The organism is Cellulomonas fimi, from assembly GCF_012952065.1.
GTDB lineage: Bacteria > Actinomycetota > Actinomycetes > Actinomycetales > Cellulomonadaceae > Pengzhenrongella > Pengzhenrongella fimi_A.
In genome coordinates this window covers 1-40,680 of record NZ_JABCJJ010000023.1, presented here as the reverse complement: position 1 = coordinate 40,680, position 40,680 = coordinate 1, and the positions used below count along the sequence as shown (strand labels likewise).

Annotated in this window: 46 protein-coding genes and 4 tRNA genes; 18 read left to right on the top strand and 32 right to left on the bottom strand. The window is 74.0% G+C overall.

Annotated elements, in window-relative coordinates:
• Positions 1–1,004 (bottom strand): GTPase (locus HIR71_RS12925; RefSeq protein ID WP_311836269.1); only part of this gene is annotated, 1,004 nt, incomplete at its 3' end.
• 92 nt (positions 1,005–1,096) lie between these two features.
• Here HIR71_RS12925 and HIR71_RS12920 point away from each other — a divergent pair.
• Positions 1,097–1,172, top strand: a tRNA-Arg gene (locus HIR71_RS12920).
• On the opposite strand, the gene HIR71_RS17255 is transcribed toward HIR71_RS12920, so the two are convergent.
• A complete protein-coding gene (locus HIR71_RS17255; protein WP_311836270.1) occupies positions 1,131–1,628 on the bottom strand; it encodes a phosphatase PAP2 family protein in 498 nt (165 codons plus the stop codon). The genes HIR71_RS12920 and HIR71_RS17255 overlap by 42 nt on opposite strands.
• Between HIR71_RS17255 and HIR71_RS17540 the strand changes: the two genes are divergently transcribed.
• The 4 genes from HIR71_RS17540 (at position 1,609) to HIR71_RS12900 (ending at position 4,488) form a co-directional block, all read left to right on the top strand.
• Complete coding sequence (locus tag HIR71_RS17540; protein ID WP_249051852.1) at positions 1,609–1,854, top strand: hypothetical protein; 246 nt, start codon at positions 1,609–1,611, stop codon at positions 1,852–1,854. The two genes, HIR71_RS17255 and HIR71_RS17540, sit on opposite strands and share 20 nt — an antisense overlap.
• 200 nt (positions 1,855–2,054) lie before the next feature.
• The gene (locus HIR71_RS12910; RefSeq protein ID WP_169325482.1) at positions 2,055–3,527 is read left to right on the top strand and encodes an FAD-binding oxidoreductase; all 1,473 of its coding nucleotides are present in this window, start codon (positions 2,055–2,057) and stop codon (positions 3,525–3,527) included.
• Between the two features lie 162 nt (positions 3,528–3,689).
• Positions 3,690–4,343 carry an oligoribonuclease gene (gene orn / locus HIR71_RS12905; RefSeq protein WP_311836268.1) on the top strand — a complete coding sequence of 218 codons (654 nt, stop codon included), beginning with the start codon at positions 3,690–3,692 and terminating at the stop codon, positions 4,341–4,343.
• A gap of 72 nt (positions 4,344–4,415) precedes the next feature.
• A tRNA-His gene (locus HIR71_RS12900) sits at positions 4,416–4,488 on the top strand.
• 86 nt (positions 4,489–4,574) lie between these two features.
• Here HIR71_RS12900 and HIR71_RS12895 read toward each other — a convergent pair.
• Positions 4,575–5,489, bottom strand: coding sequence for an ATP-grasp domain-containing protein (locus tag HIR71_RS12895; protein ID WP_169325481.1), 915 nt, complete (start codon positions 5,487–5,489; stop codon positions 4,575–4,577).
• 9 nt (positions 5,490–5,498) lie between these two features.
• A complete protein-coding gene (locus tag HIR71_RS12890; protein ID WP_169325480.1) occupies positions 5,499–6,572 on the bottom strand; it encodes an ABC transporter ATP-binding protein in 1,074 nt (357 codons plus the stop codon).
• 52 nt (positions 6,573–6,624) lie between these two features.
• Between HIR71_RS12890 and HIR71_RS12885 the strand changes: the two genes are divergently transcribed.
• From HIR71_RS12885 to HIR71_RS12875, 3 genes are all read left to right on the top strand, one after another.
• Entirely contained in the window at positions 6,625–7,311 is a 687-nt protein-coding gene (locus HIR71_RS12885; RefSeq protein ID WP_311836267.1) for an ABC transporter permease, read from the top strand.
• Positions 7,308–8,015 carry an ABC transporter permease gene (locus HIR71_RS12880; RefSeq protein ID WP_169325478.1) on the top strand — a complete coding sequence of 236 codons (708 nt, stop codon included), beginning with the start codon at positions 7,308–7,310 and terminating at the stop codon, positions 8,013–8,015. Before HIR71_RS12885 ends, HIR71_RS12880 begins: the two co-directional genes overlap by 4 nt.
• A 109-nt stretch (positions 8,016–8,124) precedes the next feature.
• Positions 8,125–9,129 (top strand): glycine betaine ABC transporter substrate-binding protein, encoded by a 1,005-nt coding sequence (locus tag HIR71_RS12875; RefSeq protein ID WP_169325477.1) that lies wholly within the window; start codon positions 8,125–8,127, stop codon positions 9,127–9,129.
• Positions 9,130–9,148: 19 nt separating this feature from the next.
• On the opposite strand, the gene HIR71_RS12870 is transcribed toward HIR71_RS12875, so the two are convergent.
• The 4 genes from HIR71_RS12870 to HIR71_RS12855 form a co-directional block, all read right to left on the bottom strand.
• On the bottom strand, positions 9,149–10,705 hold the full coding sequence (locus HIR71_RS12870; protein ID WP_169325476.1) for a dihydrolipoyl dehydrogenase family protein: 1,557 nt from the start codon (positions 10,703–10,705) through the stop codon (positions 9,149–9,151).
• Between the two features lie 387 nt (positions 10,706–11,092).
• Positions 11,093–11,165, bottom strand: a tRNA-Lys gene (locus tag HIR71_RS12865).
• Positions 11,166–11,231: 66 nt separating this feature from the next.
• Positions 11,232–11,588 (bottom strand): hypothetical protein, encoded by a 357-nt coding sequence (locus tag HIR71_RS12860; protein ID WP_169325475.1) that lies wholly within the window; start codon positions 11,586–11,588, stop codon positions 11,232–11,234.
• Positions 11,589–11,681: 93 nt separating this feature from the next.
• Positions 11,682–12,056: a GroES family chaperonin gene (locus HIR71_RS12855; protein WP_472595100.1), complete on the bottom strand. Its 375-nt coding sequence runs from the start codon at positions 12,054–12,056 to the stop codon at positions 11,682–11,684.
• Between the two features lie 84 nt (positions 12,057–12,140).
• On the opposite strand from HIR71_RS12855, the gene bcp reads away from it, so the two are divergent.
• Both bcp and HIR71_RS12845 read left to right on the top strand, forming a co-directional pair.
• Positions 12,141–12,611, top strand: coding sequence for a thioredoxin-dependent thiol peroxidase (gene bcp / locus HIR71_RS12850; RefSeq protein ID WP_169325474.1), 471 nt, complete (start codon positions 12,141–12,143; stop codon positions 12,609–12,611).
• Between the two features lie 65 nt (positions 12,612–12,676).
• A tRNA-Leu gene (locus HIR71_RS12845) sits at positions 12,677–12,757 on the top strand.
• A gap of 108 nt (positions 12,758–12,865) precedes the next feature.
• Here HIR71_RS12845 and trxA read toward each other — a convergent pair.
• Positions 12,866–13,264 carry a thioredoxin gene (gene trxA / locus HIR71_RS12840; protein WP_169325473.1) on the bottom strand — a complete coding sequence of 133 codons (399 nt, stop codon included), beginning with the start codon at positions 13,262–13,264 and terminating at the stop codon, positions 12,866–12,868.
• A 153-nt stretch (positions 13,265–13,417) separates the two neighbouring features.
• On the opposite strand from trxA, the gene HIR71_RS12835 reads away from it, so the two are divergent.
• Entirely contained in the window at positions 13,418–13,969 is a 552-nt protein-coding gene (locus tag HIR71_RS12835) for an NUDIX hydrolase family protein (RefSeq protein WP_169325472.1), read from the top strand.
• Positions 13,970–13,990: 21 nt separating this feature from the next.
• Here the strand turns inward: HIR71_RS12835 and HIR71_RS17535 are convergent, their stop codons facing one another.
• Together HIR71_RS17535 and HIR71_RS12825 are read right to left on the bottom strand one after the other, a co-directional pair.
• A complete protein-coding gene (locus HIR71_RS17535; RefSeq protein WP_169325471.1) occupies positions 13,991–15,661 on the bottom strand; it encodes a CoA transferase in 1,671 nt (556 codons plus the stop codon).
• 16 nt (positions 15,662–15,677) lie between these two features.
• Positions 15,678–17,309, bottom strand: a complete 1,632-nt coding sequence (locus tag HIR71_RS12825) for an ABC-F family ATP-binding cassette domain-containing protein (protein ID WP_169325483.1) — start codon at positions 17,307–17,309, stop codon at positions 15,678–15,680.
• A gap of 93 nt (positions 17,310–17,402) precedes the next feature.
• Between HIR71_RS12825 and HIR71_RS12820 the strand changes: the two genes are divergently transcribed.
• Entirely contained in the window at positions 17,403–17,870 is a 468-nt protein-coding gene (locus tag HIR71_RS12820; RefSeq protein WP_169325470.1) for a DUF3054 domain-containing protein, read from the top strand.
• On the opposite strand, the gene rdgB is transcribed toward HIR71_RS12820, so the two are convergent.
• Positions 17,806–18,459: an RdgB/HAM1 family non-canonical purine NTP pyrophosphatase gene (gene rdgB / locus HIR71_RS12815; protein ID WP_311836265.1), complete on the bottom strand. Its 654-nt coding sequence runs from the start codon at positions 18,457–18,459 to the stop codon at positions 17,806–17,808. The two genes, HIR71_RS12820 and rdgB, sit on opposite strands and share 65 nt — an antisense overlap.
• Positions 18,460–18,476: 17 nt before the next feature.
• Complete coding sequence (gene rph, locus HIR71_RS12810; RefSeq protein WP_169325468.1) at positions 18,477–19,244, bottom strand: ribonuclease PH; 768 nt, start codon at positions 19,242–19,244, stop codon at positions 18,477–18,479.
• 161 nt (positions 19,245–19,405) lie between these two features.
• On the opposite strand from rph, the gene HIR71_RS12805 reads away from it, so the two are divergent.
• On the top strand, positions 19,406–20,338 hold the full coding sequence (locus tag HIR71_RS12805) for an aldo/keto reductase (protein WP_169325467.1): 933 nt from the start codon (positions 19,406–19,408) through the stop codon (positions 20,336–20,338).
• A gap of 7 nt (positions 20,339–20,345) precedes the next feature.
• Here the strand turns inward: HIR71_RS12805 and HIR71_RS12800 are convergent, their stop codons facing one another.
• Positions 20,346–20,816: a DUF6326 family protein gene (locus HIR71_RS12800; RefSeq protein WP_169325466.1), complete on the bottom strand. Its 471-nt coding sequence runs from the start codon at positions 20,814–20,816 to the stop codon at positions 20,346–20,348.
• A gap of 96 nt (positions 20,817–20,912) precedes the next feature.
• Positions 20,913–21,953, bottom strand: a complete 1,041-nt coding sequence (locus HIR71_RS12795) for an NAD(P)-dependent alcohol dehydrogenase (protein ID WP_169325465.1) — start codon at positions 21,951–21,953, stop codon at positions 20,913–20,915.
• 120 nt (positions 21,954–22,073) lie between these two features.
• Here HIR71_RS12795 and HIR71_RS12790 point away from each other — a divergent pair, with 120 nt between their 5' ends.
• Entirely contained in the window at positions 22,074–22,748 is a 675-nt protein-coding gene (locus HIR71_RS12790; protein WP_169325464.1) for a TetR/AcrR family transcriptional regulator, read from the top strand.
• Between the two features lie 206 nt (positions 22,749–22,954).
• On the opposite strand, the gene HIR71_RS12785 is transcribed toward HIR71_RS12790, so the two are convergent.
• The 4 genes from HIR71_RS12785 to clpS all read right to left on the bottom strand — a co-directional run bounded on the left by HIR71_RS12785 (position 22,955) and on the right by clpS (position 25,667).
• Positions 22,955–23,743 carry an MBL fold metallo-hydrolase gene (locus HIR71_RS12785; protein WP_169325463.1) on the bottom strand — a complete coding sequence of 263 codons (789 nt, stop codon included), beginning with the start codon at positions 23,741–23,743 and terminating at the stop codon, positions 22,955–22,957.
• Positions 23,740–24,555 carry a glutamate racemase gene (gene murI, locus HIR71_RS12780; protein ID WP_169325462.1) on the bottom strand — a complete coding sequence of 272 codons (816 nt, stop codon included), beginning with the start codon at positions 24,553–24,555 and terminating at the stop codon, positions 23,740–23,742. Before murI ends, HIR71_RS12785 begins: the two co-directional genes overlap by 4 nt.
• Positions 24,556–24,623: 68 nt before the next feature.
• Positions 24,624–25,382 (bottom strand): DUF2017 family protein, encoded by a 759-nt coding sequence (locus HIR71_RS12775; protein WP_169325461.1) that lies wholly within the window; start codon positions 25,380–25,382, stop codon positions 24,624–24,626.
• Positions 25,383–25,667 carry an ATP-dependent Clp protease adapter ClpS gene (gene clpS, locus HIR71_RS12770; protein WP_211374166.1) on the bottom strand — a complete coding sequence of 95 codons (285 nt, stop codon included), beginning with the start codon at positions 25,665–25,667 and terminating at the stop codon, positions 25,383–25,385.
• Between the two features lie 137 nt (positions 25,668–25,804).
• Between clpS and HIR71_RS12765 the strand changes: the two genes are divergently transcribed.
• Entirely contained in the window at positions 25,805–27,202 is a 1,398-nt protein-coding gene (locus HIR71_RS12765) for a nicotinate phosphoribosyltransferase (RefSeq protein WP_169325459.1), read from the top strand.
• A gap of 1 nt (position 27,203) precedes the next feature.
• Here the strand turns inward: HIR71_RS12765 and HIR71_RS12760 are convergent, their stop codons facing one another.
• The 5 genes from HIR71_RS12760 to HIR71_RS12740 form a co-directional block, all read right to left on the bottom strand.
• Positions 27,204–27,359: a hypothetical protein gene (locus HIR71_RS12760; protein ID WP_169325458.1), complete on the bottom strand. Its 156-nt coding sequence runs from the start codon at positions 27,357–27,359 to the stop codon at positions 27,204–27,206.
• Positions 27,360–27,493: 134 nt separating this feature from the next.
• Positions 27,494–29,326: a DEAD/DEAH box helicase gene (locus tag HIR71_RS12755; RefSeq protein ID WP_169325457.1), complete on the bottom strand. Its 1,833-nt coding sequence runs from the start codon at positions 29,324–29,326 to the stop codon at positions 27,494–27,496.
• Positions 29,323–29,682, bottom strand: a complete 360-nt coding sequence (locus HIR71_RS12750; RefSeq protein ID WP_169325456.1) for a DUF3039 domain-containing protein — start codon at positions 29,680–29,682, stop codon at positions 29,323–29,325. The genes HIR71_RS12755 and HIR71_RS12750 overlap by 4 nt, the downstream gene beginning before the upstream one ends.
• 44 nt (positions 29,683–29,726) lie before the next feature.
• On the bottom strand, positions 29,727–31,316 hold the full coding sequence (locus tag HIR71_RS12745; RefSeq protein WP_169325455.1) for a hypothetical protein: 1,590 nt from the start codon (positions 31,314–31,316) through the stop codon (positions 29,727–29,729).
• Positions 31,292–32,062 carry an ABC transporter ATP-binding protein gene (locus HIR71_RS12740; RefSeq protein WP_169325454.1) on the bottom strand — a complete coding sequence of 257 codons (771 nt, stop codon included), beginning with the start codon at positions 32,060–32,062 and terminating at the stop codon, positions 31,292–31,294. The genes HIR71_RS12745 and HIR71_RS12740 overlap by 25 nt, the downstream gene beginning before the upstream one ends.
• Positions 32,063–32,164: 102 nt before the next feature.
• On the opposite strand from HIR71_RS12740, the gene HIR71_RS12735 reads away from it, so the two are divergent.
• Entirely contained in the window at positions 32,165–32,482 is a 318-nt protein-coding gene (locus HIR71_RS12735; protein WP_169325453.1) for a hypothetical protein, read from the top strand.
• A complete protein-coding gene (locus tag HIR71_RS12730) occupies positions 32,479–32,844 on the top strand; it encodes a GntR family transcriptional regulator (RefSeq protein ID WP_169325452.1) in 366 nt (121 codons plus the stop codon). Before HIR71_RS12735 ends, HIR71_RS12730 begins: the two co-directional genes overlap by 4 nt.
• 51 nt (positions 32,845–32,895) lie before the next feature.
• Here the strand turns inward: HIR71_RS12730 and HIR71_RS12725 are convergent, their stop codons facing one another.
• The 7 genes from HIR71_RS12725 to HIR71_RS12695 form a co-directional block, all read right to left on the bottom strand.
• Entirely contained in the window at positions 32,896–33,720 is an 825-nt protein-coding gene (locus HIR71_RS12725) for a DUF72 domain-containing protein (protein ID WP_169325451.1), read from the bottom strand.
• Between the two features lie 93 nt (positions 33,721–33,813).
• Positions 33,814–34,566 (bottom strand): MBL fold metallo-hydrolase, encoded by a 753-nt coding sequence (locus HIR71_RS12720; RefSeq protein ID WP_169325450.1) that lies wholly within the window; start codon positions 34,564–34,566, stop codon positions 33,814–33,816.
• Between the two features lie 76 nt (positions 34,567–34,642).
• Positions 34,643–35,683, bottom strand: a complete 1,041-nt coding sequence (locus HIR71_RS12715) for an ABC transporter ATP-binding protein (protein ID WP_169325449.1) — start codon at positions 35,681–35,683, stop codon at positions 34,643–34,645.
• Complete coding sequence (locus HIR71_RS12710) at positions 35,680–37,239, bottom strand: ABC transporter permease (RefSeq protein WP_169325448.1); 1,560 nt, start codon at positions 37,237–37,239, stop codon at positions 35,680–35,682. The genes HIR71_RS12715 and HIR71_RS12710 overlap by 4 nt, the downstream gene beginning before the upstream one ends.
• 83 nt (positions 37,240–37,322) lie before the next feature.
• Entirely contained in the window at positions 37,323–38,372 is a 1,050-nt protein-coding gene (locus tag HIR71_RS12705; RefSeq protein WP_169325447.1) for an extracellular solute-binding protein, read from the bottom strand.
• A 409-nt stretch (positions 38,373–38,781) separates the two neighbouring features.
• Positions 38,782–39,042: a hypothetical protein gene (locus HIR71_RS12700; RefSeq protein ID WP_169325446.1), complete on the bottom strand. Its 261-nt coding sequence runs from the start codon at positions 39,040–39,042 to the stop codon at positions 38,782–38,784.
• A gap of 9 nt (positions 39,043–39,051) precedes the next feature.
• On the bottom strand, positions 39,052–40,011 hold the full coding sequence (locus HIR71_RS12695) for a hypothetical protein (RefSeq protein WP_169325445.1): 960 nt from the start codon (positions 40,009–40,011) through the stop codon (positions 39,052–39,054).
• 270 nt (positions 40,012–40,281) lie between these two features.
• Between HIR71_RS12695 and HIR71_RS17250 the strand changes: the two genes are divergently transcribed.
• Positions 40,282–40,407, top strand: a complete 126-nt coding sequence (locus HIR71_RS17250) for a hypothetical protein (protein ID WP_282959295.1) — start codon at positions 40,282–40,284, stop codon at positions 40,405–40,407.
• An 80-nt stretch (positions 40,408–40,487) separates the two neighbouring features.
• On the opposite strand, the gene HIR71_RS16480 is transcribed toward HIR71_RS17250, so the two are convergent.
• A partial coding sequence (locus HIR71_RS16480; RefSeq protein ID WP_211374160.1) for a hypothetical protein occupies positions 40,488–40,680 on the bottom strand: 193 nt, incomplete at its 5' end.

The following is a 40,680-nucleotide window of genomic DNA, read 5'->3' as shown; positions in this document are numbered from 1 at the left end:
CGGACCGCGCCGTCGACGACCGAGCCCGCGGCCACGGCACGGCGCGCAGCCGCGGCGGGCGCCGCGAGCACGCGCTCGACCTCGGCCCGCAGCTCGGCCGCGGCGTCGACCTGCTCCTGCACGGCGTCCGCGAGCGCGTCGACCCACGGCCGCAGCGCCGCGAGCGAACCGCGCAGCGTGCGCGCGATGACCGTCCGGGCACGGTCCGGCCCGGCGAGCATCGCGAGCCACCGGTTGATCGGCGCGACCGTCCCGACGTCGAGCAGACCCTCGTGCGGCCCGACGTCGGGCACGACGAACAGGGGGACGCCCTGCATCCCCCGGTCCCGCAGCCGCTGGAGCAGGTCGCCGCGCACCGTGGGCAGGGAGTCACGGGGCACGCGGTTGAGCACCATCGCCACCGAGGCCCCGCGCTCCATCGCGTCGCCGAGCACGCGCCACGGCAGCGCGTCCCCGTACCGCGCGGCGGTCGTGACGAAGAGCCACAGGTCGGCGGCCTCGAGGAGCCGGTGGGCCGCGGCGCGGTTGGAGTCGAGCACCGAGTCGAGGTCGGGGGCGTCGAGGAGCGCGATCCCGCGCGGCACCTTCTCGTGGACCACCACCCGGACCGCCTCGAGGACGGGGTGCTTCGCGAGCAGCTCGCCGTCGTCGGGGTGGTGCGCGAGGACCGGGCGGCGCGTCGTGGGGCGGAGCACGCCGGCTTCGGAGACCTCCTCGCCGAGCAGCGAGTTGAGCAGCGTCGACTTGCCCGCCCCGGTCGACCCCGCGAGCACGACGACCGCCGGCGTCGAGAGCTCCTCGAGGCGCGGCAGCAGGTGGTCGTTCAGCTGGTCGAGCAGGCGGGTCCGGGACGCGCGGGCAGCCGCGACCCCCGGGATGTCGAGCGGGAAGCGCGTGGCGTCGACGTCGCGGCGCAGGTCACGGACGGCGTCCAGCAGCGACAGCGTCACGGTGGGCGGCTCGACGGCCGCGTCCGCGACGTCGGGCTCCAGGTGGACGCTCACGGTCCCATCCTGGCCGACGCCCGTGAACAGGCCAAACGTCCGCGCCGTGCGGATACGGTCCGTCCACCTGTCCGTCTACTGTGGGACACCCAGCCCCCGTAGCTCAATGGATAGAGCAACGGCCTTCTAATCCGTAGGTTGCAGGTTCGAGTCCTGCCGGGGGCGCCAGCGCGGCGGGGGCTCCCCCGGCGGCAGCCCCCGCAGCACGTGGAGCCGGTCCACGACGGTGACGATCCCGAGGACGGCGACCGCGAGCGCCACGGCACCGAGCACGTCGGTGAGGAAGTGGTAGCCGAGGTACAGCCGGCTGAGCCCGACCGCGCCGATGCCGACGACCGCGGCCACGATCCACACCACGAACGCCCGTGCCGTGAGCCGCCGGCTGGCCACCAGGTAGCCCGCGACGAGCAGCAGCGTCGCGGCCCCGATCGTGTGGCCGGACGGGAACGACTGCGTCGTCTCCGAACCGGGGACGTCCATCGTGTCGAGCGGCGGGCGGGGCCGCGCCACGAGGCCCTTGATCGCGAGCGACAGCAGGGTCGAGCCGACCATCGCGGCGACCAGCAGCAGCGGACGCCACCACTCGCGCCGTACGAGACCCCAGGTGAGGCAGCCCGCCGCCACGAGGATCGGCAGCACCACCGGCCCCGACACCAGCGTGACGGCGCTCAGCACCGCGGTGGCGGTGTCGCCCCGGACGCTCACGAGCCAGGCGAGGACGGGACGGTCGAACACCGTGATGTCGTCGCGCTCCTGCACCGCGTCGAGCAGTCCCGCGAAGGCCGCCACGCCGACGACGACGAGCACCAGTCCCGGGACGACCACCCACAGCATCGGGCTGCTCCGGTAGAGCTCGCGGACACGGACCCCGAGGGGCCCCGGGGTGTGACCGGTCGTCATCCCCGCGACGCTACCGGCGGTTCGCCGCCGTCGCCCGCCGCCGACGTATCTGCGGGACGCACCCCGACTCCTCCGCCTCGATCCCGCGGTCGAGCGCCGCACCCGCGCGCCTCCACGACCACCAGCCGCACCCCACTCAGGAGCACCCCGATGAGCACGGACACCCGCACCACGCCCGCCGTCGCCACCCACCCCGTCGCCACCCACCCCGTCGCCACCCCGCCGGTCGCCCTCGACCGCGCGCGCACCCTGCGGACGCTCACCGGCGCGCCGCTCCACCTTCCGGGCGATCCCGGCTACGACGACGCGCGCACGCCCTGGAACCTCGCCGTCGACCAGCGTCCCGCCGCGGTCGCCCTCCCGCGCGACGCGGCCGAGGTCGCCGACGTGGTCCGCGCCGCCGCGGCGGCCGGGCTGCGTGTCGCGCCTCAGGGCACGGGCCACAACGCCGGCCCGCTGGGTCCGCTCGGGGACGTGGTGCTCCTTCGCACGTCCCTGATGCGGGGCGTCGAGATCGACGCGACGGCGCGTCGGGCGCGCGTCGAGGCCGGGGCGCTGTGGTCCGACGTCGTGGGGACGGCCGCGGAGCACGGGCTCGCGGCCCTGCACGGCTCGTCGCCCGACGTCGGCGTCGTGGGCTACACCCTCGGCGGCGGCATGGGGTGGTACGCGCGGACCCACGGCCTCGCCGCGCACCACGTCACGGCGGCCGACCTCGTCCTCGCGGACGGCTCGACCGTCCACGTGGACGCCGACCACGAGCCGGACCTGCTCTGGGCGCTGCGCGGCGGTGGTGGCAACGTCGGCGTCGTCGTCGGCCTCGAGTTCGAGCTCTTTGCGATCCCCGACGCCTACGCGGGCATGCTCGTGTGGGGCTGGGAGCGTGCACCCGAGGTGCTCGAGCGCTGGGTCGCCTGGACCGCAGACGCCCCCGACGCCGTCACGACGTCGTTCCGCCTCATGCAGATCCCGCCGCTGCCCGACATCCCGGAGCCGTTCCGGGGCCGTCGCCTCGTCATCGTCGACGGCGCCGTGCTCGGGGACGACGACGCGGCGTGCGCGGACGTGATCGCCGACCTCCGCGGGCTCGCCCCCGAGATCGACACGTTCGCGCGCGTCCCGGCCGCGTCGCTCGTGCGGCTGCACCTGGACCCCGAGGGCCCGACGCCGGCCGTCGCCGACACGTCGGTCCTCGCCGAGCTCCCCGCCGCGGCCCAGAGCATGCTGCTGGCGGTGGCGGGTCCGGGCTCGACGTCGGGGCTCACCATGGTCGAGCTGCGTCAGCTCGGCGGGGCGCTCGGCCGGCCCGACGCCGGCGGCAGCGCCCTGGACCACCTCGACGGCGCCTTCGTGCTCTTCGCCGGCGGCCTGGCGGCGACGCCCGAGATGGGCGCCGCGATGGGTCACCAGGCCGCCGACGTCGTCGCGGCGCTCGAGCCGTGGGCCAACGGCCGGCAGTACCTCAACTTCGCCGAGAGCCGCGTGGACGCGTCCACGGGGTACGCCCCCGCGGCGTACCGACGGCTCCAGGCCGTCCGCGCCTCGGTCGACCCGACCGGGCGCCTGCTCGCCAACCACCCGGTCGGCACCCGCGACACGCGCGGTGACACCGGCGCCCGCTGAGGCCACGGCGCCGGGGGACGAAAAATGACGTGCTCTCCAACCGGTCCACGTAGTTCCCTCTGGCGATCCGCTGAGCACCGACGAGGCGCGCCGGACCGCTGCGGTCCGGCGCGCCTCGCCGTCCGCCCGGGGGGCGCACCGGCGGCGCCGTAGGCTGGTGCGGTGAGCGACAACAGCACCATCGCCGGGGCGAGCGGCGACCGCATCGTCTGGATCGACTGCGAGATGACCGGCCTCGACCTGGGTGCGGATGCGCTCGTCGAGGTCGCCGTGGTCGTCACCGACTCCGAGCTGAACGTGCTCGGGGACGGCGTCGACGTCGTCGTCCGGCCGCCGGCCGAGGCGCTCGAGCAGATGAACGACTTCGTCCGCACCATGCACACCACCTCAGGTCTGCTCGAGCGGCTGGAGGGTGGGGTGACCCTCGAGGAGGCGCAGGCAGCGGTGCTGGAGTACCTGCGCCACTGGGTGCCCGAGGCGGGCAAGGCCCCGCTCGCGGGCAACTCGGTCGGGACGGACAAGGCCTTCCTCGAGCGCGACATGCCCGAGCTGGTCGGCCACCTGCACTACCGCGTCATCGACGTGTCGTCGGTCAAGGAGCTCGCGCGCCGGTGGTACCCGCGCGTGTACTTCGCGTCCCCCGCCAAGAACGGCGGTCACCGGGCGCTCGCCGACATCCTCGAGAGCATCGACGAGCTGCGCTACTACCGCGCCGCGCTGCTCGTCCCGCAGCCCGGCCCCGACTCCAGGACCGCGAAGGCCATCGCGGCCCAGGTCGTCGCGACGTCGGTCACGCGAGCCGTGCCGAGCGCCTGAGCAGGGCCCACGAGCACCCCCACGCACCCGGTACACTTTCGTCGGCCCCGGCGCACGCGCGCCGGGGGCACGGTGGCTATAGCTCAGGTGGTAGAGCACCTGGTTGTGGTCCAGGGGGTCGCGGGTTCAAGTCCCGTTAGCCACCCGTGGGAACGGCGCCCGGCTCATCGAGCCGGGCGCCGTTCGGCTTCTCGCTCGGGAGCGACGACCGGCGACCGGGGCGAGCCGCGCTCAGGCGAAGGCCACGCGCGCGGCGATCGCGTCCGCGGCCCGGTCGAGGGCGCCGTCGTCCAGGCCGAGGAACAGCGAGGGCTCGGTCAGCTCGAGCTCGAGCAGCATCGGGTTGCCGTCGGCGTCGGGGAGCAGGTCGACGCGCGCGTAGAGCAACGGCCGGTCGGCCGCACCCGGCACGACGGACGGGACGGCGGCCATGATGCGGTCGGCGAGCGCGCGCTCCTGCGGCGTCGCCTCGCGTGCCGTCATGTCCTCGGGCTTGAAGAGCCCCTCGACCCCGCGGTACGGGCCCTGGAGCAGGGCACCCTTGCGCACCGCGTGGCTGAACTTCCCGTCGAGGTACACCAGCGCCGTCTCGCCCACCGTGTCGACACGCTCGAGGTACGGCTGGACCATCACGTGGCGGCCCGCACGGAGCAGGTCGCGCGCGTGGACGATCGCCATCCCGCGCTGGTGCGCCTCGTTGGACTGGTAGCGGCCCGTGTCCTGGGCGCCCGCGCTCACGGTCGGCTTGACGACGAACTCCCCGCTCGCGGGGAACCGGGTGTGGACCGCACGCGACGTGAGGTTGCGCGCGGGGTCCAGCCAGATCGTGGGGACCACCGGGAGACCGGCCTGCTCGAGGTCCCGCAGGTAGGACTTGTCGGTGTTCCAGGCGAGCACCTCCGCCGGGTTCGCGAGGCGCGGGACGCCCGACGCCCAGGCCAGGAACTCCTCGTGCCGCGGGGTGTAGTCCCAGGTGCTCCGCACGACCACGAGGTCGAACGCGCTCCAGTCGACCTCCGGGTCGTCCCAGACCGCGGGGACCGCCTCGACGCCACGTTCGCCGAGCGCGGGGATCAGCGGCGCCTCGTCGGCCTCCATCTCCGGGAAGGCGGAGCAGGTGGCCAGGGCGACGCGCGGTGGGGTCATGGCCTCAGGCTATCGAGCGACCTGACCGTTCCCGCGCGGGCCGTCGACCTCGGCGCCCGCACCGCGGTCCCCGGCGTCGTCCCCGCTCTCCTCCACCATGCGTGCCAGCGCCGCGAGGAGGCCCTGGGACGTGAGGCGGCCGACGACGACGCCCCCGTCGCCCGTCACCGGGACCGCCTCGCCGCCCGACGACGCGAGGGCCGCGAGCGCGTCGTCGAGCCGCGCGCCGACGTGCAGCGCCCCGGGCCTCTGCTCGTCGCTCGGGGCGAGGTCGGCCGGCGTCACACGCCCGATGCCGAGCAGCCGGACCGCCCGTCCGGAGCCGACGAAGTCCGTGACCATCCCGGGCGCGGGCCGCGCGAGCAGCTCGACGGCGTCGGAGAGCTGCTCGAGGTGGCCGCCCCGGCTGAGCACCGCGATCCGGTCGCCGAGCCGCACCGCCTCGTCGATGTCGTGCGTGACGAGCATGACCGTGGTCCCGAGCTCGCGCTGGATGCGCCAGAACTCCTGCTGGAGCCGGCGCCTGCCCTCGGGGTCCACGGCTCCGAACGGCTCGTCCATGAGCAGCACCGGCGGGTCGACGGCGAGTGCGCGGGCCACCCCGACGCGCTGCCGTTCGCCCCCCGAGAGCTGGTGGGGGTAACGGCGCGCGTACGTGCCCGGCTCGAGGCCGACGAGCTCGAGCAGCTCGGCCGTGCGGCTGCGGGTCCGCCGGGCGTCCCAGCCCAGGAGCGCGGGGACGGTCCCGATGTTCTGCGCGACCGTGCGGTGCGGGAACAGCCCGACGTCCTGGATGACGTAGCCGATCCGGCGCCGCAGCCGCACCGGGTCGACCTGCGCGACGTCGGTCCCCTCGACGAGCACTCGGCCCGAGGTCAGCTCGACGAGGCGGTTAGCCATCCGCAGGATGGTCGACTTGCCGCACCCGGAGGGGCCCACCAGGGCGAGCAGCTCGTGCTCGCGGACGTCGAGGTCGAGTCCCTCGACGGCGACGGTGCCGTCGGGGTACTCCTTGCGCGCGGCCTCGAACCGGATGACCGGGTCACCCGTCGGTTCGCGCCTCGGGCCTGCGTCGGTCGTCATGCGCGGCACGCTACCCGCGCCGACCGGCCGCGCGCCGAGTAACCTCCGGGCGGTGGACGCGAGATCGTGGGCCGAGGCGCCGCCCGTCGCCAACCCGTGGTTCTCCTGGAGCTACGTCGAGGCCAACCGGGCGGACATCGCGGAGGCGTTGGGGCAGCACCTCACGCTGACCGTCCAGGCGGTGCTCGTCGCGTTCGCCGTCGCACTACCGCTCGCGGCGCTGGTGCACGGCCGCCCGCGGCTCGCCGCCGCCGTCCTGGGGGTCTCGGGCGTCCTCTACACCGTGCCGTCGGTCGCGCTGTTCGCGATCCTCGCGCCGTTCACCGGCATCGGCCGCACCACGGTGCTGATCGGGCTCGTCGGGTACGCGCTGCTCGTGCTGGTCCGCCACGTCCTCGTGGGGCTCGAGGGCGTGGATCCCGGGGTGGTCGACGCCGCCCGCGGGCTCGGCTACGGCCGGATGCGCATGCTGGTGACGGTCGAGCTCCCGAACGCGCTGCCGTCCGTGGTCGTCGGCCTGCGGCTCGCGACGGTGACGACCGTCGCCCTGGTCACCATCGGCGTCGTCGTCGGCTACGGCGGGCTCGGCCAGCTCATGTACCGCGGGTTCAACAGCGCCTACCGCGCCGAGATCGTGACCGCGACCGTGCTGTGCCTCGTCATCGCGTTCGCCGCGGACCTGCTGCTGGCGCTCGCCGGGAGGCTCGCGACGCCGTGGGCGGCGGGCCGGCGATCATGAGCACGTCCATCGTCGGCGACGCGTTCGTCTGGCTCAACGACCCGCTCAACTGGCGCGGGCCGCAGGGCATCACCGCCCTCACGCTCGAGCACCTCGGCATGTCGGTGCTCGCCGTGCTGCTCGCGGCGGCCGTCGCGCTCCCGGTCGGCGTCTGGCTCGGCCAACGGCGGGGCGGCGGAGCCGCGACGGTCGCGCTCGCCAACACGTCGCGGGCCCTGCCGACGTTCGCGCTCCTGCTCCTGTTCGCGTCCACCTCGATCGGTTTCGGGAACCGGCCCACGGTGCTGGCGGCCGCGATCTTCGCGGTGCCGCCGATGCTGAGCAGCACGTACGCGGGTCTGCGGGACGTCGACCGCGGTGTCCGCGACGCCGCCCGCGGGATGGGCATGTCGCGCCCGCGGTCGCTCGCACTCGTCGAGCTGCCGCTCGCCCTGCCCCTGATCGCCGCCGGCGTGCGCACCGCCACCGTCCAGGTCATCGCGACCGTGCCCCTCGCGGCGCTCGTGGGGGGCGGCGGACTGGGTCCCATCATCATCACCGGCCTCGCCACGCGGCGGTTCGGCGAGGTCCTCGCCGGCGGCATCCTGGTCGCAGGGCTGTGCCTCCTCGCGGAGGGCGTCCTCGCGCTCGCGCAGCGTCGGCTCACACCACGGGCGATGCGCACCCGCAGGCCCGGCCCGCTCCGCGCCTCGACCGGATCGTGACCGGAATGTGACCGGCCGGGTGCGAGCTCCGGTTGCCGAGGTCGGGTCGCGCGGGGTCGAATGGCTGCGGCGCTGCACTCGCGGCACCGCTACCCAGGGGGTCACATCCATGCGCTCACGTCGATCGGTGCTCGGCGGTTCCCTCGTGCTCCTGCTGCTCACCGCGGGCTGCGGCCAGGCCGGCTCGTCCGGGGCCTCCGACCCCACGTCGGCCGCGGCCGACGGGGCCCCCGCGACGTGCGAGCCGATCCCGGGCGACCGGCTGGTCGTGCTCGAGGACGACCAGGGCCTGCAGACGGTCGACAACATCGTGCCCGCGATCAACGCCGCCGTGGTCGCGGGCGACACGACGATCGTGTCCCTGCTCGACGCCGTGTCGGCGACGCTCGACACCGAGACGCTGATCGCCCTCAACAAGGCCGTGGACGTCGATCGCCAGACCTCCACGCAGGTCGCCGCGGAGTACCTCGAGTCGAACGGGCTCGACGCGCAGGACATGGTCGGGGCGGGCAAGCCTGTCGTGGTGGGCGCCGGGAACTTCTCGGAGAGCGCGACTCTCGCGGAGATCTACGCCGGGGTCCTGCGCTCCGCCGGCTATGCCGCGAGCACGCAGACGATCGGCAACCGCGAGACCTACGCGCCGGCCCTCCAGTCCGGGCAGCTCACGGTCGTGCCCGAGTACGTCGGCACCCTGACCGAGTTCCTCAACAAGAGCGCGAACGGCGCGGACGCGCCGCCGGTCGCGAGCTCCGACCTGGACGAGACGATGACGGAGCTGCGCCGGCTGGGCGAGGGCGTCGGGCTCACGTTCGGTGAGCCCGCTGCGGCCCAGGACCAGAACGCCTTCGCGGTCACGGTCGAGTTCGCCGAGGAGCACGATCTGACGACGCTCAGCGACCTCGGCGAAGCGTGCGGTGGCCTGCTGCTCGGCGGTCCGCCCGAGTGCCCCGAGCGTCCGTTCTGCCAGCCGGGCCTCGAGGAGACCTACGGGCTCGACATCGCGCAGTTCACGTCGCTCGACGCCGGCGGACCGCTCACGAAGACAGCGCTTCAGCAGGGCAAGATCACGCTCGGCCTCGTGTTCTCGTCGGACGCCGTGCTCGCGACGAGCTGACGCCCGGCGGCCCCGGCGGTCACAGCCCGTAGCCCTCGAGAAGCCGCAGCCACACCTCGCTCACCGTCGGGTACGCGGGGACCGCGTGCCACAGGCGGTGCAGCGGCACCTCCCCGACCACGGCGACGGTCGCCGCGTGCAGGAGCTCGGCGACGTCCGGTCCCACGAACGTGGCCCCGAGCAGCACCTCACGGTCCTCGTCCACCACGAGGAGAGCCGTGCCGCGGTAGTCGTCCGCCGCGACCGAGGCGCCGGCCACCTGGCTCAGGTCCACCTCGACCGTGCGCACCGCGTGGCCGGCCTCGCGCGCCGCGGCCTCCGTGAGCCCGACCGTCGCCACCTCGGGCCGCGTGAACACGACCTGTGGTACCGCCGCGTGGTCGGCCGTGGCGCGGTACCGCGACCACTGCCCCGCCCCCTCGACGTCTCTCTCGGCGTCGACGGCGGGACCCTGCGCCGAGCCCGCCGGCGCGAAGCGGGCGGCGACGACGTCACCCGCGACACGGGCGTCGTACTTGCCCTGGTGCGTCGTCGCGACGCGGCCCGTCACGTCACCGACCGCGTAGAGCCACCCGTCCGCGACCGCCTCGACGCGCAGCTGGTCGTCGACGCGGAGCGGTTCACCCGGCGTCAGCCCGATCGTCTCGAGGCCCAGGTCACCGGTCCGCGGCCGCCGACCCGTGGCGACCAGCACCTCCGCCGCGTGCAGCGGGTCGCCGCGGGTCAGGGTCAGGTGGACGCCGTGGTCGTCGCGGACGACGCGGGTCGCCTCGGTCCCGAACCGGAGCTCCACGCCGCGCCGCACGAGCGACTCCGCGACGGCCCCGCCCGCGAACGGCTCCGTGCCGGCGAGCAGGCGGTCGCCCCGCACCAGCACGGTCACGCGTGCCCCGAGGTCGGCGAACGCGGTCGCCATCTCGACGGCGACCACGCCGCCACCGATGATCGCGAGCGAGGCGGGCACGTCCTGGACCGAGGTCGCCTCGCGGCTGGTCCACGGTGCCGACTCGGCCAGCCCGGCGACGTCGGGCACCACGGGCTCGCTGCCCGTCGCGACCACGACGGCGCGGCGCGCGACGAGCACGCGGGTGCCGACGTCGTCGTCGGTCACCTCGAGCCGACGAGGTCCGGTGAACCGCGCGCTGCCGCGGACGAGGGCGATCCCCACGCTGTCGAGCCACTCGACCTGGCTCGCGTCGTCCCAGTCGTGGGTGAACGAGTCCCGGCGCGCGAGGACGCCGTCGCGGTCGACCGGTCCCGTCACGGCGGCCGCGGCACCCTGCACCGCGCGCGCTGCCTCCACGACGGCACCCGCGCGCAGCAGCGCCTTGGACGGCATGCACGCCCAGTACGAGCACTCGCCACCCACGAGCTCGGACTCGACGACGGCGACGCTCAGCCCGGTCCGTCCCGCGCGGTCCGCAGCGTTCTCGCCGACAGCGCCGGCGCCCACGACGACGACGTCGTAGGTCAGCGGCCCGGCCCCGGTCGCCGTCCCGGTCTTGGGCTCGGTGCCGGTCTCCGGCTCGGTGGTGGTGCCCGGCTCGGTGGTGGTTCCCGGCTCGGTGGTGGTCATGGACGCTCCTCGGCTCGCACGGCGGTCACCCCATCGTGACCCGCGGCGCACCCGACAGCACCTGGCGCGCGGAGCGGATGGTCGACCCCGGCCGGCTCGCTCCCGCGGGGGCACACGTTCCCGCCGAGCCCGCTGTCGAGCACGGGCTGGTCGTCCCCGAGGCTCCACGAGTCGCCATTCCGGTTCCTGCCGGCGAGCCGACCACGGAGAGCGCGGCCGGGGTCCTTCTGCACTGGGACGAGATCGCCGAGAACGGCTACGTGGTCTTCCCGATCGAGGTCCGGGGAGATGAGCGCGTGAGGGCGTTCGGCACCGCCGCACGTCGATCCGGGCATCGGACATGCGACAGGCCAGCGACCGTGACGAGTCGCTGGCCTGCGGTGAGGGTGCGCCATCAGGGACTCGAACCCCGAACCCGCTGATTAAGAGTCAGCTGCTCTGCCAATTGAGCTAATGGCGCGCGGTGCATGACGCTACCACCGCCGCCGCGCCCGATGCGAACCTGGTGTGCGGGACGTCGATCACATCACGCGCTGAGGGGACCGTCGTCGGATCCCGCTGCGTCGGCCGGGCCGTCGCCGGCCGGACCGTCGCCAGACGGGCCGTCGCCAGACGGGTCGTCGTCGACCGGGCCGACCACCGGCGCGTCCCACCAGGCGTCCTCGGGCAGGCCCTCCGTCTCGAGGATCGCGGTCGACACCGGCCCGTCGGGCGCGGCGAGGTCGACGAGCAGCGCGAGCGGCACGTGCTCGGCAAGGAGCTCCATGACGTCCGGGGCGGCGATGGGCGGCTCCGGCGCGTCCGCGACCGTGCCCGCCCCCGTCCACTCGGTCGCACGCTCGACGTCGGGGTCGTGCTGGGCGGCGTCGCGTGGTTCGGTCACGGCGCCCACCTCCCTCTCTCGGATCCTCATGGCACCACCCGGGGGTCTGAGCGCAACGAGCGCCGCCTGCCTGAGTGGCCTTCACGTCAACGCTCAGAGGTAGAGGCCGGTTCCCTCGCCCTGCGCCTCGGGCCGCGCGACACCGTGGACGTCCTTCTCGCGCAGGAGCACGTAGACGACACCGGTCAGCTCGACCTCGGCGCGGTCGTCCGGGTCGAACAGCACGCGGTCACCGACCCCGACCTGGCGCACACCCTGCCCGACGGCGGCGACGTGCGCCCAGGCGAGCTTGCGGCCGACGACGGCGGTGGCGGGGATGACGATGCCCGACGACGAGCGCCGCTCCGCCGCCTCGCCGTCGAGCCGCACGAGCAGGCGGTCGCCCAGCAGCCGGATCGACGGCGGCGGCTCGGCGGCCGGGGACGGCAACGGCTCGGGAGCCGAGGACGGGGACGGTCCGGAGGTCACGGCCAGACGGTACCCCGGCCGAGGAGGGTCCTGTGCCGCGGGACGGTTCCGTGGCGGCGGCGCCGATCACTACGCTGGGGCGCCATGACCACCCGTCTCGCCGTAGGCGACCCCGCGCCCGACTTCACGCTCCCGACCGCCGACGGCGACAGCCTCACGCTGTCCGACCTGCGCGGCCGGCACGTCGTCGTCTACTTCTACCCCGCCGCCATGACCCCGGGCTGCACCACGCAGGCGTGCGACTTCCGGAACTCGCTCGACGCGCTCAACTCGCAGGGTTACCGCGTGGTCGGCATCTCACCGGACACCGTCGAGGACCTGGCGAAGTTCGTCGCACGCGACCAGATCCCGTACCCCCTCCTCTCGGACGTCGACCACAAGGTCCTCGAGCAGTGGGGCGCCTGGGGCGAGCGGACGATCTACGGGAAGACGATCACGGGGGTGATCCGGTCGACCGTCGTCGTCGACCCGGAGGGCAAGGTCGAGCTGGCCCAGTACAACGTCAAGGCGACCGGCCACGTCGCCAAGCTGCGCCGGGACCTCCGCATCGCCTGACCGCCTGGGCTGCCCCGGTCGGCAGGGCGGCGCGAACCCTCGCCCGGTGTGGAAGGGTGGTCGGCGCGGGAGTGGTGAAATGGCAGCCACGCGGCGTTTAGGTCGCCGTGCCTCCGGGCGTGCGGGTTCGAGTCCCGTCTCCCGCACGGGAACGCCGAACGCGGGTGCCGCCCGTCGGGCGGCACCCGCGTTCGGCGTCATGCGACTGTCCGTCGCGCTCGGCCGTTCTGTCCTGCTCGGCTGCGCAGGCGTGCTCAGTGCTGAGCGGCGCCGTCCTCCGCGTGCTCGTGGCCCGCGTGCTGCGCGGTGATCTGCGCGCGCACGTCGTCCATGTCGAGCCCCTTGACCGCGGTCAGCACCTGCTCGAGGGCCGGCGCCGGCAGCGCTCCGGCCTGGTTGAAGACGAGGATGCCGTCGCGGAACGCCATGAGCGTGGGGATGGACGTGATGCCGAGCTCCCCCGCGAGCGCCTGCTCGGCCTCGGTGTCGACCTTGGCGTGCAGCACGTCGGGGTGCGTCTCGGACGACGCCTCGAACACCGGGCCGAACCGCTTGCACGGCCCGCACCACTCGGCCCAGAAGTCGACCAGGACGATCTCGTTGTCCTTGATCGCCTGCTCGATCGTGGTCTCGGTCAGTTCCTTCGTGGCCATGGTTCTCCCGTCGTCGTGTCAACCGCTGGTAGGACAAATCGCGCCGTGCGGATATTCCCCGCCCCTGGCGCCGAGGGCCCGTGATCCGGCGCCCGCGCGCGACGCCGGAGCGTCGGGTCGCCCGCCCGGACGCCGACGCGATAGAACGTCACGGTGACAGACACCGCCGACTTCCCCCGTCCCGAGCGGCCCGCAGGCTGGCTCAGTGCCCAGGAGATCGCGACCGCCCGGGCCTCGCTGCCGATCCTGTACGTCGACGCGGTGCCGGTCCGCGTGGACGACTCGGGCGACGTCGTCGCCGTCGGGCTCCTGCTGCGCGTGACGCCCGAGGGCGTGATGTCGCGGGCGCTCGTCTCCGGCCGCGTGATGTACCACGAGCGCGTGCGCGACGCCCTCGTCCGGCACATCGAGAAGGACCTCGGCCCCGTGGCGCTCCCCCAGATCCCGTCGTCGCCGCAGCCGTTCACGGTCGCCGAGTACTTCCCCACCCCGGGCGTGACGCCGTACCACGACCCGCGGCAGCACGCCGTCTCGCTCGCCTACGTGGTGCCGGTGGCGGGCGACTGCACGCCGCAGCAGGACTCGCTCGACCTGGCCTGGCTCACGCCCGAGGAGGTCACGAGCGAGCAGATCCAGATGGAGATGACCGGCGGCCAGGGCACCCTGCTGCGCCAGGCGATGGCGCACGTCGGGCGGCTGCACTGACAGGTGCCGGAGGTGCAGGCATCACCGCCACTCCGGCCGATGGATGCCGAGTGTCGTGGTGACTCGGGAGTGGTCGAGGGCTGCTGCCCCCACGCGGATCGGTGAGGAGGCGAGTGCCACCTGTCCGTGCGGGGTCGAGACGACCTGGGACGGTGGCTCCCGGGCCTCGGCGGAGAGCTCGTCGACCGCGGGGGCTCGATCGAGTCGTCGCAGCTCGTGCGCGGTCCGTGCGAGCGACAGGTGCCAGGACGATCCGGCGCCGGTGTCGACCCGCCGGACGAGACCGGTGAGGGCGCAGGCTGCCGCGAGGTACCCCGTCGCCCAGTCGAGTGCCTGGACGGGCAGCGACAGCGGCTCGCGCCTGCCGGACGAGACCATCCCGGTGTGAGCGATGCCCGTGGCGAACTGAGCGAGGGAGTCGAACCCGCGCCGCTCTGCCCACGGGCCGCTCCAGCCGTAGGCCCGTTCGCTGACCTCGATCAGCCCGGGCCGGATCCGCTGTCGCTCCGCGAACGGCAACCCGAGCCGGTCGAGCGCGCCGGCGCGGTAGCCGTGCACCAGGACGTCAGCCTCGGCGAGCAGGTCGCGGAGCCGCGCCGCCCCGGCGGGCTCCTTCGCGTCGAGACGCGCCGAGCGCTTGTTCCACATCACGAGGGGCAGCACCGCCGGTTCGTCCCACCCGGGCGGGTCGATCCGCAGCACATCCGCCCCGAGCCCGGCGAGCACCTGCGTGCACGCCGGCCCCGCGATCACGCGCGTGAGGTCCAGCACGCGAAGACCGCGGAGCGGCCGGGTGGGGGTGGGGCTCCACGCGGACGGTCCGTCGCGACGCGTGCCCGCCTGCGCCCTCACGAGCGGCTCGGCCGTGACGGCCTGCCCGGCAGGTGAGCGCTTCCAGTCCGCGGCGGTGCGCAACGCGGCCGCGGCACCGCCTCGCTCGATGATCGCCGTCTCCAGCTCCTCGGCGCGCCAGGACCGGATGGCTCTCGCGACGGCCTGCTGATCCGGGTCGCAACCCAGGACGGTCAGCAGCGCGCTTCGATGACGAGGCGCATTGGCGTGGGTGCGGATCCACGAGCCCTCGACCGTCGCGAAGACTCCCGAGAGCGGATCCCACGCCGACGGCGCGGTCCATCCGATCGGTCGGACGTGGAGGCCGAACCACGCGTCGCACAGCTCCCGGTCGACCTCGACCGCACGGTCGTGCCCGAGGCGGTCGCCGAGCTCGGAGAGCGCGAGGGCGACCGCAGACAGCGACGCCGTCGCCAGCTCGGACACCGCGAACGCGGATCGCAGGAAACCGTGCCCGACGAGTGAGAGACGGTCCTCGAACGCGTCCGGTCCGAGGTCCGGCTGAAGCCCGAGCAGGACGGCGCGCTCGCCGCGGGTCAGCACGGCGACGATCCCGGTCCCGGAGGCGGGGCAGCACCGGCCCCGCAGGTCGGCTCTGTGCGGGCGACGTCCATGGAAGGCCCCTCCGATGTCCCATCCGATGTCAGTGCGCGTCCGCCCGCACGAGCGCGAGGAACCGGTCGACGGCTCGTTCACGAGGCAGTTCAGGTGCTCAGGGCCCTCGACCGCCGCGAGGAGCGCGGCGCCCTCGATGGTGACGATCGCGAGCGTCGCGAGGGGATCGGGCTCGATCGTAACGGTGCGGGAGCGCGCGACGAGGACGATCTCGGCGTCGAGCACCCCGACCGAGACGCGGCTACGCGAGCCGCAGCTGCGGCCAGTCCGCGAGGTCGCCGCGCATCTTGCGGTCGTGGGTCGCGACGACGACGGCGGCCGACGTCGCCCGCAGCGCGTCCGTGAGCTCGTCGACGAGCCCGATGGACAGGTGGTTCGTCGGCTCGTCGAGCACGAGCACGTGCGGCGCGGCGAGAAGCGCCCGCGCGAGCTCGAACCGCCGTCGCTGGCCGACCGAGAGGTCCGCGAGCGGGCGGTCGAGGTCGCTCTCGGCCAACAGGCCCAGCGAGGCGACCGGAACCAGCTGCTCGGGGTCGAGGGCACCCTCCGCGAGCAGGTCGAGCGCCCAGCGGGCGTACGCGTCGAAGCCGGTCGCCGTGGGCGCCAGGCCCGCGAGGGCGGCATGGTCGTCCTGCGTCAGCACACCGAGGCGGACGCCCGGCGCGATCCGGCGCGCGCCCCGGTCGAGCGGCACCGTGCCGGCGAGCGCGGCGAGCAGCGTCGACTTGCCCGACCCGTTCGGCCCCGTGACCAGCAGCCGACCGCACGGCGGCAGCGAGACCCGGGTCCCCGCGAGGTCGAGACGCCCCCGGACGAGCGGGGCCCTGACCTCGACCAGAGGTTCGCCGGACGGCGTGCCACCGAGCGCGCTGGGGATCGCCGGCAGGTCCGGGAACGCCAGCGCGAGGGGCGGCACCGGCAGCTCGACGGCGTGCGCCTCGAGCCGCTCGACGAGCCGGTCCGCCGCCTTGACGTGGATGCGCGCGTGCGTGGCGCGGCGGTGCTTGCCACTGCCCTTGGGCGGACGCCACTCGTCCGAGAGCCCCTCGTACGACTCGTCGAGGCGCCGCAGCAGCGCCTGCCGCTGCTTCTGCTCGGCCGAGTACCGCTGGTGCCAGCGTCGGTGCGCCTGGTCCTTCGCAAACCGGTACGTCGCGTACCGGGTGGCGCCGTAGAGCACGGGCCGGCCGTCCATCGACGGATCGAGATCGAGGATCCCGGTCATCACGTCGTCGAGCAGTCGGCGGTCGTGCGTGACGATGACGACGACGCCGGGCCACGCGCCCAGCTGCCCGGTCAGGTACTCGATGCCTGCCTCGTCGAGGTGGTTGGTGGGCTCGTCGAGCAGGAGGACGTCCGCGCGGGCCGCGATCCGGCACGCGAGCCGCACCCGGTAGCGCTCCCCCACGCTGAGCTCCGCGAGAGCCCGCCAGGGATCGCGGGGTGCCCCGAACCGGGTGAGCGCCTCGTCCATGCGCCGGTCCGCGTCCCAGCCCGCCAGGTGGTCGACCCTGGCCAGGGCGTCCGTCAGGGCGCCCAGCTCGCCGGTCGCGTGGTCGAACTCGTCGACCGCCCGCTCGAGCGCGGCCCCGGCCTCGCGGACCGAGGCGAGCGCCTCGTCGACGAGCGTGCCCACCGTGGCGCCGGACGTGAGCTCGAGCTCCTGCGTCACCACGGCGAGCGAGCCCGCACACCGCACCTGCCCGGACTGCGGCACGAGCGCGCCCGCGAGCACCTGGAGCAACGTCGACTTGCCGGCGCCGTTCTCGCCGACGACCCCGATGCGCTGCCCCGCGCCCACGACGAGACTCACGCCGCGCAGGACGGGACGCCCCGGGTAGGCGAACGCGACGTCGTCGGCCACGAGGTGCACCGTGCCCGGCGCGACGGGTGCCGGCTCCGCCGTCACCGGACCTCCCACCCGGAGGTGACCGGCCCACGCGGCGGGGCGAGTAGGTTCGGCGTCATGGCCGCGACCACCTCGCACTCCCCGACCGCACCCGCCGAACCCCGCTCCGGACCGCCTCGGCGCGTCCGCGCGGGACTCGCCGCGGCCGCCGACGCGGTCGGCGTCCTGGTGTTCGCCGTCGCCGGCCGCGCCTCGCACTCCGGCGACGACGCCCTGGCCGACGTCGCGCGGATCGCCTGGCCCTTCCTCGCGGCCCTCGTCGTCGCCTGGGTCGTCACCCGGGCGTGGCGCGCGCCGGCGCAGCTCTGGCCGCGCGGGGTCGCGATCTGGGCGCTGACGTGGGGGCTCGGCATGGTGCTGCGCGGGCTCGCGGGCGACGGCCGCGCCCCGGCGTTCCTCGCGGTCGCGGCGGCGGCGCTCGGGCTGCTGATCATCGGCTGGCGCGGCGTCGTCGTCGGGATCAGCGCGGCTCGTCGGCGGACCGGACCGCCCGCGGGCTCGGGGCCGGGAGCGGCTCGCCGCTGAGCACGGCCGCGATCACCGGGGCCAGCGCACGGAACGCCTCGCCGCGGTGCGAGATCGCGTTCTTCTCGCCCGGCGCGAGCTCCGCGGTCGTGCGGTTCGACCCGGTCGGCACGAGGACGGGGTCGTACCCGAACCCGTGCCCACCGCGTGGCGCGGTCGCGAGCGACCCCCGCAGGAACCCGTGCTCGACGTGCTCGGACCCGTCGGGGAGCACCAGGGCGGCGGCGCACACGAACTGGGCGCCGCGGTGCTCGGGCGCGACGTCGGACAGCTGCGCCAGGAGCAGCTCGAGGTTCGCCCGGTCGTCGCCGTGCCGCCCGGCCCACCGCGCCGAGAAGATCCCCGGGGCCCCGCCGAGCACGTCCACCGCGAGGCCCGAGTCGTCGGCGATCGCGGGCAGCCCCGTGAACGCCGCGAGCGCACGCGCCTTGATCAGCGCGTTCGCGGCGAACGTGAGGCCGTCCTCGACCGGCTCCGACGCGCCGACGTCGCCCGCCCCGACGACGTGCTCGGGTGCGAGGTCGGGCAGGAGCGGCGCGAGGATCGCGCGGAGCTCGCCGATCTTGTGCGCGTTGTGCGTGGCCAGCACGACGCGAGCCGACCCGGTCACGGTCGCGGGGCGGGGTCCGTCGCGAGCGCGAGCTGCTGGAGACGGGTGAGCTCGGTGGTGCCCGCGGCCGCGAGCTCGAGCATGGCGTCGAGCTCGCGCCGGTCGAAGGGCGCCTGCTCGGCCGTGCCCTGGACCTCGACGAACAGGCCCGAGCCGGTCACGACGACGTTCATGTCGGTCTCCGCGCGCACGTCCTCGACGTAGGGCAGGTCGAGCACCGGGACGCCGTCGACGATGCCGACGCTCACCGCGGCGACCGAGTCGCGCAGCACCGGCCTGGAGCCCTTGATGGCGCCCCGACGCTGACCCCACGCGACGGCGTCGGCCAGCGCCACCCAGGCACCGGTGATCGCCGCGGTCCGGGTGCCGCCGTCGGCCTGGAGCACGTCGCAGTCGAGGACGAGCGTGTTCTCCCCCAGCGCCGAGACGTCGACGACGGCGCGCAGCGAGCGGCCGATCAGGCGCGAGATCTCGTGGGTCCGGCCACCCACGCGTCCCTTGACCGACTCGCGGTCCGACCGCGTGGACGTCGCGCGCGGGAGCATCGCGTACTCCGCGGTGACCCAGCCCTGGCCGGACCCCTTCTTCCAGCGCGGGACCCCCTCGGTGAACGAAGCGACGCAGAGCACCTTGGTGCCGCCGAACTCGACCAGGACGCTGCCCTCGCCTGCGTCGAGCCAGCGGCGGGTGATCGTGACCGGGCGGAGCTCGTCGGGACGGCGGCCGTCGGAGCGCGCGGACGTGTCGGTGGTGGGCGTGGTCATGCGTCCGAGCCTATCCGGGGGTCGCGCTGGTCCCGCTGCGCGGGGTGCTGCATGCTGACGGGGTCCTCGGTCGGGGTCCTCGGTCGGGGTCCTCGGTCTTCTCGTTCGAGCGACCTCGACGGCGGGGGTCCGCGAGAACGTCCGACCTCACAGGAGTTGACATGCGCAGCATCGACCTGGCCCACGGGATGTCGGCCTCGAACGTCGTCCTGGGCCTCATGCGCATCGACGGGAAGTCGGACGACGAGGTCCGCACCCTGGTCCGGACCGCGCGCGACGGCGGCATCGACATGGTCGACCACGCCGACGTCTACGGCGACACCCTGCACGGCTGTGAGCGCCGGTGGGCCGAGGCGATGCAGCTGACGCCGTCCGAGCGTGATGCCTGGACGATCCAGACCAAGGCAGGGATCGTCCCCGACGGCCCGTACTTCGACTTCTCCTACGAGCACCTGATCGAGTCGGTGAACGGCTCGCTGGAGGCGCTCGGCACCGACCGCATCGACGTGCTGCTCCTGCATCGCCCTGACGCGCTCGTCGAGCCGGACGAGGTGGCGCGCGCGTTCGACGAGCTCGAGTCGGCAGGCAAGGTGAGGGCCTTCGGGGTCTCGAACCACACGCCGGCCCAGATCGAGCTGCTCAAGCGCTCGGTGAGCCAGCCGCTGGTGGCGAATCAGCTGCAGCTGTCGATCACGCACGCGCCGTTGGTGGCGCAGGGTGTCGCGGCCAACATGGCGAACCTCGACCAGTCCGTCGTGCGGGACGGCTCAGGCCTGCTCGACTACTGCCGGCTGCACGACATCACCGTCCAGGCGTGGTCGCCGTTCCAGGCCGGCTTCTTCACCGGGCCGTTCCTGGGCAACCCCGAGTACCCCGAGCTGAACGCGGTGATCGACCGGCTGGCGGCGCAGTACGACGTCCCGGCCATCGCGGTGGCCACCGCGTGGATCACGAGACACCCGGCGGGCATGCAGGTCGTCCTCGGCACGACCACCCCTGAGCGTGTCGCCGGTGCGGCACAGGGCTCAGACCTGCCGCTCACCAGGGCCGAGTGGTACGAGCTGTTCCGCACCGCCGGATACACGGTGCCCTGATCCTGGATCAGCGCGATGTCGCTACCCACCCCGGCCGCGACGCCGCGCCGCGGGGCCAGGTCCAGGCGGCGCGCAGGATGAAGGCCAGGATCAGCACCTCGAGCCCGATGGTGAGGGCGTAGTAGAAGGCCCAGTCCCAGGACGCCCCTGCCGCGTTGAACACCATGACCGGGATGTAGAGCGATGCCACGACGAGGTTCGTGGCGCGGTTCACCCGGGCGGGCAGCGTCCTGGAGAGCATCACCATGAGGGCCGGGATCCCTATGACCACGAAGATGATGGTCATCAACGTCGGGGTGATGTCGAACGCAAAGATGTCGCCACCCCGGATCACGTCGATCTCCCCCGGCTGGTAGAGGTGGAAGTAGTCGATGTAGATGACGAGGAACATGAGGCTGGTCCAGGCTGCCGCGAGCGTGGCCTGCACGGGGACCGGCGGGTCGTCGAGCAGTTTCGGGGTGTTCGTTCGGATGGTCATCGGTTCTTCTTTCGAGAGGAGCGGTCCGTCCGCCGGAGTGGCGGCAGGTCTGGGCGCGCATACGCACGGGTGGGGTCGTTCTCGTCGGTCCGGTCGTCAGACGGTGACGACGACCTTCCCTCGGGTGTGGCCGGCCCCGACGTAGCGCAGGGCGTCGGCTGCTTCGTCGAGGGGGTAGGTACGGTCGATGACGGGCGTGACCTGCCCGGTCGCGAGGAGGTCGACCAGGGTGAGCAGGTCCTGGCGCTTCCCGACCGACGTGAAGGGCCTCAGCCGCTGACGGGTGAACCCGGACAGCGCGCGCGCTCGGACGATCCGACCGAGGGGGCCGAACCAGCGGCCGCCGCGTCCGCTGTTGGGGATGAGGGTGCCGGCGGGCGCCAGCGCTCGGCGGACAGCAGCCAGGGGCTGGGCTTCCACGTTGTCGAGGATGACGTCGTAGCGATCATCGGTGCGGGTGAAGTCGGTCCTCGAGTAGTCGACGACGTGGTCGGCACCGAGCGACCGGACCAGGTCGACGTTGCGGGTGCTGCACACCCCCGTCACCTCGGCGCCGAACGCCTTGGCGATCTGTACGGCGAAGGAGCCCACGCCGCCCGACGCGCCCGTGACCAGCACCGTCTGGCCCGGTCGGACGTTCGCGATGTCACGCAATGCCTGCAACGCCGTCATGGCCGACGTGGGCACCGCTGCCGCGTCCACCACCGACAGGGTGGCAGGCACGGACACGAGCTTGTGCGCCGGGACGCAGGCGTACTCCGCGAGCGCTCCCGCGGTGCTCCAGCCGAACACCTTGTCGCCGGGGCGGAAAGCGGTGACATCCTTCCCGACCGCGGCCACCACGCCGGCGAGGTCCATGCCAGGGATGCCGTGGCGCGGCCGGCGGAGCCCGAACGCCAGGCGCACCATGTACGGCTCGCCGGTCATGACGAAGTAGTCGCCGGGATGTACTGAGGCCGCGCCCACCTGGACGAGCACATCGCCTCGCCCGGGCATCGGTAGCCCGACCTCGGACGTCTCGAGCACTGAGGGCAGGCCGTAGCGGTGCTGGACGGCGGCCCGCATCGTCGCCGCCCCGCCCGGACTCGCGCCCAGCACCAGGCGCGCTCCGGCACTCGATCCCTGTTCGGTTCCCATAGAAGCCTCCTCACGTCGGAGCCGCGGCCCCCGCTGGCTCGTACACCGTACGTCGTACACTGTACTGTGCTCGTACGCTGTACGGTTGTCAAGCCGTTCGAGGGAGCAAGGAGACGATCTGTGTCCGCGAGGGAACAACGCCAGGTCGCGTCAGACGCGGGACTGAGCAAGCAGCGGGTGGTGGTCGAGGCGATCCGGCTCGCCGACCGCGAGGGGGTCGACGGGCTGAGCATGCGCCGGCTGGCCGGCGCGCTCGGCGCGGGCGCGATGTCGCTCTACCACTACGTGGCGAGCAAGGAGGAGCTGCTGGACGCCATGATCGACGCCGTGTACGAGGAGATCGAGCTCCCGCCCGAGGAGACCGACTGGCAGTCGGCGATGCGACGGCGGGCGGTCTCCGCCCGACAGGTCCTGGCACGCCACCCGTGGGCGAACGGCCTGATCGAGTCGCGGACATCGCCGGGGCCCGCGAACCTCCGCCACCACGAGGCGGTCACCGCCTGCCTGCGGAGGGCCGGCTTCCCGGTTCTGATGGCGACGCACGCCAACTGGTTGCTCGACAGCTACATCTACGGGTTTGCCCTGCAGGAAGCCAGCCTGCCGTTCGACACCGCCGATGAGCTCGCGGACATCATCGAGGACGTCTTCCTGCCCCAGCTTCCTCCTGACGAGTTCCCCTACCTCAACGAGTCCGCCGCGGCGCTCGTCGCTGCCGGCTTCGACCCGGCCGAGGAGTTCATGTTCGGCCTCGACCTCGTCCTCGCCGCCCTCGAGCCCCTGAGAGCCTCCGCCTAGCGACGCTCACGGAGCGTCGCGCGGCCCTCAGACACACGGCACGAGGACTCGGAAGGCTGGCTCGAGTGCGACCCATGTGCTCTGCGGACACGGGCCCCCGGCGCCCGCCCCGCGAGCTCACCCGCTTTGCGCGGTCCTCGGCACGAGCCGATGTCGACGCGCGGCGGAGCGCGGCGCCCGACACGCCTGCGATCGGAGCACTCGGGTCAGAGCCGGTAGACCGCGCCGGGGACGGCGAGCTCGATCGGGCCCGCGTAGACCTCCCGGGCCTCGGCCATGCTCACGGCCGGGTCGTTCCAGGGCACGAGGTGCGTGAGGACGAGTCGCGCGGCACCGCCGGTCGTCGCCGCCTCGCCGGCCCGGCGGCCGGTCAGGTGGATCCCGCGGGCGGCGTCGTCGCGCCCCTCGATGAACCCGGCCTCTGCGAGGAGGAGGTCGACGCCCGTGGCGAGCGCATCGAGCCCGGCGCACGCGTCGGTGTCACCGGTGTAGGCGAGCGTGACGCGACGACCCGGCTCGTGCTCGGCCGGGCCGGTGACGCGGACGCCGAACGCGGGCACGGGGTGCAGCATCGCGACCGGCTCGAGCCGCAGCGGACCGATGTCGACGGGCACCCCCTCGTGCCACTCGCCGACGGCGAACTGCGCGGACGTGTCCGTCGCCGGGTCCGAACCCGCCATCTGCGCCACGCGCTCCGTCGTGCCCTCCGGCCCGAGCACCCGCACCGGCGGGCAGGGCCCGGTCGGGCGGTAGCGGCGGTACACGCCGAGCACCACGAGGTCGGCGGCGTGGTCGGCGTGCAGGTGCGAGACGGCGACCGCGTCGAGCTCCGCCGGGTCGCAGTACCGCTGGAGCGGGCCGAGCGCGCCGTTGCCGAGGTCGAGCACGACGCGCCACGTGCGGCCCGCGGCGTCGTCGGCCTCGACGAGGTAGCTCGAGGCGGCGGACTCGGCGCTCGGGAACGAGCCCGCGCAGCCCACCACCGTGAGCCTCACCGCACCGCCCTGGCTGCCTCGACGGTCGCCACCTCGGGTCCCAGGAACCGGCGCGCGAGCCGGTGGAACGACTCCGCGTCGCCCGTGGCGAGGAACCGGTGCACCGGCTCGCCGACCGCCGCGGACCGCTCGAGGTCGTGCGCGACGAGCGTGCGGTACACGTCCTTGGCCGTCTCCTCGGCGCTCGAGACGAGGGTCACCTCGTCTCCCATGACGTACGAGATCACGCCGGTCAGCAACGGGTAGTGCGTGCAGCCGAGCACCAGGGTGTCGACCCCGGCCTCGCGCACCGGGTCGAGGTACTCGTGCGCCACCGCGAGAGCCTCGGGACCCGACGTGATCCCCGCCTCGACGAGCTCGACGAACCGCGGGCACGCCTGCGTGGTCAGCTCGAGCCGGCTCGCGACCGCGAAGGCGTCCTCGTAGGCGTGGGACTCGATCGTCGCGCGGGTCCCGATGACGCCGACACGTCCGGTCTTCGTCGCGGCGACCGCCCTGCGCGCGGCGGGGAGGATCACCTCGACGACCGGGAGCCCGTGGCGCCTCGTGTACCGCTCACGCGCGTCGCGGAGCACCGCCGCGGACGCGCTGTTGCAGGCGATGACGAGCATCTTGACGCCCTGGTCCACCAGGTCGTCCATGACCTCGAGCGCGTGCGCGCGCACGGCGGCGAGCGGCTTCGGGCCGTACGGCGTGTTCGCCGTGTCCCCGATGTAGAGCAGCGACTCATGAGGCAGCTGATCGAGGATCGCCCGGGCGACCGTGAGCCCGCCGACGCCGGAGTCGAAGATGCCGATAGGCGCGTCGTTCACGAGGGCGAGCCTACTGGGCGGTCCTGACACGGGCGGTCCTGACACGGGCGGTGCCGAGGGGCGGGGACTCACGGCAGGTCGTCGACCATCACCGTCAGCAGCGACTCCTGGAGCCAGGTCAGCGCCGCGTAGACGGAGCCGAGGTAGTCGCGGAGCTCCGCCTCGAGCTCCTCGCGCGCGCTCCGCCCGGACCGCGAAGGCCCTGCCCCGCCGACCTCGTCGAGCTGGTCCTCGAGCTCGCGCCGGTCCAGCGCGTCGTAGAGGGCCTCGGAGTCCTCGTCGGACTCGATGCCCAGGCGGTCCGCGAGCACGAGGCGCAGGTCGGTGAGCGTCGCGGCGACCGCAGGCGCCTCCTCCGGCCGGATCGCGAGCTCCGCGTCGGCGCCGGCGTGCCCGGAGGTCCTCGCGGAGTCGCTGCCCGACGCCGGGCCCGGCTCCGCGACGAGTGCGTCCCACAGCGACCTGAGCCGGTCGATCTTGACCCGGCGCAGGTCCTGGTCGGTGAGCCGGCGGAACTCGGCCGCGAGCTCACGGTCGTCCGAGGCGTCCGGGAGCAGACGACGGACGGCCGGGTCCGTCGGCGCCGGCACCGAGTCGGGGTTCAGCGCGAGGCCGAGCGGGTGCGGGGTCGCGCCCGACCCGCGGTCCGCCCGGGCGACGTCGTCCGCACCGTCCGTCGCGCCGTCGGGCACCCCGCCCTCCGCGCGGCCGAACCGCTCGGCACCGAGCAGCTCCGCGACGTCGGCGACCACGGTCGCGAGCACCTCACGCTCGGCCCCGTCGAGACCTGCGACGTAGCGCCCGTCGCGCCATCGGAACGCCCGCACTCAGACCCCACCCTGCTGGAGCGTCGCCCACAGCCCGAAGGAGTGCATCGCCTGCACGTCCACCTCCATCTGCTCGCGGTTCCCCGACGACACGACCGCCCGACCCTCCTCGTGCACCTGCCGCATGAGCCGCGTCGCCTTCTCCTCGGGGTAGCCGAAGTACGACCGGAAGACGTACGCGACATAGCTCATGAGGTTGACCGGGTCGTTCCAGACGAGGGTGACCCACGCGTCGGCGAGCCGTTGCTCCTCGTCGACCCGGAGGTCCTGGTCGGGAGAGGTCAGCACGGGCACGCGTCCACTGTAGGTGGGTCGCTCGCCGCCGTGGGACCCCTGCCCGACGACGTCCGGCGGACCCCCGCCCGACGACGTCCGGCGGACATCAGCGGCGCGCGGCGGGCGCGAGCCCTAGCGTGAGGCCCATGAGCGCACCGGAGCCCTCGACCCCCGCCCGCCCCGCGGTCGCCCGCACCACCCCCGTGGAGCCCGCGCGGCCCAGCACCGCCCTGCTCACCGACCGCTACGAGCTGACGATGCTGCAGGGCGCGCTCGCCGACGGGACGGCTCACCGGCACTGCGTGTTCGAGGTGTTCACGCGGCGCCTGCCGGCCGGCCGACGCTACGGCGTGCTCGCAGGCACCGGGCGCCTGCTCGAGGCGATCGCGGACTTCCGGTTCGGCCCGGCCGAGCTCGAGTGGCTCGCGAGCGAGCGCGTGGTGGACGACCGGACGCTCGCCTTCCTCGAGGGCTACCGGTTCACCGGCGACATCCACGGGTACGCCGAGGGAGAGGTCTTCTTCCCGGGCTCACCGGTGCTCGTCGTCGACGGGACGTTCGCCGAGGCCGTGCTGCTCGAGACGCTCGTCCTGTCGATCCTCAACTACGACTCGGCGGTCGCGTCGGCCGCGTCCCGCATGACGAGCGCCGCCGTCGACCGTCCCGTGATCGAGATGGGGGCCCGGCGGGCGCACGAGGCCGCGGCGGTCGCCGCGGCGAGGGCGACCGTGATCGCCGGGTTCGCGGCGACGTCCAACCTCGAGGCGGGGCGTCGGTGGGGGCTGCCCACGACCGGCACCGCGGCCCACGCCTTCACGCTCCTGCACGACGACGAGGAGTCGGCCTTCGTCTCCCAGGTCGCCTCGCAGGGCAAGGGCACCACGCTGCTCGTGGACACGTACGACGTCCGCAAGGGCGTCGAGGCGGCCGTCGCAGCCGCCGGGCCTGGTCTCGGCGCGGTCCGCCTGGACTCCGGCGACCTGCTCTCGCTCGCGCAGGACGTCCGTCGCCAGCTCGACCAGCTGGGGGCCACCGGCACCAAGATCGTCGTGACGTCCGACCTCGACGAGTACGCCATCGCGGCCCTGGCCGCGGCGCCGGTCGACAGCTACGGCGTCGGGACCTCCGTGGTGACGGGGTCCGGCGCACCGACGTGCGGCATGGTCTACAAGCTCGTCGCGCGCGAGGGGGCCGACGGCGTGATGGCGCCGGTCGCCAAGACCTCGAGCAGCAAGGTGAGCGTGGGCGGACGCAAGAAGGCGGCACGCCGGCTGGACGCGCAGGGGCGGGCGAGCGAGGAGGTGCTCGTGGGCGGCCCGGACGCCGCGGTCGCCGCGTGGGCCCCGGAGACGGTCGACCTCCGCCCGCTCCAGGTCCCGCTGGTGCAGGCCGGCGCGATCGACACGCGGTGGACCGGTCCAGCGGGGGTCAACCTCGCAGCAGAGAGGCACCGGACCTCCCGTGCCGAGCTGCCACGGGGTGCCCGGCGCCTCTCCGCCGACGAGGCCGCGATCCCGACCGTGCTGGTCGAGATCGACGGCTGAGCTACACGCGCGAGCTGCCGCGGCCCACGAGAGCGAGGATCAGGCTCACGACGAGGACGGCGACACCGATCCAGATGAGCCACTGACCGATTCCGGTCGCGACCCCGAGGATGAGCAGCACAGCACCGATGATGATGAGGATGAGCCAGGTAGGCATGAGTCGCCCTTTCACTCCGGGGCCCGCGCGGGGGTCCCGGCGGGGTAGTGCTGACGACAGGATCGCACCACTGAAGCGATCACGCATCTTGAAACGCGCCAAGGGTTGTTCAAACGTTGTTCGCAGCTGGGCGGTCAGCGCTTGCCCACGAACCACGTCCGGACGAGCGCCACGCGTGCCTCGAGCTGGTCGACGGTCGCGAGCGGGACCTCGGGCCCGCCGCTGCGACGGCGGAGCTCGGCGTGCACCGACCCGTGCGGCTGCCCGCTGCGCCGTGCCCACGCCGACACCAGGGCGGCCAGCTCCTTGCGCAGCTCCGCCAGGCGGCGGTGGTCGACCTCGGGGGCCGGATCGCTCGGCGTGCCACGGCTGCGCCGGGCCGTGAGCTGGTCGGCCTGACGCTGCCGGAGCAGCGTCGTCACCTGGTCCGGCTCGAGCAGGCCGGGCAGGCCGAGGAAGTCGAGCTCCTCCTCCGACCCCACGTCGGCCCCGGTGCCGAACTCGCCGCCGTCGAACAGCACGCGGTCGAACGACGCCTGGGCCTCGAGCGCCTCGAACGCGCCCTGCAGCCCGTCCGGTCCCACCGCATCGGGTCCCGAGTCGCGTGCGTTCGCCGCGGCGAGCAGCGCGTCCTCGGGGTTGAACAGGTCGCCTGCCTCGGCACCGGTCAGCGGCCGGTCCAGCGCGTGGTCCCGCTCGGCCTCGAGCGTGCCGGCGAGCTCGAGCAGCGGCGGCACGCTCGGGAGGAACACCGAGGCGGTCTCCCCGCGACGCCGCGCACGGACGAACCGCCCGACCGCCTGGGCGAAGAACAGCGGGGTCGCGGTCGAGGTCGCGTACACCCCGACGGCGAGCCGGGGCACGTCGACGCCCTCCGACACCATGCGGACCGCGACGAGCCAGCGGGAGTCGCCCGCCGAGAACGCGTCGATCGCCTCGGACGGTCCCGTGTCCGCGCCCGAGTCGTCCGAGAGCACGACCGTGGGCGACTCGCCCGTGAGCCGGGCGAGGTGACCGGCGTACGCACGTGCGTCTGCCTGGTCGGTCGCGATGATCATCGCCCCCGCGTCAGGGACGGTCCGTCGCACCTCCGTGAGCCGCCGGTCGGCCGCGGCGAGGACGGACGGGATCCACTCGCCGTTCGGGTCGAGCGCCGTCCGCCACGCCTGCGCGGTCATGTCTTTGGTGAGGGGCTCGCCCAGCCGGGCGCTCACCTCGTCCCCGGCCTTGGTGCGCCAGCGCATCTGGCCCGAGTACGTCAGGAAGATCACCGGGCGCACGACGTGGTCGCGCAACGCGTCACCGTAGGCGTAGCTGTAGTCCGGCGAGCTCCGCCGGATGCCCTGCGCGTCCCGCTCGTACCGCACGAACGGGATCGCGGCGGTGTCCGAGCGGAAGGGCGTCCCCGTCAGGCTCAGGCGGCGGGTGGCCCCCTCGAACGCCTCCCGGATGCCGTCGCCCCAGGACAACGCGTCGCCGCCGTGGTGCACCTCGTCGAGGATGACGAGGGTCGGCGCCGCCGCCGTCCGGGCCGCGTGGAGCGCGGGTTTCATGGCGACCTGCGCGTACGTCAGCGTCACGCCGTCGTAGTGGGCTCCCGTGCGACCCTGCGCGTTGCGGAAGTTCGCGTCGAGGCGGATACCGACCCGTGCGGCGGCGTCGGCCCACTGCTTCTTGAGGTGCTCGGTGGGCGCGACGACGGTGACGCGCCGGACAGCCCCGGCCTCGAGCAGCTCGGTGGCGATCCGCAGGGCGAACGTCGTCTTGCCGGCGCCCGGGGTCGCGACGGCGAGGAAGTCGCGCGGCGCCTGCGAGCGGTACTGGTCCAGGGCGGCGGCCTGCCACGCACGCAGCTTCTGCGCGGTGCCCCACGGCGCACGGCCGGGGAAGGCAGGCGAGAGGTGCGAGGCAGCCGACGAGGATGCGGCCGATGCGGAACGTGCGCCCTGGCGGTGCGCGGCGCTCACTTGCCGCCGGCGGCGCCGCTGCCACCAGAACCGCTGCCCGAGCCGCCCGGGCCGCCGTCCTGCGGCGCGCGGAGACCGTCGTAGATCTCCTTGCAGATGGGGCAGACCGGGAACTTGTTCGGGTCCCGGCCCGGCACCCACACCTTGCCGCACAGCGCGATGACCGGCTTTCCCGAGAGCGCAGAGCCGAGGATCTTGTCCTTGCGGACGTAGTGCGCGAACCGTTCGTGGTCCCCCGGCTCCACCTGCTCGGTGGTCTCCTCGCGCTCGAGGATGCTCGTCGAGGTGCCGCCGGCTCCGCCCGGTTCACCGAACGGGTCGTCGGGGCCGGTGGCGGGGGGAAGCGGCTCGCTCATGGCGACGAGTCTACGACGGGCCCTGTGACAGACCGGCGGCTCGCTCACCGGAGACGAGCGAGAAGTCGGACCGCACGCGCGTCGTAGACCCGGCCGCCCAGGACCACCCCGGCCCGCACCGCGACCGCTCCCCCACCCGCGCCGAGCGCGAGCACCACCCACCCGATCGCGGGCTGCCACGCCACCGCGAGGGCGAACGCCACGAGCACCGGGAGCGCCACGACCGCCGTCGCGGCGGACGCGACCAGCTGCGCCGCCATGCTCGCGCCGATCGCGCCGGCCTCGCTCGCGAACGGGCTGGCGCCCGCGGCCGGGACGGGGTACGGGAGCGCGACGCTCGTGACGGCCGAGACGGCCAGCCCGGCAGCGAGCAGCCCGAGCGCGAGCCCGAGCGTCGCCGGGAGCAGGTCGGGCCGGCGGGCGACCGCCACGCCGGCCAGGCTGCCGGCCACCACGAGCGGGACGCCCCAGCCCAGCAGGCCGAGCAGCCGGCCCCACCGGTCCACGCGGCCGGTGGTCCCGCTGACCACGTGCAGCCAGAACGCTGACCCGTCGAACGCGAGGTCGTTGTGGCGCCCCCAGCCGAGCGTCGCGCCGAGCAGCGGCCCGAGCGCGATCGCGACGATCCCCGGCACGTCGACCACGGTCGCGAGCAGGACGGTGATGAGCGCCGGGAGGACGAGCAACGAGACGAGCGCCGTGACGAAGCGGGGATCGGTGACCCAGTACCGGCGGGCCCGGACGCCGATCGCGCGCGCGGCGATCCGCTCGCGGGACGCGGCGCCGAGCCGCGACCCGGTCAGCAGCGCGTCGACCTGGCGACGCGAACGACCCGAGCCCTCGGACGGGTTCACCAGGCGCCGCCGGATCAGCAGGCCCCACGCGACCGCGCCCAGCACGACCCACGCCGAGGCGAGGGCGAGCCGCGACACGGCACCCAGGGTGTCGCCGTCGGCGGCGGACGCGGGAGCCGCCCACGCGAGGGCGAGCGGGGTCCAGCCGAGCACGCGGGCGATTCCCGGAACGCGTTCGAGGGTGCCCTCGAGGCCGAGCCCGCCGATCCCGAACGCGAGCGGGAGCGCGGACGTGACGACGACCGCGGCGGTGACGGCGCTCAGCTCGCGTGCGCGTCGGCTGCCCAGCATCCGCGCCGCCGCCGTGGTCGTGATGCGCGCGGCGAGCAGGCACGTCGCCAGCGCGAGCACGGCCCCCGCCGCCGCGACCACCGCGGCCGCGGTGCCCGCGCTCCCCCAGGCCACCACGGCGCTCGCGCACACGACGGCCGTGAACAGCGCAGGCACCGTGAGGACGGAGGCGACCAGGAGCCCGGGGACCAGGCGGCGCACCCGGACGCCGAAGGTCGCGAACCGCGCGGGCTCGAGGGTGTCGTCCGAGCCGAAGACGAGCACCGGCACGACCGCCCAGCCGGTCACCAGCACCGTGCCGACGACGACCAGCATGTCGTGCCGCACCGAGACGTCCTGCCGAGCGAGGAACAGCGCCCCGCCCAGGACCGAGGGCACCGCCCCGAGCGCCCACACGGCGCCGAGAGCGAGCAGCACGACCCGCCACCGGTCGCGTCGCAGCGTGTTCCGCAGGAGCGTGAGCTTCAGGCGGACGACGGTCGCAACCACGCGAGCTCCTGCTCGGGGACGGCCCCACCGAGGAGACCGACGAACCGGTCCTCGAGGTCGATGCCGCGGCGCACCTCGTCGAGCGTCCCGGCCTCCACGACGCGGCCCGCGGCGACCACCGCCACGTGGTCGCACAGCCGCTCGACCAGCGCCATCACGTGGCTCGACAGCACCACCGTGCCGCCCGCCGCGACGAACCGGGTCAGGATGCCGCGGATCGCCGTGGCCGACACCGGGTCCACCGCCTCGAACGGCTCGTCCAGCACGAGGAGGCGCGGCGCGTGGACCAGGGCGCACGCGAGCGCGACCTTCTTCGTCATGCCCGCGGAGTAGTCGGCCACCAGCAGGCCCGCGGCCGCCCGCAGGTCCAGCGCGGCCAGGAGGTCGTCGCGACGCTCGCGCACAACGTCGGCGGGCATCCCGCGCAGCAGCCCGGCGTAGCTGATCAGCTCGGCACCGGTGAGGCGGTCGAACGTGCGCAGGCCGTCGAGCAGCACGCCCAGCAGGGGGCGCGCCGCGTGCGGGTCCGCCCAGAGGTCGACGCCGTGCACGAGCACGCGCCCCGCATCGGGGACGAGCAGGCCCGTCGCCATTGAGAGGGTGGTCGTCTTGCCGGCGCCGTTCGGGCCGACGACGCCGTAGAAGGAGCCGCTCGGGATGTCGAGGTCGAGCCCCGCGACCGCGATCGTGGCGCCGAACCGCCTGGCCAGGCCCCGCAGGCTCAGGGCGGGCGCGAGGGCAGTCATCCGCGGAGAGTAACCCGCTCCACCGGGCGCTACTCTGTAGTGCTACATTGGCACAACGCTCGGCACAACCGCCGTCCGACGCCACCCGAGGAGCCCGTGCCGATGAGCACGTCCGAGATCATCGGGTTGGTGGCGGTTGCGCTCGCCGTGCTGGTGGCCGCAGCCGACCTGCGTCGCCCCGCCGCCCAGCAGCGCGCGGCCACCACGTTCGCCCGAATGGTGGATCTGGCGCCGACGTCCGCGATGCACGACGACGTGCTGCACCGGGTGCGGGCGCGCTCGCTCGCGGGCCTCGGCGGCTGGGCGGTCGGTGCCGCGATCGCCATCGACCGCCCCGCGCGCCACTTCCGCCAGACCCTGTGGCCGTCCACCCCGGCACCGGCCGCCGCGACCGGCCGCGCGGCAGGGGCGACCCGATGATCCTCGCCGTCGACCCCCGCTCGCCGGTCCCGCCGTACGAGCAGATCCGCGGCCAGGTCGCGGCGGCCGTCCGCTCCGGGACGCTCGTCCCGGGGACCCGGCTCCCGACGGTGCGCCGGCTGGCCGACGACCTCGGGGTCGCGGCCAACACCGCGGCCCGCGCGTACCGGGAGCTCGAGCAGGCGGGCGTCGTCGAGACGCGCGGTCGGCACGGCACGTTCGTGGCCGCCACGGGTGCTGCGGGTGATCGCGCCGCGCTGGCCGCGGCGCTGGACTACGCGCGCCGGGCCCGCGAGCTCGGGCTCGAGGACGCCGAGGCGCTGCGCTGGGTGCGCGACGCGCTCAAGGTCGCGCAGGCCTGACCCGGCCGGGCGCGGACCCCGGCCGGGCTGCGAGGCACGTCCGGGCGGCCGCTACCCGAGACGGCGAGCCAGGGCCATCGCGTCGAACGGCGCGCGCACCTTGACGTCGTTGTCGAAGTAGACGTAGACGTCGCGCTCGGCGGCGGCGTTGCCCGCGCTCCACGCGCGGACGCGGTCGGCCCAGGCGTCGAGCGCGGCGTCGTCGTACCCGCTCACGTAGAGCTCCTCGGCGCCGTGGAGGCGGACGTAGACGAAGTCCGACGTGACGTCGAGCATGAACGGCCACTTCCCCGCCGTGTCGGCCACGACCAGCCCGATGTCGTGCGCGCGGAGCAGCTCGACGAAGGCCGGCTGCTCGTACGAGGCGTGCCGGACCTCGAGCGCGTGCCGCAGCGGGCGGTCGGCATCGGTCGTCGTCCAGGCGCGCCCCTCCAGGCGCGCGTCGTGCCTCGTGGCGAGCCGCGCGGCGTCGGCGGTCGTGCGCGGGAGCAGGTCGAAGAAGGCGGCCAGGCGCGCGGCGTCGAACCCGAGCATGGGCGGCAGCTGCCAGAGAACCGGTCCGAGCTTGTCCCCCAGCGCCAGGACGCCCGAGGCGAAGAAGTTGGCCAGCGGCGCCTCGACGTCGGCCAGCTTCTTCATGTGGGTCACGAAGCGCGGACCCTTGACCGCGAAGACGAACCCGGGCGGGGTCTGCGCGTACCAGGCCTGGTAGCTCGCCGGCCGCTGCAGCGAGTAGAAGGAGCCGTTGATCTCGATCGAGTTCAGGTGCGCGGACGCGTACTCCAGCTCCGCGCGCTGCGGGAGCCCGCGCGGGTAGAACGAGCCGCGCCAGGGCGCGTACCGCCACCCCGAGATCCCGACGCGGACGGCAGCCACCGACCGAGCCTAGGAGCGCGGCCCCGGTCCTTCCTGGTGAACGGCTGTCGGACGGTACGCGGGATGCTTCGCCTGGCACGACGGAAGCACCCGTCAAGCCGCGCCGGCACGCCGTGCGCGTGCGACGGCGTCGACCGCCCCGTCCGCCCAGGGCTCGCCGTGCCCGGGGAGCACCACGGACGCCCCCGTCGCGGCGAGGGCGTCGAGCGATGCGAGCGCCCGGCTGCTGTTCGCCGTGGCGGCGCCGGCCACGATGTGCGGGCCGGTCCGCCCGGTGTACGGGTCGAGCGTCACGAGCGCGTCCCCGCTGATCACCACGTCGCGCTCCGGCAGGTGCAGCGCGCAGTGCCCGAACGTGTGGCCGGGTGTGAACAGCACCCGTGGCGAGCCCGGCACGTCGAGCGTCCCGACTCCGCCGTCGAGGTCGTAGGTGCGCAGGCCACGCACTCCCTTGACCGCGAGCGCGCCCGCCCGCGTCATGGTGGCGAGGATCGGGATCGCGCGGGGGTAGCGCAGGGGGTACGTGCTGCGCAGCCGCTCGTGGCTGTAGCGGTACGGGTGCGCGGCCAGGTACGCGTCGTCGGCGTGGACCCAGATCGGCACGCGCAGCTCGCGCTGGGCGCGCGCGGCGAACCCGACGTGGTCGAAGTGCGCGTGCGTCAGCGCGATCGCGGCGATGTCCCGCGGCTCGTGGCCGAGCTCGCGCAGCGCCTCGTGGAGCAGCGACCACATCGCGGGGAGCCCGGCGTCGACCAGCGTCAGCCGGCCGCCGTCCTCGATCAGGTAGCAGTTCACGTGCGCGTGCTCGAGCCGGTGGACCCCGTCGGCCACCCGGGTCGTCAGCATGGCGTCCTCCCGTCGGGTCGCGGTGCGCGCTCCCTCGCGCGCCACCCGCGCAGCCGTCACGCTAACGCCGCGAACCTCACGACGCGCGCGGGAACCACGAGACCGGACCGTCCACCCGGAGCCCGACGCGCTCGGTGACCGGCAGGTCGCCCTGCAGCCGGCAGAGCACGGGCAGCGGCGCCCCGCCCTCCCCGTCGACCTCGAGCAGCACGCTGGCATCGTGCCCGTAGAACACGGTGTCCACGACGCGCGCCGGCACGCCGACGTCGCACGCCACGAGGTGCACCTGCTCGGGCCGCACCACGAGGGTCCCGCTCCCGTCCACGCAGCCGGGCGCGGGCCGCAGCTCGCCCAGCGGGGTGCGCGCGACGCCGCCGGCCACCGTCGCGGCGAGCACCACGGCCTCGCCCACGAAGCGCGCCACGTCGAGGTCGTGCGGGGCGCGGTAGACCTGCTCCGGCGTCCCGGCCTGCACGACGACGCCGTCGCGCATGACCGCGACGACGTCGGCGGTCGACAGGGCCTCCTCCTGGTCGTGCGTCACGAGGAAGCCGGTGGCCCCCGTGGCGCGGAGCGCGGCCCGGACGTCGGCGCGCACGCTCGCCCGCAGCGCGGCGTCGAGCGCAGAGAAGGGTTCGTCGAGGAGCACGACCTGCGGCTCCGGGGCGAGCGCCCGCGCGAGCGCGACGCGCTGCTGCTGACCCCCCGAGAGCTCGGCGGGCATGCGCCGCTCGTACCCCTCGAGCCCGACCAGCTCGAGCAGCTCCGACACCCGGCGACCGCGCCGCGGGTCGCGACGCCGCAGCCCGTACGCGACGTTGTCGGCAACCGTGAGGTGCGGGAACAGCGCCCCCTCCTGGGGCACGACGGCGATGCGGCGCTTCTCGGGCGCGACGTGCGTCCCGGGCGGCGCAGTGAGGAGGCGACCGCCGACGGAGACCGTGCCGGCACCGGCGCGCTCGAACCCCGCGATCACCCGGAGCAGCGTCGTCTTGCCGCAGCCCGACGGGCCGAGCACGGCGACGAGCGCCCCGGACGGCACGTCGAGGTCGACGCCGCGCAGCACCTCCAGGTCATCGAACGACTTCCGGACACCGCGGACCTCGAGCAGGCTCACCGGGATCGTCCTTCCAGGGCAGGAGCAGGGACGGGTGCCGGCTCGGCACCCGGGGGCGTCCCGGCGAGCACGGCGGGGTCCCGGCCGAGGCGCGCGTGCGCCGTCGTGAGCAGGAACGTGGGCACCGCCGCGAGCAGCACGAGCAGGACGGCGTAGGGCGCGGCTGCGGCGTAGGCGCCGGTCCCCGTCTCGGTCCAGAGCCGCGTGGCGAGGGTGTCCATGCCGGTCGGGCGCAGCAGGAGCGTCGCGGGCAGCTCCTTCATGCACGAGAGCAGCACGAGCGCAGCACCGGCGGCCACGCCGGGGCCGGCGAGCGGGAGGGTCACGCGTCGCATGGAGGACCACGGGCCGTGACCGAGCGAGCGCGACACCTCCTCGAGCCGGCGCGGGCTCAGCGCGACCGACGCCCGCACGGCCCCGACCGCGGCGGGCAGGAACAGGACCGCGTAGGCGACGACGAGCAGCGGCGTCTCCTGGTAGACCGGTCGGGCGAACCGCACGCCGAAGAAGACGAGCGACAGCGCGACGACGATGCCCGGCAGCGCGTGCCCCGCGAACGTCGCGTGCTCGAGCGTCCGCACGCCGCGACCACGGAACCGGGCGACGAGCACGCCGACCGGGACGGCGAGCGTCGTCGTGAGCAGGGCGCCGAGCACCGAGACGCCCGCCGTCGCGAGACCCGCCGCCACGAGCCTGCCCGGCTCGAAGGCCGCCGACGACCCGCGGACCAGCCAGAACGTGAGCGAGGCGGCCGGGAACGCGAGCGCCACGGCGGCGACCGCGACGCAGGCCCCGACCGCAGGACCGCGCCACGCACCGAGCCGCACCGTCGCCGCGACCCGGGCGACCCCGCCGCCGACCCGCGCCTGGCTCGCCCGCCCGCGCGAGCGCGACTCGGCCACCGTGATCGCGATCGTGAGGGCCACGAGCAGCAGCGAGAGCAGCGCGGCCGGCGTGCGGTCGAAGCTCGAGCGGTACGAGGCGTGGATGACCCGCGTGAACACGTCGTACCGCAGGAGCGACGGCGCGCCGAAGTCGGAGAGCACGTAGAGCGCGACGAGCAGGGCCCCCGCGGCCGCGGCAGGGCGCACCTGGCGGACGGTCACGGCCAGGAACGTCTGCCGGGCCGAGCGGCCCAGCGACCGCGAGACCTCCTCGAGCGCGGGGTCCGTGCGCCGCAGTGCGGCGACCACCGGCAGGTACACGTAGGGGTAGGTGCACGCGGTCATGACCAGGAACGTGCCCCAGAAGCCCGCGAGGCCCGGCAGCGCGGAGATCCACGCGTACGCCGCGACGTAGCTCGGCACCGCGAGGGGCAGCGCCGCCAGCACGCCGAACGTCCGCCGCCCGGGCAGGTCGGTGCGCGTGGTGAGCCAGGCGAGCGTGACGCCGACGACCACGCACGCGGCGGTGACCGCGGCGGCGAGCCCCACGCTGCGCGCGACGAGCCAGAAGGTCCGCTCGCGCAGCAGGACGTCCACGGCCGTCGCAGCGCCACCCTCCGAGGCGCGGATCACGAGGTAGACCAGCGGCAGCAGCGCGACGGCCCCGGCCACGCACGCCGGGACGACGAGGGCAGCGGGGGGCCGCTCGGCGTCCCGGCGCGCGGGCCGGGGTCGGGTCAGGTGCGGGGCGAGGATCAGGTCAGCCCCACGTCCGCCAGCAGCTCGAGCGTCGTCTCGAGCGAGTCCAGCTCGTTGAGGTCGATCTGGTGCGAGTCGAGCTCGGCGAGCGGCGCGAGCTCGAACTCCGTGCTCGTGATGCCGGCGACCACGGGGAACTCCGCGGTCTTGTCGGCGAAGTACTGCTGGGCCTCGTCGGAGAGCAGGTACGCGACCGCGGCCGCGGCGGCCTCGGCCTTGTCCGAACCGGCCAGGACGCCGGCGCCGGCGACGTTCACGAGCGCCCCGGGGTCGTCGCTGTCGAGGAAGTGGATCCGGGCGTTGACCTCGTCCTCGCCCAGCTCGGCGACCTTCTCGTACCAGTAGTAGTGGTTGATCAGCCCGAGGGCAGCCTCGCCCGAGTCGACCGCGTCGAGCACGGCGATGTTGTTGTCGTACGCCTTCGGGTCCTGCGCGGCGAACGCCTCGAGCCACTGCCGGGCACCCTCCTCGCCGCGGTCCACGCGCAGCGCGGTCACGAAGGCGTGGAAGCTCGCGTTGCTCGGCGCGTACGCGAGCTTGCCCTTGAACTCGGGCGCGAGGATCTGGTCGATCGACGTGATCTGGTCGATGCCCGGCACCTGCTCGGGGTCGTACGCGAGGACCCGCGCACGCGCGCTCGTGGCCACCCAGCGGCCCTCCGCGTCGCGGTACTCCGTGGGCACGAGGTCCGTGACGGCGGGGTCGAGCGGCGCGAGCATGTCGGCCTTGGCCAGCGCGCCGAGGGCGCCGGCGTCCTGGCTGAAGAACACGTCCGCCTCGGTCGCGTCCCCCTCCTCGAGGAGCTGCGCGGCGAGCTCGCTCGAGGACGCGTACCGCACCTCGACGGGTACCCCGACGGCCTCCTCGAGCTTCTCGAGCACCGGCTCGACCAGGTTCTCATTGCGCCCGGAGTAGATGACGAGCGCGTCCTGCGAGCCGCCCGCCCGCGCCCCGTCGCCGTCCTCGGGGGACGACCCCCCGCACGCGGCCAGCGTCGCGGCGACCGCGACGACGAGGGCGGGCACCAGCAGGCGGGAACGTCGCACGAAAGTCTCCTGAGAGTGGTCAGCGGGGCGAGGTGAACCTTACTCAGGTAAGCCTTACCTGGGAAAGCCCGCGGCCTGTGGCCTGAGTCACTCCCGCCGGAGTCCCCCCGCTGCCGACGTGGTGCCCTCGTGAACATGCGCACTCGCCCCGACGAGAACCAGTTGCTCGGGCTCATCCGGTCCGGCACGCGGCCGCCGGGGCGACGCCCGGCAGATGACCATGCCGCAGAGCCGCCTTGAATGCGCCCTGCAGCAATGGGCCCGGAAGGCTTCATCAACTGAAGCGTCATGATCGACCTCGGATGAGTTGAGGGCGACTGGGCGCGGTCGACCCGCCGACACCGGCGTCGTCCTGACGCACGACGGAGCGGCCCGCCGCGGACGTCCGCGGCGGGCCGCTCCGTCGTGCTCAGTGGGGCGTCGGCGCCCGCTGGTCATCCGGGGATGGTTCCTGCGAAGCGGCGCGCAGTATGTCCCGCGTCTCCATCTCACCTGCGACGACGTACAGCACGGCGACGTAGACACCCATGACCGCCCACAGCAACCCGTGGGCACCCGCGCCGTAGAGCGCCACCGCGACGATGGCGACCACCACCGTGGCAACCGTTGAGAGGGCCGATCGCCACGGAGTGCTCCGCAGCGCCGGCGTCGGGTCATGCCACCGCGTCATCAGGGGCTCCTAGTAGCTACCGAAGCAGTCCCTGTCATTGTACCGGTACACCAACGGCGGCGGGGTGACCGTGATCGCGATGCACTGGCCGGCGCCCCTGGCGATGTTCGCCTGCGCGTTGATGTAGCCCGCGTAGAAAGCGCAGAACCCCAACGCCGGAAGTCCGTACTTCCCGAACACCCCACACATGGCGATCGCGCTGCCCGCGTTGGCGAAGTCGCGGGTTTCAGGCTTGTTAAACTTCGCCGACCACGCCGCGGCGAACCACTTCCACCGCGGGTCCGCGGTCACGGGGTACGCCGTGCTCGCGTCGGCCCCGATCACCTGCACGAGGGAATTGGCCTGCACCTCGTAGCGCGTGGCGACTGGGGCGCCGTTCGCGTCGACGGCCCACGCGGCGCCGACCTCCGCGATCGCCACGCCGCCGTCAGCGGTGTCGGTGACCAGCGCCACCTCGCCGTTCGAGCCTTCAGCGACCTTCACATCGTCACCGAACGTGTAGGTGAACGAGTGCGCCGCCTTCGCGTTGCGGATGATCGTCTGCACGCGCATCGAGCCGTCGTCGAGGACCTGCACTGCGGCGTCGACGCCCTTGCCCTTCCCCTTGCCCTTGTAGACCACCGTGCCGTCCCTAGCAACGCCGCCCTTGCTGAGGTTGAGTTCAGCAGGCAGATTCACTGCTAGCTGCGGCATGGCGACGTCGGCAGGCTTGCTCAGCAGTAGCTCGGCGGACGGGTCCGTGGGGATCGTGGCGTGCACGCCGGACGCGACCGCCGTGAGGTCGCCGCCAGGTAGCGCGGTCGCCGGGACGACGGTGCCCTGGTCGGGGCCGACCCGTGAGATGAGGTCGGCCACCTCGTCGAAGTGGTCGGCTGCCTGGGCGGGAGGGCCGACGGTCAGGGTGAGAAGCATGGCCACGGCGGCGGCCGCGGCGACGGTGGTGCGCGGACTGCGGGTGTCGAGGTGCATGATCTCCTTCGATTGGGTTCCCGTTGCGCCCGCAGACTGGCAGGGGTGGACACGTTGGGTCAATAGGGGTATTTCCCTGGTCATGAGCCCGGTGACTCGTACGGTCCTAGGCGGTGTGGGTAGTGAGATTCGTGACGGCGACAGCCCGACGTATCACCGACGGCAAGAGGAAATCCGAGATCATCCGCCGCCTCAAGCGCCACCTCGCCCGCGAGCTCTGGGCCACCATCCGACCCTCCGCTCAGCAGCCACAGGCGCCGCACGCGCCGCTTGACAGCTATTAGGAGCATCAACGCCCTCGCCGAGTCGACCATCGGGCTGTTCGAGACCGAGCTCATCCGTCGTCGCGTGCCCTGGCGGACGCTGGACGACGTCGAGATCGCGACCCTGGACTGAGTCGACCGGTTCAACACCCGCCGCCTGCACACCGAGCTCGGCGACTTCCCACCGAGCGAGCACGAGACCAACCACTACCGTCAAGTCAGCTCGTCGACGAACCTGGAAACCAGAGAACCGAGCCTCCACTGAACCCGGGGCGGTTCAGCCTCGATCCACCGATGGGCCGTGGCTCGCTCGTTGATCTGGGCCGGGACGGCGGTGGTGGTTCTCGGGTGTGTGGTGTTCGCCGGTCTGCCCGGCTTTTCCACTGATGGTCCTTGGTCGTAGGCG

Bases quoted from the DNA above. Each gene is read 5' to 3' on its own strand.
- HIR71_RS12870 (WP_169325476.1), bottom strand. From the start codon at position 10,705: ATGACCACCACCGAGCCGGGAACCACCACCGAGCCGGGCACCACCACC.
- HIR71_RS12890 (WP_169325480.1), bottom strand. From the start codon at position 6,572: ATGACGACCGACGCAGGCCCGAGGCGCGAACCGACGGGTGACCCGGTC.
- HIR71_RS12880 (WP_169325478.1), top strand. From the start codon at position 7,308: ATGAGCACGTCCATCGTCGGCGACGCGTTCGTCTGGCTCAACGACCCG.
- HIR71_RS12735 (WP_169325453.1), top strand. From the start codon at position 32,165: ATGAGCACGTCCGAGATCATCGGGTTGGTGGCGGTTGCGCTCGCCGTG.
- HIR71_RS12720 (WP_169325450.1), bottom strand. From the start codon at position 34,566: ATGCTGACGACCCGGGTGGCCGACGGGGTCCACCGGCTCGAGCACGCG.
- HIR71_RS12910 (WP_169325482.1), top strand. From the start codon at position 2,055: ATGAGCACGGACACCCGCACCACGCCCGCCGTCGCCACCCACCCCGTC.
- HIR71_RS12760 (WP_169325458.1), bottom strand. From the start codon at position 27,359: ATGCCTACCTGGCTCATCCTCATCATCATCGGTGCTGTGCTGCTCATC.
- HIR71_RS12800 (WP_169325466.1), bottom strand. From the start codon at position 20,816: ATGACCATCCGAACGAACACCCCGAAACTGCTCGACGACCCGCCGGTC.
- HIR71_RS12695 (WP_169325445.1), bottom strand. From the start codon at position 40,011: ATGCACCTCGACACCCGCAGTCCGCGCACCACCGTCGCCGCGGCCGCC.
- HIR71_RS12820 (WP_169325470.1), top strand. From the start codon at position 17,403: ATGGCCGCGACCACCTCGCACTCCCCGACCGCACCCGCCGAACCCCGC.
- HIR71_RS12805 (WP_169325467.1), top strand. From the start codon at position 19,406: ATGCGCAGCATCGACCTGGCCCACGGGATGTCGGCCTCGAACGTCGTC.
- bcp (WP_169325474.1), top strand. From the start codon at position 12,141: ATGACCACCCGTCTCGCCGTAGGCGACCCCGCGCCCGACTTCACGCTC.
- HIR71_RS12765 (WP_169325459.1), top strand. From the start codon at position 25,805: ATGAGCGCACCGGAGCCCTCGACCCCCGCCCGCCCCGCGGTCGCCCGC.
- HIR71_RS12795 (WP_169325465.1), bottom strand. From the start codon at position 21,953: ATGGGAACCGAACAGGGATCGAGTGCCGGAGCGCGCCTGGTGCTGGGC.
- rph (WP_169325468.1), bottom strand. From the start codon at position 19,244: ATGACCACGCCCACCACCGACACGTCCGCGCGCTCCGACGGCCGCCGT.
- HIR71_RS12895 (WP_169325481.1), bottom strand. From the start codon at position 5,489: ATGACCCCACCGCGCGTCGCCCTGGCCACCTGCTCCGCCTTCCCGGAG.
- HIR71_RS12730 (WP_169325452.1), top strand. From the start codon at position 32,479: ATGATCCTCGCCGTCGACCCCCGCTCGCCGGTCCCGCCGTACGAGCAG.
- HIR71_RS12700 (WP_169325446.1), bottom strand. From the start codon at position 39,042: ATGACGCGGTGGCATGACCCGACGCCGGCGCTGCGGAGCACTCCGTGG.
- HIR71_RS12740 (WP_169325454.1), bottom strand. From the start codon at position 32,062: ATGACTGCCCTCGCGCCCGCCCTGAGCCTGCGGGGCCTGGCCAGGCGG.
- trxA (WP_169325473.1), bottom strand. From the start codon at position 13,264: ATGGCCACGAAGGAACTGACCGAGACCACGATCGAGCAGGCGATCAAG.
- HIR71_RS12750 (WP_169325456.1), bottom strand. From the start codon at position 29,682: ATGAGCGAGCCGCTTCCCCCCGCCACCGGCCCCGACGACCCGTTCGGT.
- HIR71_RS12875 (WP_169325477.1), top strand. From the start codon at position 8,125: ATGCGCTCACGTCGATCGGTGCTCGGCGGTTCCCTCGTGCTCCTGCTG.